Below are 56,364 nucleotides of genomic sequence, written 5' to 3' on the forward strand. Positions count from 1 at the left end.
AATGCCGTGCTGATCATCAAGGCCAGGTCCGTTGAACAGGGCTATGCCATTGAAGGGTTGGTGGTTCAGGTATTCCACTGAGCCTTGCATCACACCCAGCGCCCGGCCTATAGTCGCACCCGGCGCCCTCCGCGCCTCCCGTCCGCGGAAAGGGCTGCGCCCAGGACACTCCCCCAGGATTTCTCTCTACGACTCCCGGCCTGACAGCGGACAAGGCTCGCACAAGGAGTTCGTATGTCTGCTCGACTGCCGTACCCGACCCACGACGGGCGCATCAACCTTGAACAACAGCGCAAGCGCGCCAAAGAACTGCTGGTGCAACTGCGTGCCGCCGCAGCACCCGATCAGCCAGCCCCTTTACCCCGCTTGGCTGATGCGCAACGGTTGATTGCCCGCGATTTGGGTTTTGCCAGCTGGCCCAAGCTCAAAGCGCATATCGACGCAATCGAGTTTGCCGCTCGCCATCCGCAATTTGTCGCCGACGATGAAGCAAACACCCAGCATTGGCGCTGCGGCAGCGACATCAAACACAGCCTGCACCTGGCTGGGTTTACCGGGGCCTTTTATATGTTCACCGACCCACTGAGTATGGGCCCGGTGCGCGATCTGCCGCCCGAGCCCTACCAAGCCATGCGCACCGACTACATCAGCCAGGCCTACGGCCTTGAACGCAGCGACGTGCAGCGCAGGATGGCGGACGAATACAACCAGTTGCCCCTGCTTGACGGCTGCCCGCGCGCGGTGATCTGGTGCGAGGCGGACGCTTACGATCAGCTGTTCCTGATTCGACTGCTGTCGAGCCTGAACCGCATGCCGCAACGCCTTGAACTGATCCAGACCGACCGGGTGCCCGGAGTGCAGCGTTTCATTGGCATTGGCCAACTGGCACCGGACGTACTGGCCTGGCTATGGCCGCAACGCCATCCGGTCACTGAAGCGATGGTGCAACTGGCGCACCAGGCCTGGGCGGCCTACTGTGCCCCGTCGCCGCAAGCCTGGGCTGACTTGGCCCACCGCCAGGACCTCTGCCTGCCCCTGTTGGCCCCTGCGCTGTTGCGCCAACTACAGGAACTGCCGGGGCTGAACGATGGCCTGTCGCTGACTGAACGGCTGTCGCTGCAGATCATCGCCGAGTTCGGCGAAGTACCTTTTGGCCGGGTGTTTGCTGAACTGATGGCCAAGCGTGAACCGCTGCCCTACTTGGGCGACATGATGTTCCACGCCGTGTTGCGCCCCTTGATTGACTCACCGACACCGTTGATCAGCGAAGCGCAGCCTGAGCTGGCGTGGCCACAACGGCCACTCGAGCTGACAGCGCTGGGTGAGCAGGTGCTGTCGGGCCAGGCCAACTGGCTGGATCAACAAGCCCCTGAACGTTGGGTAGGCGGCGTACGCATAAAGGCTGGGCAAGGTCATTGGGCACTGGATAAAACACTGCACCCCACGTGGCGCGCCTGACCCCCTGAAATTAACCAAGCGTAGGAGCGGGCTTGCCCCGCGATTGCGGCTCTGCCAGTCGCATCGCAGGGCAAGTCGGAGCGACCCAGTTGCCTTTGAGAAACTGGACGTAAAATCCATATGAAGTATCTTCCAGCGCATCTTTGGAAAAAATGCGTTTCTGGACTACCGCAGGTTGTAAGGTCAGCTCCTTGCCAGCCAACGCAACCGGCACCTGGATTTGTACCCAGAAGCCCAGCCACTTTTTCACTGCGCCGCCACCGCTGGAGTTCAAAATCCCCCCTGCTACGGTGGCTTGGCGCAAATTAATATTTCGGGACATCCGCTTTGATTTTTATGAAAGGAACATCTGGAGACAGGTACCTTTTCATAAACTCAGCAATTTTTTCTTTTTGCTTTCTTTTGCAGAAAATATTAACACCACCAGTGGTTATTGTTTCCTTTCCTTCCATGATAACGCTGTAGTCAAAATCAACAATCTCTCTGTTGGTAACAATGGCAAGCCCGGTAATTTCTTTCCACCCATATGCATAGTGGTGATATTCAGTATGCAGTTTCCTGTAGCTTTTTGAGCATGCCATCGAGAGTTGCGTTAAAGCCATTGCACCAGGACCTATCAGCGCACCCAACAAAAACGACGGTTCGATGGTTGCCAGAAAAATACAAACAACCGCCATTACCCCAGCAAACCACTTCAAAAATGTCAAGGTCCACTCTGGGAAGTCCTTCCATTCGCAATGTTCCACTCCGGACTCGCTAAAGCGATAAGCACAATTTATCCGCTGATGGGTCAGAGAAAGAACTAGAAAAAACATAACAAAATAAAATAAAATAAAATAACAGACAGGACAAAGTCCGCCAAGGCTGGTCCATTCCTTCGTATACAAAGTACATAATAAAAGCCCCACCTGCCAGCAATGTTGCCATGACCACAAACACACAGCTCATTGCAAGCGTGTTATAGTTTCTCGCCTTAATTGTCCACCCTAACAATTCTGACTCATGCGCAAATTTCCACTCGAGTTGCAGCGGAAGCTTAAGGGGGCTATTAAAAACCAACATATTAAACCTCAGCCACCATTTTAATTTTTGACAAATAACTTCAACTGATGGGTGCTCTGGATTAAAAGCAACAACCCGTCTTTTTCTTGCATCTCCCCACTAAAAGCATTATTGGCGCGGCCGGCTTCTTTTGAATCCCAGTTCATCGCTAACCGGAACATGTAACCGCGCCCATCTGAGCGCTTTAGCACGTCGGATGGATACTTGATTTCCAACTCAAGCGTCGGACTAATAATCGAACTATCGATCCAGACTTGCCAGAGGCGGTTTTGGTCTTCTGAGCTGTAGTGGAAATCGGCTGGTCGCAAGCCACTTTCCGGTTTGCTGGGTAACTCGCCGAGCAGCTTTGGATCGACCCAGTTGCCCTTGAGAAACTGGACGTAAAATAAATATGAAGTATCTTCCAGCGCATCTTTGGAAAAAATGCGTTTCTGGACTACTGCGGGTTGTAAGGTCAGTTCCTTGCCAGCCAACGCGACCGGCACCTAGATTTGTAACCAGAAGCCCAGCCACTTTCTCACGCTCCTTTTAATACTGACGGACAAGGCCACTTCAATTTAAATAATCGTCAATTAGTACTTAGCGGAACATTAACTTTTGCCTCAATTATTGGAACGCCTTGGGAAAGATAAGGCCTTATGAATTCTGCCAATTTATACTTCTGCTTGCGCTTGCAAAAAATATTCAGATTCCAGTCTATTACTCGACCAAGCCGCTGGTCAAAATGAACATACTTTAGGTCCACAACCTCTCGATTTGTTGCAATCGCTAACTGCTTAAAATCTTTCCACTCGTATACCAAGTGATGGTACTGGGTATGCATATCTCGATAGCTTTTTGAGCATGCCATCGAGAGATAAGTCAAGCCTATTCCACCCGGACCTATCAGCACACCAAGCAAGAATTACGGATCAATAGTAGCTAAAAAAATACAAATAATCGCCGCTATCCCAGCAAGCCATTTCAAAAATGTCAAGGTCCACTCTGGAAAGTCCTTCCATTCACAACATTCCACTCCGGACTCACTAAAGCGATAAGCACAATTTATTCGCTGATGAGTCATGCTAGCGATCACAAGAGAACACAAAATGTAAAAACCTATGCTAGATAAGTACGTCAAAAAAACATTATCCCCTGACCCAGGGGGATCGTACAAAAAATACGTCCACCCAAATATCACAATGGACATAAATAAGAACATACAGTTGGCCACTGACGTATTATAATTGCGCGCCCTAATCGTCCACCCCAGCAGCTCAGGCTCATGTGCAAACCTCCACTTGAGCTGCAACGGCAAATCAAGGGACTTATCAGAAAGCAACATATCAACCCTCAACCATAATTTTAATTTTTTACATATAATTTTAATTCATGAGTGCATTGAGTTAAAAGCAACAACCCACCTTCTTGCATCTCCCCACTAAAGGCATTATTGGCTCGATCGGCTTCACTTGATGTCCGGTTCATCTTTAGTCGGAACATATAACCGCGACCATCTGATCGGCGCAGTACGCTGGATGGATACTTAACCTCCAACTCAAGCGTTGGGCTAAAAACCGAGCTATCAATCCAAACTTGCCACAGGCGGTGTTGATCTTGCGCGGTGTAAGTGAAATCGGCTGGGCGATTGTTGCTTCCTGGTTTATCAGGCAGCTCGCCAAGCAGCTTCGGATCGACCCAGTTGCCTTTGAGAAACTGGACGTAAAATCCATATGAAGTATCTTCCAGCGAATCTTGGGAAAAAATGCGTTTCTGGACGAGCGCCGGTTGCAAGGTCAGTTCCTTGCCAGCCAACGCGAACGGCACCTGGATTTGCACCCAGAATCCCAGCCACTTCCCCAAACTCCTTTCACTGTCGATGGCCAACGCGTTCCCCACTACAGTGGGCCGTTGTAGGGTCTCCAGCAGAGTGTGCATCTGCTTGACATGGCCTTCATCACCCAGCCACTCCGATATAGCCCCACGCCCCCAAGCACAGCGGTACAACCACAGGCGCAATCCCTCACGCTTGAAGCGGTTGGCGCCCATGGAGATAAACAAATAAGCAATGCCGAGGAGCGCTAAGGTGATTGTCACCAGAGGGGACATTACTAAGGAAAAACCAAACCAATAGCCGAGAGCCGTGCCAACTAGCTGGCCGCTAGCGACCGCCGCCATAGCTGCAACAGTATTTCGTTTCCATGACAACAGTGTTTTCTCTATCTCGCTGGTAGCATTCTCAACGTCTTTGTCGATCTGCCAAGCCTCAAGGCTTGCCGCAACAGCCCCCAGCGCTGCCCATGTCGCCGTACGCAAAATCAAACTTTTTGAAACTGTGGCAAGCTCGTTTGCAGCTGCAGCCTGGGCTGTTCCTTTGGAAGCGGCCTTAGCCTCCCCTAACCATTCGGAATACCCTGTTTGAACGAGGCGGTAGGTCTTGCTACCTACTTCACCCGACATCTCCCCCGCCCTCTTCCAAGCCGGTCCCACCCACAACGCCGCAACCGCATTCCCGGCATAAGCCGCATTCGCCCCCAGCGTGCGCCACTCATTAGCCGTCATCCGGCCATCGTTCTGCACCTGTTTGGCGGTGTTCCACAGGTTCCAGGCGTTCAAACCGACCAGCACCGCCGGTAAGGCACTGCCCAGGTTCTGTGCCATCCAGGCTTTGGTGCGTGTCAGGTAGGCGTGCGTACCTGACAGCTCCAGTTGCGCCTTCACTTCGGCCATCCCCAGGTCGACGAGCCAGCTGTTGATTTGGATCACGCTGACCTGCAAGCGCGTGCTGCCTACGGCTTTGGCGATGATCTGGTTGGGGCGCTCCAGGAACAGCGCTTTGAGCTGTTCCTCCAGTACTTGCAGCGAGTTACGTGCAGCGCGTTGTTTGTAGGCTTCTCCGGGGCTCAGCAGCACGCGTTGGGTGCCGGTGATTTTGTTGTTGATGGTTTTCACCTTCAGCAGCCAGGCCTGGTAATCACGGGCGTAGGTGGGGTTGATCTGCAGTTGGGTGGCGCTGGAGATTTCCGTGGAGATCAACACTTGAGTGGCAGCAAGGGTCAAGCCTAGCTGCTGCGTCATGGCTGGTAGCAGCAGGCCACTGAGGCCGTGCCAGGCTTCGCGGGCCTGGGTGTTGGCGACGTTGATCAGGGTGTTCATGGCCTGGCGGGCGGCGCTGCTCATGGCCTTGTAGTAGCGGCTGTTCTGCACGCTCTCGAGGTCGAGCACCGCTTTGAGTTCATTGACCCGGGTCGCGAGGTTGGTAGCATCGCCCGCCGCGGACAGGGCCAGCGGCGTTGAGCTGCCATCGCCTTCGCGGCCTTGATCGTCAAGGGTGCCGTAGGTGCTGAAGTTGTGCGACACCGTTCTGATCAAGGTCGCTACTTCCGGGTTGAAGTTGTACAGCGCCAGGCCGAACAGCGTGCTTGGCCTCTGCGCCTGCTGGCACAGCCACTGTTGCCCGGCCTCGCCCGTGCCGAGCAGGGTGTAAAGCGCATGGGCGGTTTCCAGCAGTTCGCTGGCCTGGTAGGCGTTGCAGGTGTCGTGGTAAAGCGCTTCGGCATTGGGGGCCAGGCGGTTCAGCCAGTTCAGCAGGTCCGCTTCGCTGCGTTGGCAATGCACCTTCAGTTGCTGCGCCCGGGCGGTGGTCTGGCTCAGGTAGTGCTGCATGTCGTCGAAGTGGACGTCTTCGCGCCACACGCGTTTGGCGTTCCACTCGTCGAGGGCGGCTTGCCAGTCACCGTGAGCTGGCAGTTGCCCCCAGCGCGCCTTGAATGCGGCCTGGGCGGCGCTGACTTGCTCAGCGGCGGTCATCATCACCAGGTGTTCCTGCTCGGGCAACACCAAGTCTTTACCGCGCTCGACCTGATCGAAGGTCTTCAGCAAGCGGTACAGGTCGTCGGTGTAGGCCTGACGCTCAAGCGGATCTTGCAGTTCGTCCGGGATAAAGGCGTCGGTATCAAAACCGCACAATTTCTCGACCGCGAGTGCGCTTTCCAGGGTGTGTTGATGCTGGCGTTCAAACTGCTGTTGTTCCTGCACCCGGCCCATCAGGTTCAGGCTCAGGTCATCGATCAGGGCCAGGGGGTCGTCGAGGGCGATGAACAGCGCGGTGTCTTGTTCGGGCACCCGGCCGCGCACCAGTGCTTCTTCAACGGCTGGTTTGTACGACTGGCCAGGCTCGCCTGCGACGGTCGGCAGCAGGGTGCTGGTGAACGTCGGTGCGGTGGCACCGAAAACGATAACATCCGCCACGCTGTTGCCCAGTTCGGTGAGGTCCCCGCCGTGCGGGGCTTTGCCGCTGGCGCAAAACGCTGGCAGGTCAAGGGAGCGCATCCATTGGCGCTGTGCAGTCGCATTGCTGCGCATCAGCTCGCACAAGCGCCAGGTCCATTGCACTGGCGAATAGGCGATGCGCAGTTGGCTGCGCCGTGGGTACAGCAGGTAGGGGTGGGCTTCGCCCGGGTTGTGACGGATATCCTCATTCAGTTCGCGGTCAGTCCACAGATGACGCCTGAAGTATTCTCCGATGATTTCGTATTCGTGGAAGGTCTGGTCGACACTGTTCCACACATACAGCCAGCCATCGCGCAGTTGGCGCAGGGTATAGCTGCGGGTCTGCAGCTCGGGGAGCTTGCCCGAAAAGTCGGGCGGCAGTGGATTGGGCCCTTGCTTGCTGCCTTTGTTCTGCGGTGACTCGTCGAGCGCGTAGCGCACGGGGAAAATCGACACCAGCGGGTACCGCAAGGCACATTGGCCTCGGCCCATGGGTGCGTTGGTAAATTCCTGATTGCGCCTGGCTTTATCCAGTTCGGCTTCTGTCGCGGGAAAATTCATCACACGTCCTTGTTCAATTCGAAGTGCGGGCATTGGTCGTCCATTTGCTGGATACGCATCTCTGGCGACAGTCGGCTTGCATCAGGTGTGCGCGCTAACCAGTGCTGATAAGGGCTTTGAGGCCGCTGGGTAAATCCCTCTCCCCAACGCAGACTGTACTCAACCCAGATCGCGAGGCTGCGCTCACTGGCAAGTCCCCAGGACTGCGCTTCGTCCAGACGATCATCGAACCAGCGGAACATTTGGTGTTTATCGATGCGTGCCAGGTGCTGGGGATGGCGGTGCTCTAAGCGGCGATGCAAGCGCTGCATAAAACGCCAGCGTGCTGCCTGTTCAAGCGCCTGCAGCTGTGTTTCACCCAACGTCGCATAGTCGTCCACCCATTCAGGCGCTGCAGCCGTGCGCGTGAATGTCTGCCATTCGAGGGCCTCGTCAAGCGCCCAGGCATGAGGATGCTGCGGCAGGTGCCAGGCCTGAATCGGGCCAAGCACTGCAGCCCGTTGCGCACCTTGATAACTGCCCAGCCAGTAACGCGCGACCAGTGGATCAGCAAAACGCAGCAACCCTTGGCCGCCCAACACATCAGCGGGCGCAATGAAGCGGCGCAAATGGTCGGCTACGGTGATCAATGGCGTAGTGCTGTACAGAAGGCAGGCGTCGGCGTTCTGGTAGGCCTCGTGGATGAGGCTGGATGAATCATCAATGGCTACCAATACGGGGCCGAGGTCTTTCAGCTCAGTCCAGCGGGTTGTCAGGTACAGCGGTTCGATCTCAGGTGGCGCTGGCAGTGCGTATAGATTGGCTAATGCGTCGGGACGCAAGGCACCATCGATCAACAGGTAATTGGCGTGCAAGGCGCTATTCATCGGGCGATTCCTGCGCAGCCTGATCACAGAAGTCACAGATTGGCTCAACCCGCATCACTGCCTTGCGCTGCTGCAGAAGCTCCGGTGCTGGTGGCGTCGATAACTCCGCGAGCCTGCCGGGCAACTCCGGCGCCGCTGCGACTCCCGCAACGGGCGCGCCCCCGAGTTGAATCTCGGTGCTGCTGAAGATGCCGCCAGGGCCGATGACAATGTGCTGACCGCTGGCGCTCAGGCTGATGCTGGCCCCGGCGTCAACCACCACGTCACGGTTGGCTTTGATGTGCAGTTGCTGACCGGCGTCCACCACCAGTGTTTGCCCGATCCGGGTGTGGCTGCTGTTGGCGACCTGCAGGTAGTCGTTGGCCTTGAGTTCGACCTTGCGGTCAGCCGTCACCGTGCGTTGCTCTTCGGCTTCAAGCACCGCAATGCTGTTGCCCTTGATCGTTTCCCGACGCTCGTTACCCACCTGCAGGCGGCTGTCGTGTTCGATGTTTTGTTCCAGATCGCGCTGGGCGCGCAGGTAGATCAGTTCCTGGCCGCTACGGTCTTCAAGCGACAGTTCGTTGTAGCCGCTACTGTCGGGCGTACTGCGGCTGCGCAGTACGGTCTTGGTTTTGTTGGCGGGCAGCGGATAAGGCGGCGCTGTGCGGATGTTCGACACGCAACCAGTAATCAGCGGCTGGTCGGGGTTGCCTTCCAGAAACGTCACCAGCACTTCCATACCGATGCGCGGCACGGTGACTGCCCCGAAACCCGCACCCGCCCAGCTGGACGCGACCCGTAGCCAGCAACTGCTGTTGTCGCTGTTCAGCTCGGCACGGTCCCAGTGGAATTCGACTTTGACCCGACCGTGCTCATCGCAATAGATTTCTTCGCCCTCGGGCCCGGTGACGCGGGCGGTCTGGCTGACCAACAGTGCCTCACGGCTGACCAGCGGCGGCCGGTAGAACACGTCCCAGGGAATGGCGCTGAAACTGTTGCGGTAGCCTTGGTTGAAGCCGTCTGCGGCTTGAGTTGTGCTGCTGGCCGCTTCCTCAAACACCTGTGGCTGCTTGCCTTCGTGGCTCACGCTGAGCAGCAGCCACAGGTCGTTGCAGGCGTTGCGCGGGTGTTCGGTGAGGCCGAAGAAGTGACCACTGCGCAGCGCGGGTTGATCGCTTTCACCTTCGGCCAGTTGGTAGTCGAGACGGTGGCGTTCCAGCGCCTGGCGAGCCAGCTGTTTGCTGCGCTCTTCGCTGTCGAAGGGCATTGGGTAGCGGTAGTCTTCAAGGGCGGGGGTGAAGTCGACGCGCTGACGGCTTTCGAGCAAGCGGCTCGGGCGTTTGAGGTCATAGTCGCGGTGGGTGACGCGGCTGGTACGGGTGCTGAAGCGCTGGCTGAACTGGCTGACCACCGGATGGTCGGCGACCATGCCGCTGCCTTGCCGATAGGGCGTTGCCGCCAGTTTGGGGAAGAAGGTTTGATGGTCGCTGAACACCAGGTGGTGGCCATCGGCGCTGTGCTGGTGGTGCCAGGCAATGCCTTCTTCACTGCACAAGCGCTGGATGAAACTAAAGTCGGAGGCATCACCGTATTGCGTGCAGTAGTCGCGTTCCGGGCTGGGGCTGGCATGGAAGGTAAAGGCGTCGGCCTGAATGCCATGTTCCTGCAGCACCTGGGTAATGATCTGCGGCACCGTCATGTGCTGGAAAATTCGCTGGTTGTGGCTGAACTGCAGGTAATGCAGGGCCGGGACCAGGGTGATTTGATAGCGGGTCAGGCGCCTGCCGGGCTCACCGACCTGGGCGTTTTCGATCCGCCCGTGGAGGCCTTCGCCGTTGTGGCCGAATTGCAGGAAGGCGGGTTGACCGAGCAGGCTTTCGATAGCAAAGTCGGGGTATTCGCTGACCAGCTCCACTTGAATCGCGTACAGGGAACTGATGGTTTCCGTGCCGTGGAAGGCAAGGACTTTGAAGTCGTTGCGCACGGCGGGGATTGTTAACGTAAAACGCGCGCAGTTGGCCGAGGTCGACATAGGCTTGTTTTTCCTTAAACGGGTAGAAAATCAACCCCGGAAAAGCTACCTAGGTTTACTTAGGAAATATGTCAGACGCTTCCGAAAGTGCGCCCGCATTTGCCAATTTGTGGGATAGGGCTTGCTGTAGGAGCGGGCTTGCCCCGCGATAGCGATCTGTCAGTCACACCGTTCGCGGGGCAAGCCCGCTCCTACAGTGATTTATGTTGGCGCTTGTACCACGGTGATCCAATAGCGACTGCGCGATTGCACCGATACCGGCAGGCTGGCAGCCAGCAGCTCAAGGATGCGGTCGGTGTCGTTCAGTTGGAAAGTACCGGTAACCCTAAGCGCCTCCAGCGCCGGCTCCCACCGCAAAATCCCCGGTCGGTAGCGGGCAACTTCCCGCAGGAATTCGCCTAACGGCTGGTTGTTGGCACTCAATACGCCGTCGCGCCAGTCAGGCATGTGCGGGTCGAAACGCCCCATGGCGCCGCTGCCATCGGTGTACAGCGTCAGTTGGTCGCCATAGTGCAGTGTCAGCGCCATTCCTTGTGCAGGCTGCACCTGCACCGTGCCGTGCAGCACCGAAATCTGGCTGCGGTCGCTATCGCGGCGCAAGCAGATGTGCGCCTGACCGGTGCTGACCCGACCCTGGCCGAAGTCGACGTCAATTGCCTGGGCGCGGTTGACGCTGAGGGCTATCTCGCCCTCAATCAGGCTCAGGCGGTGGGCTGCCATGTCCAGGTCCACTGCGGTGGCGGTGTTCAGCTGCAGCAGGCTGCTGTCGGCCAGGCGCACCCCACGCCGTTCACCGACGGCGGTGCGCAGATCGGCACGCCACACCGAAAGCGGTAGCTGCTGGCTGAGCAACCAACTGCCCGGCAGCAACAGCGCCACGGCCAGGCCACGTTTGAGCAAGGTGCGGCGATTGCTTTGCGGGCGGTCCAGGCTGGCCAGGGCGACAGCCGGCGGTACTGCGGCAAAGCGCTGGCGCAAGCCTTCAGCCCGTTGCCACAGTTGCTCATGGCGTGGGTCGGCAGCCCGCCACTGCTCAAGCCGCTGCAGATCTTCGGCGCTGGCCCTACCTGAGTCGAGCAAGGCCAGCCAGGCCGCAGCTGCGCGAGCCAACTGACGCGCCTCGGGGGGGCGGCTGCGGTTCATAGGTCGGCCAGCAAGCAGTGCGCGTAGGCCTGGGCCATGTAGCGCTTGACTGTGCGTTCGCTGACCTTAAGGCGTTCGCCGATTTGCGCGTAGCCCAGGCCCTCAAGTTGCGACCAGAGGAACGCCCGGCGAACCTGCGGCGCCAGGCCATCCAACAGTTCATCGAGTGCCTGCAGGGTTTCCAGTAGCAGCCAGCGCTGCTCCGGCGATGGCACCAGAGCCTCAGGCAAGCTGGCCAGTGCATCAAGGTAGGCTTGCTCAAGGCTGCGACGCTTATAGAAGTTGACCAGCAAGCGCTTGCCAACGGTAAGCAGATACGCCCGTGGCTCGCGCAGCTCATCGAGCACCTGAGGGCTGGCGAGCACCCGTACAAAAGTGTCCTGGCTCAGGTCTGCCGCATCCCAGCGATTGCCCAGGCGCCGGTGCAACCAGCTTTCCAGCCAACTACGGTGGTCACGGTAAAGACCGTGAAGCGTCTGCTCGGAAAGGGGCACCGCTTGATTCATCTCAACGCACCTGCACGGGTAAGAAATCAAATGCGATTGATTCTATTTAATACCCATGTGCAAGCCAAGAGGCTTGCGTGGATCTGTGCTGTTTAATGCTCCCCGCATACAGCGACGCCCCCCATGCGCCGCTGCCTGGGGTGTATCAACGCGTGGCCTGAAAGCGCGGGCATTGCCCTTCGAGCTGATAACGCAGGGTTACCAATTGCCCGGACGCATCTTCGTAGGTCATTAACATTGGCGCCGCTTCACAGCCACGGGCCATAGGGGTCTGTTCAATCAGCCGGGCGACATCGAGCGATGTGCCGTAGCGATAATCCTGAACAGCCGGGACGGTCTTGCCGGTTCTTGCCGCATAGGCCTGCACTGCCTGCTCATGGGCAACCAGACGCGCATCCTTCACTTCCGGTGCCGAGGCCAGCGCGCTTTGGCCGGCCAGCAGCAACAGTGCTGCCACTACCAAACCTTGCTTGCGCTTCATTTCGCCTTACCTCACAGGTGATGGAACGAACTGCCGGGTCAAACAGTTTCGAGCTTACGCCTGACCAGAGCGACCGGCTACAAGGCAATGCCCAGTGCGTTACGCAATTGTGCGCCACGGCGGTCAGAGGCGGCGCTGACCAAGGCATAGTTGTAGTCACCACGAGACCAGTAACGTGCCTGCAGTTGCCCATCGATACGTTCACCACTGGGCATGCGCGCAAAGTGCTCACCCGGTGAGCGCAGAAACAGACTCACCCTTTGGCCCTGGGCATCCTCGAACACCAACAACGCCGCCGGGCCCTGTTCGTTGCTCAGCAGTCGCGCACCGAGAGGTGTGAAACCATAGGCGGACAGGTCCGGGAGGTTGCCGACATGACGAAAATGCGCGCCAAGCCAGGCTTGCACCTGCGCCGGGTCACGGGCGCTGAGGTCCAGGGTATTGGCATCGGCAAACAGCCGATGGGCTTGCACGGCATCGGCCATCGGCAGGTTGTTGGCCAGCAGGCTGGCTTCGCGCACCTGCCAACCCCCGAAACCACCCATTCCCAGGGTCAGCAACAGCACCGCGGCATTGGCCCAGCGCCGCTGCCGGCGCCGGCGTAATTCACGCCGCACATGGGCTGGGTCCAGCCGTGGATTGGGTACTTGCCCGGCAAAGCCTGACAACGCGGCGCGCAACTGCCGGGCATCGCGACGCCAGCCTTCGACCCGTTGGGCGTGTTCGGGGTTGGCCGCCAGGTACACCTCCACAGCGCGCCGCCGCTCGGGTGTCAGGCACTCGTCAACATAGGCGTGCAGTTCGTCTTCTGACGGGATCAACTCACTCATTTCAACCTCCGCATCACCGGGGGCGTGCTCGTGCCCTCGGCCAATTCGCGCAACGCCGCACGCGCCCGCGACAACCGCGACATCACCGTGCCAATCGGCACGCCCAGGGCCTGAGCGGCCTCTTTGTAACTCAGACCTTCGACACTGACCAACAACAACAGCGCACGTTGCTCGGTGGGCAAACGGGCAAACTGTGCCAGGCCGGCGTGCGCCAGAACGATGTCTTCGGTGGCGTTGCCAGCCTCCTCATTGCGGCCGAACCAGGCCAGCCAGCGAGCATGCCGACGCTCCCGGCGCTTGCTGTCGATAAACTGCCGATACAGGATCGAGAACAACCAGGCCCGCAGGCTGTCGTGCTCACGCTGCTGGCTGCGACGGCTGAGCGCGCGTTCGACCGTGGCCTGCACCAGGTCGTCAGCGCTGCTTGCCTCGCGGGTCAGCCACAAGGCGAAGCGGCGCAGGCGCTCGAGCATCTCGCGCAATTGGTCATCATCAAGTTCGTTCATTGCCAGGGTCTTGGCCTGTAAGCGATCAGTGTACGAGGCAGACGCTGCAGAGGAAAAATTATTCCCAGGCCCTGGAATAATTTTCTGCACCAGCCGTCGTACCGGCTCATTCACTGACCCGGATCGCCGCCATGAGCACTCCGTTACACGGTCGTCCCCGCGCCCTGCGCCTGGCTGCAATCGGCCTGGGCCTGAGCGCCCTGGCCGCAAGCTTTGCCTACGCTGCTGGCTGGATCGGCAGCCCCAACCTGACCCCGAAACGCATCATCGACACCTTCGAAGCCCAGGCCGGGCCTTACCCTGGCTACCGTAAGAATCATGCCAAGGGCCTGTGCGTGAGCGGCCACTTTCTCAGCAGCGGTGAGGCCCGCAACCTGTCCAGTGCACGGGTGTTCAGCCAGCAGAACGTAGCGGTGATCGGCCGTTTCGCCATTGGCGGCAGCAATCCTTACGCAGCCGATGCCAGCGTGCCCACCCGTAGCCTGGCGCTGCAGTTGAGCAGTGACGATGGTCAGGTTTGGCGCACCGGCATGAACACCCCGCCAGTGCTGGCCGTGGCCACACCCGAAGCGTTCTACCAGCAGGTGCTGGCCATGGCCCCGGACCCAGCCACCGGCAAGCCGGACCCGGCGCGCGTCCAGGCTTTTTTCGCCGCACACCCGGAAAGCGCCGCCTTTCGGCAATGGGCCAAAGACTACAAAGCCACCGACAGCTTCGCCAATGCCAGCTACAACAGCATCAATGCCTTTGCTCTGGTCGATGCCAGCGGCCAACGCCGTTTTGTACGCTGGAGCCTGGTGCCGCAAACACCCTTCGCCGCTTTGCCTGGCCAGGTCGACGACCGTGAATACTTGCAACACGACCTGCAACAGCGTCTGCAACAAGGCTCCTTGCGCTGGACGCTACGCCTGACCCTGGCCGAAGCTGGCGACCCGGTCGATGACCCGAGCCAACCGTGGCCTGCAGGACGGCGCACTGTCGATGCCGGCACCCTGGTCGTGGAAGCTGTCGACGGCCCTGAACAAGGCGCCTGCCGCGACCTCAATTTCGACCCGCTGATCCTGCCGACGGGCATCGAACCGTCCGCTGACCCGATTCTCGCCGCCCGCTCGGCGGCTTACTCGGAATCCTTCAACCGCCGCAGCCGCGAAGCGGCCTCGCTGGGAGCGAAACCATGAGCCACGTACCCGTTGCTTTCCATCCCTTGGCGCGCCTGCTGCACTGGCTGATGGCGGTGCTGATTGTGGCGATGCTGTTCGTCGGCGTAAGCATGATCGCCGACCTGTCACCCCGCCACACCTGGCTGCTCAGCCTGCACAAGGCTATTGGCCTGGCCTTGCTGCTGTTGGTGCTGGTGCGCATCGTGCTGCGCCTGACCCTGCCTCACCCGCCGCTGCCCGCTGATCTTCCGGCGCTGCAACGCCTGGCCGCCGACGCCTCGCACCTGCTGCTGTACGCCCTGATGCTGGCCATGCCGTTGATTGGCTGGAGCATGCTCTCGGCGGGTGGCTACCCGCTGCCTCTGCAGTTGCCAGCCATCGCCCCCCATGACCTGACGCTCTATGCCCAGCTGCGCCAGGCCCATGGCTGGCTGGCCTACCTGTTGTTCGCCACGGTGCTGGTGCATCTGGGGGCGGCGCTGGTGCATGGTTTGGTGCGCCGCGATGGGGTGTTGCGCAGTATGTGGCCCGCCCCGCTACGCTACCGCCCACCGAGCGCAAAGCGCTAACGATTCTTATTATCGAGGCATGTCGTCGACAAGGCTTTTGCGGCACAATGCAGCGCTTGCCTCTTAAGCCTTGGACAGCCATGAACCGCGCACAGGACCCCGCCCAGCTCGCCCCGACCGACACCACCGAGGGCCGCTTCGACCTGCGCCCGCTACTGATTGCCAACATGGCCTGCACCATGGCGATGATGGCGTTCGCCTCATTGATTGGCCCGATTGCCCGCACCCTGGGCCTGGCCACCTGGCAGGCCGGGGCGGCGGTGACCGTTGCCGGGGTGATCTGGATGCTGTTGGCGCGACCCTGGGGCCTGGCCAGTGACCGTCTCGGCCGACGCCGCGTGCTGTTGCTCGGTACCGCAGGCTTCACCGTGGCATATTGGGCGCTGTGCCTGTTCATCGACAGCGCCTTGCACTGGCTGCCCAGCGCCACGCTGGCATTCATCGGCCTGATGATCGGACGCGGTCTGATCGGGGCCTTCTACGCCGCGCTGCCAGTGGGCGGTGCGGCGCTGATTGCCGACAATATCCCGCCCCAGCAGCGCGCCCGTAGCCTGGCTTCACTGGGCGCGGCCAACGCCGTCGGCCTGGTGCTGGGCCCGGCCTTGGCGGCACTGCTGGCACGCCACAGCCTGAGCCTGCCGTTCTATGTGATGGCGCTGCTGCCGATGCTGGCATTCGTGGTGTTGCTGCGCAAACTCAAACGCCAGGAGCTGCACCTCAAGCAAGCGCCGCGCCCGGTGCGCCTGGCCGATCCACGTTTGCGCCGCTCATTGCTGGTGGCATTCGTGGCCATGCTCAGTGTATCGGTGGCGCAGATTACTGTTGGTTTCTTCGCCCTCGATCGCCTGGGCATGAACCCGGCGGACGCGGCGCAAACCGCCGGCATCGCCCTGACCATGGTCGGCGTGGCGCTGATTCTGGCGCAACTGCTGGTGCGCAAGCTGCAATGGCCCCCGCTGCGGATGATCCGCGTCGGTGCCAGCCTCTCGGCCGCAGGCTTTGCCGCCGCCGCTGTTGCCTCCAACGCGCCGATGCTGTGGGCCAGTTTCTTCGTATCGGCCTGCGGCATGGGTTGGGTGTTCCCGGCTTTCTCCGCCATGGCCGCCAACGCCATGGACGCCTCGGAACAAGGCGCCACTGCGGGTTCGATTGGCGCAGCACAAGGCTTGGGCGTGGTGATCGGCCCCTTGGCAGGCACCCTGATTTACGCTGCCGACCCTCGCTTGCCGTATCTGATCGTCGCCGTGCTCCTGCTGCTGGTCGGGCTCTGGCCGCAGCCGCCTAAAGCATCACGGAATGTGCTTTAATGCTCCGCCAAAAAATTTTCGATATATAAGGCGGCTATGGACACGGGGACACGACTCAAACTGGTGCGTGAACGCAACAAACTCTCCCAGCGGGAGCTGGCCCGTCGCAGTGGGCTGACAAACTCGACGATTTCTCAGATCGAGCAGAACCGCGTCAGCCCCTCGGTCAGTTCCCTGAAGAAACTGCTCGAAGGTATTCCCATGACCCTCGCGGAGTTCTTCAGCTTCGACGAGCCGCCGCGCGAGGAGCGTTTCGTGTTCCGCTCCACCGAACAACCTGACCTGGGCAACAGCGGCCTGCGTTTGTTGCTGGTGGGCGCCAGTGTCGAAGGCCGGCAGATGCGCATGCTGCGTGAACTCTATGCCCCCGGTGCAGACTCTGGCGACGAGCCCATTGTGCACACCGAGGGCGAAGAGTGCGGCCTGGTCACCCGAGGCACCATCGAGCTGCGGGTTGATGGCCAGGTCAGTATCCTCAACTCCGGTGATGGCTACTACTTCCCCACCACCCTGCCCCACAGTTTCAAGAACATCGGCCAGGACGAAGCGGAAATCATCAGCGCCAACACCCCGGCGAACTTCTGATCATTGGCCTGTAGGAGCGGGCTTGCCCCGCGATTGCGGCCTGTCAGCCACATCGACGCGGGGCAAGCCCGCTCCTACATCCAGCCCAGCCAGTGCCACCAGGTGGCGGCGAATACCAGCATCAGCAGGTAGCCGATTACCGTCACCACAATCCCCACCCGGGCGAACTGTTTGGCCGTGAAGGTTTCCGTCCCCAGGCACACCATGTTCTGCGGCGCGTTGATCGGCAGAATAAAGCCATAGCTGACCACAAAACCCAAAGCCATGGTCATGCCCAAGCGACTGAAATCACCCGGCAAGGTCTGCAGCACGGCAATCAAGATCGGTAGCAGCGCCGAGGTCAGTGCAGTGGCACTGGCAAAGCCCAGGTGAATCAGAATCAGAAATGCCGCCAGGATCGAAAACACCCCCAGCGTACCTAGTTGATCCAGCCCGGTGTTGGCCACTACCTGCGCGCCCAGCCACTGCCCGGCCTGGGTGGTCAGCAAGGTCGTGCCCAGGCTGATTCCGACGCCGAAGACGATCACCGTACCCCAGGGAATTCGTGCCTGCACATCCTTCCAGGTCATCACCCCGATGCGCGGCAACAACAGGATCACCAGCCCCGCATAGGTAGTGGAGGTGGTATCGAACTTGTGTAATTTGCCCTCGGTGGCCCAGGCCAACAGCAACAGTACCGAAACTGCGAGCAAGCGTTTTTGCGCCCCGCTCATTGGCCCCAGCTCCGCCAGAGTCTTGCTCACCGCCGCCTTGCCGCCGGGGATGCTGTCACTTTCCGGTGGCAGCAGCTTCAGCACAATCACGATCAGCACCACCGACATGATCACTGCCCAGGGTGCCCCGGCAATCAGCCAGTCGATCCACGACACCCGGGCCCCGAGCATCTTGTCCATGAAACCCACGGTCAGCAGGTTCTGCGCGGCGGCAGTTTGAATGCCGATGTTCCAAATGCTGGTGCCCTGGGCCACGATGATCATGATCCCGGCGGCGATGTTGGAGCGTTTGTCGACGCCAAAGGCAGCAATCACCCCCATCATGATCGGCACTACACAGGCGCTACGGGCCGTGGCGCTGGGCACCACCAGGCTGAGCAGAATCGTCACCGCCACGGCACCGATCAGGATGCGCCGGGTGCTGACACCGACACTGGACAGCGTCACCAGAGCGATGCGCCGATCAAGGCCGGTGTGGGTCATGGCCGCAGCAATGAACAGCGCCCCCACTACCAGGGCCAGGGCACTGTTGGAGAAGCCGGTCAACGCCAGGCTGATGGCTGCCGAAGAGCCGTAGATCACCGAAGGGTCGGCGACCGTCGGCGCGGTGCCGAGTAAAAACGCCATCAACGAGGTGATCATGATTGCACTGGCTTCGTATGACACGGCCTCGCTGATCCACACCACCACCGCAAACGCCAGAATCGCCAACACCCGATGCCCGGCTACCGGCAAATCGGCTGGCAACGGCAGCATCAACACCCCCACCAGGGCCGCAACCCCCAGCAGTAAACCAATCGGAACCTTGACCCGGGTGGATTGCGCATCCGGTGTGCTAGCCGACGAACTCATGGGTCTCTCCCTGCAATACATGTATGAGCATGATTGAACATTTGCTCTGTATCCGGACTGATACGCATCAACAGCGCTGACATCGGGTATTGTCGGACAAGATGTAGTGAAGCAAAAAAATCACTACAAAACCTATTGACGCCGTTCGTCGCCCCTTGCATGATGAGGCCGTCTCCCCGATCGGGGATACTGGCAAGGGTGTTCCAGGCAGCTCAAAGGATCCATGAGCTGTATGCGGATGGGTACTGCCCAAAAGGCAGAATGTAAAAGCCCCCAGTTGTGACGCTGCTGTAGCAGCTTTCTTTCAACGCTACATGACGTGCGCCGAGTTTGAACTCAACTACCAAAGGTTTAGGGGGCTTTATGATGAATCTGAACAACCAACCAACTGTTGCTGAATTGGCTCAACTGTTCGCTGCGCGCAAAGACACGCTCGACAGCCACATCCTCTGGGTTTGCGAAGCCGGCGAAGTACGCCTGGACAAGCTGGGAACACTGACCGATGAAGCACAGTTCGAGCAACGTACACCGAACATGCGTGCCCGGCTGAAGATGTACCGCCGCGGCCAAGGCTATGTTGGCAAGAAAGCCGCCGCCGACACCCAGTATGTCGGCCGTGTTCTGCAGACCCTGCAAAGCGAGTGGGCAGCGCTGCAAAACCAACCAGGCATTGCGGTGATCGACCGTCTCTGCTGAAACCTTGATTGACAGCAGGCTTGCTGAGGGAGCGGGCTTGCCCCGCGATGCGATGTCGCTGACAATTCGCAATCGCGGGGCAAGCCCGCTCCTACTGCTTTTTCTCAGAGAGATACGCCATGAACAGCCCGGCATTCGGCACCGGTGATGCCTCTTACCAGGCAGCAGGTGGCATTGATGGCTTGCGTCGGCTGGTCGATGATTTCTACCGCTTGATGGATGAACGCCCGGACGCCCGCTCGGTGCGCCAGATGCACCCCGAAAACCTCGACGCTTCACGGGACAAACTGGCCTGTTTTCTCAGTGGCTGGCTGGGTGGCCCCAAGCTTTTCAGTGAACGCTATGGGTCGATCGCCATTCCGGCCTTCCATGCCCGTTGGCCGATCGATGAGTCCCACAGCGAAATCTGGTTGCAGTGCATGGCCCAAGCCATCGCACTACAAGGTTACTCGGCAGCATTTTCCGAGTACCTGCTACGCCAGTTGCACGTGCCGGCCCAGCGCATTGTCCAGGCCAGCCGCAACCGTCACACTCAGGCCTGACGCCGCAACGGAGCCTGTTCCACAGGAAGGCCGCCGGTAAGCAAGGCCCTGGCCCGGTCTACCCCCCACACCATCGCCCGGGTCATGGACTCACCCGGGCGGTTCTTGTAGTACTCCTCAACCATCGCCTTGCCATGGCTGGCGTACACGCCGAGGAACAGTTGCGTGGCGCCCGTGCGCGATAACCTGACTTGAACATCGATGCTGCTGCCATCACTGAGCAACTCGTCGTGGCTGCGGCTGTGCAGCTGTGGGTCTGCCCACTCCCAATATGTTTCTTCCCTGATTCGCATCGAGTATCCCCTGTAGTGAATGCATCCGGATAAGTAACGCATACAAGAGCGATTCAAGCGAGCGCCCCTGTCGCAACCGTTGAGCAAGGTCAATCAATGCATAAAAAACCCCGCAACGACGTGCGGGGTGGTGTGAACCAGTTCACTTTTTAACGGGATACCTGGGCATGAAGCGCCCCTTCTTGGCGCGTTGCAAATGGCACGGTTTTGCCTGGTCGGCATCGTTCTGCGTCATGTGGGCAAAGCCCAGGCGAAAGGCCGCCTGACCGCAACGCACCTGACTGTTGATTGGAAACTCTTCTCCCTCATCCTCAAAGTAGGATTCGCTCATGCCCTTTCTCCCTCTGGATAACGGGTCGGTACTGGCTAGCAACTGATGGCCAATAGACATACCGAACCAAGTGACTTTGAGACTAGCCGGTCATTTACAGACCGACTAGGCAAAAACCAAAAGCCCGACCAGTGGAAGCATTGCAGGTTATGTGCCGACTCCCCTTATCAGCGTTTGTTGTCAGTCAAGCGCTGCCTTGCGCGACCGTACGGGCCGCCAGTAAACGCGGCCCGAAGACATTGATCAACAAGCCGAGCATCACCAACAGCGCGCCCCCGCCCTGCAACAGCGTCAGGCGCTCGTCGAGCAGCAGCGCCGATGAGCTCAGGCCCACCACCGGCACCAGCAACGAGAACGGTGCCACCTTGCCCGCCGGGTAGCGCGACAACAGGCGGCCCCACAGGCTGTAGCCGAGCATGGTGGCAATAAAGGCCAGGTAGACCAGCGACAGAATCGAGTGCCAACTGATACCGCGCAGTGCATTTTCGATCACCTGCGGCCCATCGATGCACCAGGACAGGGCAAAAAACGGCAGTGGTGGAATCAACCCGCCCCAGATCACCAGTGCTACCAGATCGATGTTGCCGAACCGCCGGGTGATGATATTGCCCATGGCCCACATGGACGCCGCACACAACGTCAGCATCAAGGCCAGCAATGGCACGTGGGCAGCGTTCTCGCTGCCGATCAGCGCCAACCCGCCAGCCGCGACCAGCAGCCCCACAACGCTGGCCACCCGCAAGCGCTCGCCGAGAAAAATCGCAGCGAAGAACAGGGTGAAAAATGCTTGAGACTGCAGAACCAATGAGGCAAGCCCCGGTGGCATACCGTTGTGCATGGCCTCAAAGAGAAAGGCGAACTGCCCCAGGGAAATGGTTGCACCGTAGGCGATCAGCCAACGCCAGGGCAACTGCGGACGTTTGATCAGAAACACCGCCGGAAACGCCACCAAGACAAAGCGCAAGGCTCCCAGCAGCATCGGTGGCAATCCATCCAGGCCGACCTTGATCACGACAAAGTTCAGCCCCCAGACAACGATCACCACCAGCGCCAACAGCAAATCCTTTAACGGCATAGTCCTCACCCGGTTTTGTAATATTTCGCAACATCATAACCCTAGGCCTTGGGCGCAGGCCGTTCGCGCGGCGAGGTTTCATCAAATCACCTGAAAACGACGTGATTGATAGCGATAGACGACGCTTATCGAACGGTCACTAAAAGCTATTTGACCCGCTTGTGGCACCTCCCTATGCTCGCTACAAACCACCAGCCTGTGTAAACGCCTTGCAAACTCCCCAGAACGAAACTGCGGGCCACGCGGCATTGATCGACGGATTCAATCGCAAGATTGACTACCTGCGCATGTCGGTGACCGATCGCTGCGATTTTCGTTGCGTCTATTGCATGAGCGAAAACATGCAATTCCTGCCCCGCCAGCGCATTCTGACCCTCGAAGAGCTGTATCAAGTCGCCGAGCGCTTCGTCAGTATGGGCACCCGCAAGATCCGCTTGACCGGCGGTGAGCCGCTGGTGCGCAAGGGCATTGTCGAGCTGTGTGCCCGCGTCGCGGCGTTGCCGGGCTTGCGTGAGTTGTGCATGACCAGCAATGGCTCGCAGCTCGGACGCCTGGCCAAACCCTTGTTCGATGCCGGGCTGTCACGCCTGAACATCAGCCTCGACAGCCTGGACCCGGCACGCTTCAAAGCGCTGACCCGCACCGGTGACCTTGCCCAGGTGATTGCCGGTATCGACGCCGCACGCGCGGCCGGCTTTCGCCGCACCAAACTCAATTGCGTGGTACTCAAGGGTCGCAATGACAGTGAAGTGAACGACCTGGTGCGCTTTGCAATCGACCGAGAGCTGGATATTTCCTTCATCGAAGAAATGCCGCTGGGCACCATCAGTGAGCATCAGCGCAGTGAGTCCTACTGCTCAAGCGATGAAGTACGCGCACGCATCGCGCAACAGTTCACCTTGATCGAGTCAGCCGAATCCACCCAAGGCCCTTCTCGCTACTGGCGCCTGGCAGAAGCGCCACAGATCCGCATCGGCTTTATTTCGCCCCACAGCCATAATTTCTGCGGCAGCTGTAACCGGGTGCGGCTGACCGTCGAAGGGCGCTTGTTGCTATGCCTGGGTAACGAGCATGCCAGCGACCTCAAGCAGGTATTGCGTGCGCACCCCGGCGACACTGCCCGTCTGGACAAAGCCATTCGCGATGCCATGGCCCTCAAGCCCTACCAGCACCACTTCGATATCAATGGCGAAGTGCAGATCCTGCGTTTCATGAACATGACCGGCGGCTAGAACGAAGCGCGTTGCGCAACCTCACGCAACCACTCAATCATCACCTGCATGCGCAAAGGCAAAGGCTCACGCACCGGATAGACCAGGTAGTAGCCCTGCCCGGCTGCCGGCTCAAAATCACCAAACGGCAAGATCAACTGGCCTTGCTCAATCAACGGCTGCACCAAGCGCCGCCGCCCCATGGCCACCCCGACATGGTGGCTCGCGGCGAGCGCGCACAGGTCTGCACGATCAAAGGTCAAGCCCACACTCGGTAGATATGCCTGCAGGTCGTGCTGCCGCCCCCAGTGCTGCCATTCGGCGTCATACGCAGCGTGCTCCCAGGCCAGGGCATCGTGCAGCAGCGTGCAGTGTTGCAGGTGCTGCGGCGTGTTGATCAACTGATGACGCGCGGCATACAAAGGGCTGCACACCGGCGCGACCTGCTCGGTCAGCAGCAATTCGCTGGCAAGCCCCGGAAACGCCCCATCGCCATACAACAGCGCCAGGTCGATATGGCGGGCGCGAAAATCCACCGGCTCGTTGCCGGTGCGGATGTCCAGGCTGATCTGCGGGTAGCGCTGCTGGAAGTCGGCCAAGTGCGGCACCAACCAGCACTGGCTAATTGACGGGCGCACATACAAGGTCAGTGCGCCGCTGAGGCTGCTGGCCGCCTGCGGTTGCAGGGCCTGGTCGAGGTCGTCGAGCAACGCTTGTACCACGCGATACAGGCGCTCCCCGTCAGCCGTCAGGCGGATGCGCCGGGTCAGGCGCTCGAAAAGACGCTGCTCCAGCACCTGCTCAAGCCGGGCGATACGGTGGCTGACCGCACTGGCGGTCAGGCACAACTCTTCGGCTGCCAACCGGAAGCTCAAATGCCGTGCAGCCACAGCAAAAGTGTGCAGGTTGCTGAGCTGCGCGCCGCTCAGACGCGGCTTCAGGCGCGGTGGCAGATTGAGCATGATCAGTCTCCGGCCAGCAGGCTGCGCCCCTGACGAAGGTAAGCCTCCATTTCCGCCGTCGGCACCATACTGCCGCCCGTGCCCCAGACCAGATGCGTGGCGCGGGCCATGTGCGCGGCGGTCAGGCCGAGGCGCTGTCGATAGCCTTGTTGTTCCTGCAGCACCTCTACGATGCCGGGCATCCCCGCGAGCGCAGATGGCTCCAGCGCGTAGCCTTCACTCGCGTGCAACTGGGCCAGCTGGCGGTACAGGGTGGCGTCATCCACGGTGTAGTAACCGTCGATCAAGCGTTGCATCGCTCGCCCGACAAAACCGGAAGGCCGCCCCACTGCCAGACCATCGGCAGCCGTCTGGTTGTCGATGCCGAAGTCATACACCGAGACCTGATCGTGCAGCCCGGTGTACACCCCAAGGAACATACAGGGCGAATGCGTTGGCTCGGCAAACACGCAGTGCACGGCATCGCCAAACACCAGCTTGAGTCCAAAGGCCACGCCGCCAGGCCCCCCACCCACACCGCACGGCAGGTAGACGAACAGCGGATGCTCGGCATCCACCTCAATACCCTGCGCCTGTAACTGACGCTGCAGACGCTCGGCGGCCACAGCGTAACCGAGGAACAGATTGCGTGAATTTTCATCGTCGACAAAGTGGCACAGCGGGTCGGCTTCGGCCTCGCGACGCCCCTGCTCTACCGCCACGCTGTAGTCGGCGCTGTATTCGCGCACCTCAACGCCGTGGGCGCGAAGGCGGTCCTTTTTCCACTGGCGGGCGTCGGCTGACATGTGCACCGTCGCTTTGAAACCCAGGCGCGCACTGATGATGCCAATCGACAAGCCAAGGTTGCCGGTAGAGCCTACGGCAATGCTGTATTGGCTGAAAAAGGCCCGCGCGGTGTCGCTGTCGAGCGTGGCGTAATCATCGCCCGGCTGCAGCAAACCGCCGGCCAGCGCCAGGTCCTCGGCGTGTTTGAGCACTTCATAGATGCCGCCACGGGCTTTGATCGAACCGGAAATCGGCAACAGATTGTCGGCTTTAAGCCACAACGCGCCGCCTTCGGGTAATTGATACTCGGCCTGCAACAACGCCTGCATGGCCTGCAGCGGCAACAATGGCGACTCGATAATACCTGCGCTGGCGGAGGTCTCAGGGAAGGCCGACTCGATGAACGGCGCAAAGCGTTGCAAACGCTCGCTGGCCTCGCGCACATCTTGGCTGCTCAGCGGCACGTCGGCCAACGCCTGCGCACTCGGTGCAAGTGCGGGATTGAACCAGCGGGTGGGGCGTAACCCTACCAGCTCGGTGATCAGCGGGTGGCTCTGGCACCAGGCATTCACGGGTGTTTCCAGCGGCATTGTCATACTCCATGGGCAAGCGGATAGCACGATTAAGCGACAGGCGCCGGGGATATTACAACCGATGGTTTCTATGCCCATGGATGATCCAGGTTCATCTGTACGCGCGCGTGCAGAACAGCGCACTTCTGCTACCTTGGGAATACCCTCCTCTTCGTCTTACGCATCGACTACAGGTGACCCATCATGGCGCGCACCACTCCCATCGAGCTGTACCGCAACATCGGCATCGTCGCCCATGTGGACGCCGGCAAGACCACCACCACTGAACGCATTCTGTTCTACACCGGCGTCAACCATAAGATGGGCGAGGTCCATGACGGCGCCGCGACCATGGACTGGATGGCCCAGGAACAAGAGCGCGGCATCACCATTACCTCCGCCGCCACCACGGCGTTCTGGCAAGGCTCGACCAAGCAATTCCCCAGCAAGTACCGCTTCAACATCATCGACACCCCCGGCCACGTCGATTTCACCATTGAGGTGGAACGCTCGTTGCGCGTGCTCGATGGCGCGGTGGTGGTGTTCAGCGGTGCCGATGGGGTTGAGCCGCAATCCGAGACGGTCTGGCGTCAGGCCAACAAATACCATGTTCCACGCCTGGCCTACGTCAACAAGATGGACCGCCAGGGCGCCGACTTTCTGCGGGTAGTCAATCAGATCGACAAACGCCTTGGCCATAACCCGGTACCAATCCAGCTGGCCATTGGCGCCGAAGAGAACTTCAAAGGCCAGATCGACCTGGTGAAAATGAAGGCCATTTACTGGAACGAAGACGACCAGGGCACCAGTTACCGCGAAGAAGAGATTCCCGCCGAGTTGCAAGACTTGGCCAATGAATGGCGCGCGCACATGATCGAGGCTGCCGCCGAGGCCAGTGACGAGTTCATGGAGCTTTACCTCGATGGGCAGGAACTGAGTAACGAACAAATCAAAGCCGGGCTGCGCAAACGCACCCTGGCCAATGAAATCGTTCCGGCTATTTGCGGCTCCTCGTTCAAGAACAAAGGCGTGCCGCTGATGCTCGATGCGGTGATCGACTATTTGCCAGCCCCGTCGGAAATCCCGGCTATCAACGGCACCGACCCTGATCACGAAGACAAACATCTGGAACGTCACGCCGACGACAACGAACCCTTCTCGGCCCTGGCCTTCAAGATTGCCACCGACCCCTTCGTCGGCACCCTGACCTTCGCCCGCGTTTACTCCGGCGTACTTAGCTCCGGTGATGCTGTACTCAATTCGGTCAAAGGCAAAAAAGAACGCGTGGGCCGCATGGTGCAGATGCATGCCAACCAGCGGGCGGAAATCAAGGCGGTGTGTGCCGGCGACATTGCCGCGCTGATCGGCATGAAAGACGTGACCACCGGCGACACCCTGTGCGACCTCAACAAGCCGATCATCCTTGAGCGCATGGACTTCCCCGATCCGGTGATCTCGGTGGCGGTAGAGCCCAAGACCAAGGCTGACCAAGAGAAAATGGGTATTGCCTTGAGCAAGCTGGCCCAGGAAGACCCTTCCTTCCGGGTACGCACCGACGAGGAAACTGCGCAGACCATCATTTCGGGGATGGGCGAACTGCACCTGGACATCATCGTTGACCGGATGAAGCGCGAGTTCGGCGTTGAAGCCAACATTGGCAAACCACAAGTGGCCTACCGCGAGAAGATCCGCAACACCTGCGAAATCGAAGGCAAATTCGTCCGCCAATCCGGGGGTCGTGGCCAGTACGGTCACTGCTGGATTCGCTTCGCGCCGGGTGAGGAAGGCAAGGAAGGCCTGGAGTTCGTCAATGAAGTTGTCGGTGGTGTGGTGCCCCGCGAATACATCCCAGCCATACAAAAAGGCATCGAAGAACAGATGCAGAACGGCGTCCTGGCCGGCTACCCACTGATCGGGCTGAAAGCCACGGTTTTTGATGGTTCGTACCACGACGTCGACTCCAACGAAATGGCCTTCAAAATCGCAGCGTCGATGGCCACCAAACAGCTGGCACAAAAAGGTGGGGCCGTGCTGCTGGAGCCGGTGATGAAAGTCGAGGTGGTGACCCCGGAAGAGTATCAGGGCGACATCATGGGCGACCTGAGCCGCCGTCGCGGCATACTCCAGCAAGGTGATGAGACCCCTGCTGGCAAGGTGGTTCGGGCCGAAGTACCGCTGGGCGAGATGTTCGGTTACTCCACACAGATGCGCTCGATGACCCAGGGGCGTGCCAGCTACACCATGGAGTTCACCAAATATGCCGAAGCGCCCGCGAACATTGCTGAGGCGATCATCAAAAAACAGGGGTAAGGCCTTTCGCTAGCAGGTGGTGTGTGTATGTGTGGGAGCGGGCTTGCCCCGCGATTGCGGTGTGTAAGTCACATTGCAATCGCGGGGCAAGCCCGCTCCCACACACACACACACCACCCTACCTCCACTGGCAATAGCCCCGCTCCGGCCAGGCCTGTAGACTTGCCCGCCCAGCCCAGTCAGCGGAGTTTGCCTCAATGTTCGCCCTCACTCATTTTGTCGCCCCACCCGAGGAGTCGATCAAGAGCCAGATTCTGCAATTGGTGGTCGACAACCTTACCGATATCAGTGCGGTCGGTCTGCCACCCAGCAACCCGCTGTACAACCTCTACCAATACGCCGTTGGCCTTGAAGTGCACCATTACCTGGCGTCCATTGGTGAAGCGGGCAGTTTGTCCGTTGAGTTGATCGTGACCACTGACCCGCACGAGCCACAGACTGTTACCGGCTTTGTCCTGTACTTGCCAGTGCAGAACGACACCGAAGCTTGCTGCGTGGCCTACCTCGCCGTGCACAGTCAACATCGGCGCCAAGGCATCGCCCGCGCCCTGCTGGCCGGGATGACCGAGCGCTACCCTCACGCAGAGCTCGCCTGTGCAGCAAACAAGGTGGGGCATTTCGAGGCCATGGGCTTTAACGTCATCGCCGCACGCGGCCCACAGGTATTGATGAACACCCGCGATCATGCCAGCACTGGCCAGGTAGCGATGCTCGATGTAGCGCCGCTGTACCGCACGGTTGAAGTGCAACAGATCCATAGCTATTTGCTCAAACAGCATGGCAAGCGCGCCATGGTCGATGCCGAGAAACAACGTGATCGACACCTCGACCAGCTACAGCGCAAAGCCCAGGCAGTTGTTCAGGAGCGCCTGGGGGAGCGTGCCTGGCTGCAGCGGGGCACTGCCGTGCGCCTGGTCTAAACCCGAGCCTGTGCAGCCAGCTCAACCAGCACGTGCAGCACATAGGCGGTGCTCTGTTCGACTTGCCCTTGCCGGCTGGCAATCCCCAAGTGACGCCACAACCCCGGACGTAGCGGGCGCATGCACAGACGCGGGTCCGGCTCTGGCGAACTGGCTTCGTGGGGCAGCAACGTCGCGCCATAGCCAGCGGCCACCAGGCTCTTGATCGCATCGTTGTAGTTGAGCTGGATCCGCGCGTCCGGTTGCAGGCCCGCCGTGGCGAACCAGTCGCCGGTCACCCGCGACAGTTGGGTGGTGGTGTCGTTAAGGATCAACGCGCGGCTGGCCAGCCAGGCCGGGGTGATACGCGCGGGCGGCGCCCAACTGCTCGGGATGAAGGCCATGATCGGGTCACGGCGCCAGGGTTGGATCTGCACTCCTTTGACTGCGGCTTGCGGCAACGCCACTAGCCCCAGGTCCAGGGTGCCGTCTTGCAGGCGTGTCAGCGACTCACGCGAGGTCAGTACCTGTACCTGAACATCGATGCCAGGGTGGCGCACGCCAAGAATATCCAACGCCTGCGGCAGCAAATGGGCAATCGCCCCGGTCGAGGCCCCCAGACGCACACGTCCACCGAGCCCCTGAACCTGACGTTGCACCTCATCCAGCGCCTGTTCGGCATCGGCCAGCAGGCGACGCGCACGCTCGAGCAGGGTTTCACCAATCGCCGTGGGATGAACCTGACCGCGTTTGCGCGTCAGCAACGGCGCACCGATGCGTGCTTCAAGGTCAGCAATGTGCAGGCTGACCGTCGGCGGCGCCAGGTTGAGCGTGCGGGCGGCCTGGGCAAACGAGCCGAGGTCGGCAATCACCACCAGGGTGCGCAAGCGGTCGAGGCTGATTTCACGCATGGTTGGACTTCATTCAGTTTTTATGAACATAAGCATCATGATATTCAAATTTTCTTTCGTCCAGTTCGGCGCGAGCATAGGCACTTCCCGTACTGATCCGTTGAGAACACCATGCACCAGCCTCTTGTCTTTATCGATGGCGACCAAGGCACCACCGGTCTGCAGATCCATGCCCGCTTGCACGGGCGTGAAGACTTGCGCTTGCTCACCCTGCCCGCCAGCGAGCGCAAAGACCCACAGCGCCGCGCCGAGGCGATCAACAGTGCCGATGTCGCGATTCTGTGCCTGCCCGACGACGCCGCCCGCCAGGCGGTGGCGGCGATCAGCAACCCGAAGGTGCGGGTCATCGATGCCAGCTCCGCGCACCGTACCAGCGCTGGCTGGGTGTACGGGTTGCCGGAGCTGGACGAGCAGCAAGCCGAGCGCATCGCCCAGGCCACGCGTGTCAGCAACCCCGGTTGCTACCCTACCGGCGCCATTGCCTTGCTGCGGCCGTTGGTCAGCGCCGGCTTGCTACCGTCGGACTACCCGCTGACCGTCAATGCGGTATCGGGCTATTCCGGTGGCGGCCGTGCGGCGGTCGAGCGCTATGAAACGCCTGGGGTTCAAGCAAGCCAAGGCGTGCTGGTGTACGGCTTGAATCTGGATCACAAGCATGTGCCGGAGATCCAGCAGCATGCAGGCTTGTCCGAGCGTCCGGTGTTCGTGCCCAGTTATGGCAGCTACCGCCAGGGCATCGCCCTGACCATCGCCCTGCAGACCCGACTGCTGCCTGACGGCGTCACTGCGGCGCGCCTGCATGAGTGCCTGCGCCAGCACTACCACGGCGCGCGTTACGTCCAGGTGGCAGCGTTGGAGCATGGTGAGGCAGCGCCCATGCTCGATCCGCAAGCACTGAATGACAGCAACAACCTGCGTTTGGCGGTGTTTGCCAATGCAGCCCATGGGCAAGTACTGCTGACGGCGGTGTTCGACAACCTCGGCAAAGGCGCTTCTGGAGCAGCAGTGCAAAACCTGGAGTTGATGCTGGCGGCGATGGCCTGATTGCAGATGGTTTCGCGGGGCAAGCCCGCTCCCACAGTAAATCGCTGTGGGAGCGGGCTTGCCCCGCGATCAACCTTTTCGCAACACCACCAAAGGCACCCACCCTTGGCGACCATCGGCGTTTTCACACCACACCCAACCATTCAGCTGTCGGCTACCCAGCAGGTGCTCACCCGGTTCTACATTCAACTCTCGCGCACAGTAATCGTCCAGTGCCCGCCCTTGATCGCCTTCCAGCCGCTCGATCACTTGCCCCGGCACCCAACCACTGGACTGGCCGGGGGTGCTGCAGAAGTACCAGTTATCCCAGCCCTCTTCACCTTCATAACACTCGCCAACCACCAAGGCTGCACCCTTGGCAAACGTAATGGGTGCTGGGTACTCGCTCCTGTGTTGAGTAATCACCACGAATTTCACTGCTTCACCTCCCTTTGAACACTGGCTCACTGCCGCGAATTTTCGTAGCATCCTACCCTTTTTTCGCTGGCAGCCTCCCCCACCATGAAAGCAACTTCCTTGCGCGCCGATGTCCTGGCCGGGCTTACGACGTCCTTCGCGCTGGTGCCCGAGTGCATCGCCTTCGCGCTGGTAGCGCACCTCAATCCGCTGATGGGCCTGTATGGCGCCTTTATCATTTGCACACTCACCGCGCTGCTCGGCGGGCGACCGGGAATGATTTCCGGTGCTGCCGGCTCCATGGCGGTGGTAATCGTCGCGCTGGTGGTGCAGCACGGCGTGCAGTATTTGTTGGCCACCGTGTTGCTGGGCGGTTTGATCATGATTGCCTTCGGTGTACTGCGCCTGGGCAAACTGGTACGCATGGTGCCCTATTCGGTGATGCTCGGTTTCGTCAACGGCCTGGCAATCATCATCGCCCTGGCGCAGCTTGAGCATTTCAAACACGACGGTGCCTGGCTGAACGGCTCGGCCTTGTACCTGATGGTGGGCCTGGTGGCGCTGACCATGGCGGTGGTCTACGTGCTCCCGCGTCTGACCCGCAGTGTGCCACCCGCACTGATCGCGATCCTCGGCGTGGGCGTCGGCGTCTACCTGCTCGATCTGCCGACCCGCACCTTGGGCGATTTAGCCAATATCGCCGGCGGCCTGCCAGCACTGACCTGGCCCGACATCCCATGGAACCTTGAAACGCTGCAGATCATCGCACCCTACGCAATCCTGATGGCGCTGGTAGGCCTGCTGGAAACCTTGCTGACCCTCAACCTCACCGATGAGATCACCGAGAGCCGTGGCTACCCCAACCGCGAGTGCGTGGCCCTGGGCGTGGCCAACATGACCTCAGGCCTGTTCGGTGGCATGGGTGGCTGCGCAATGATCGGCCAGACCGCCATCAACCTCAGCTCCGGTGGCCGCGGTCGGTTGTCCGGCGTGGTGGCCGGGATGATGATCCTGATGTTTGTGCTGTTCTTGTCGCCGCTGATCGAGCGCATTCCGCTGGCAGCGCTGGTCGGGGTGATGTTCGTGGTGGCGCAGCAAACCTTCTCGTGGGCCTCGCTGCGGGTACTGCACAAGGTGCCGGTAAACGACATGCTGGCGATCATTGCGGTGACACTGGTCACGGTGTTCACCGACCTGGCCACCGCCGTGTTGTTCGGCATTGTCATTGCGGCGCTCAACTTTGCCTGGCAGCAAGCCCGTGAGCTGTACGCCGACAGCCACCTGGAGCACGACGGCAGCAAACTGTACCGGGTGCACGGTACGTTGTTCTTTGCCTCGACCACGCCGTTTCTCAACCAGTTCGACCCGGCCAACGACCCGACTCAGGTCACCCTTGATTGCCAGCACCTGAACTTCGTTGACTACTCAGCGATTACCGCACTGAAGACCCTGCGCGAGCGTTACAGCAACAACGGCAAGCACCTGCGCGTGGTGCACTTGTCTGAGCGTTGCAAACAATTGCTCAAGCGCACCGACCTGCACGACCACTGAGCAAAGCGCTTACGGTGCGCCGAACATGGCGGTCCAGTAGATCCCGGCATCGCTCTTGGGGTCGACCGCATAGGCGGCGCCCAGCTCGCTGAATTGCGGGTTCATCAGGTTGGCACAATGGCCAGGGCTGGCCAGCCAGCCGTCGAGCACCTTACGCGGGGTGTCTTGGCCGGCGGCGATGTTCTCGCCGGTCTGCTGACCGGCATACCCCGCCAGTTCCGCCCGATCGCCAGGGGTACGCCCATCACGATCGACATGGTCGAGAAAGTTCTGATTGGCCATGGCCCGGGTGTGGGTTTCGGCCGCGCCGGCCAGTGTCGCATTCCACGCCAGCGGCGTGGCGGCGGCAAAGACCTGGCCGCCGCACTGGCGCTGCTGGCTGCGGGCGCTGTTAATCAGCGTCAGCAGCTTCTGGCCTTCGGCTTGCCAGTCGCCCAGTTTCCCGGCCAACAATGGCCGCGCCAGTACAATGCGCCAGTCGCGCCCTTCCTGGCTGACGCCGACATCCACGAATTGCGGATCAAGCACCACCTGGCAGAAGCTCTCTTGCACCGCTTTCATCGCCGCCTGGGCATCCCGAGGGCCATTGAGGGTGATGGCCTGGACATTCACCATCGGGTAATTGGCCTGGGTCAATGCCGAGCGCAAATCGACGCTACCGGATGCAGGCAGCACCAGCCGCGGATCACTGGCCAATGGCGGCAACTCCAACGATGCCTGCCCGCCACAGCGCTGGGCCTGGCTACGGTAGCTGTTGATCGAGTCGATCAATTGCGACGGCTCGCTGGCCTGAGCGGCGCACGCGAGCAGAGCCAATGGCAAGCCGACAAAGCACAGAGCGGATGACAGGACGCGCATGAAACTCTCCCTTGAATGGACGCTGCCTATGATGCGCGAAGTCGCCCGTCGTCGAACAGCGGGAATGTTTTGAGCGCTGCGTGGTCGACCCTGTAACGGGAAGTTCCACGCCCCTCACCTGAGTAGGTTCCCTATGCGCCTGCCAACGATTGTGACTTGCCTGCTCCTGGCCTGCTCTGCCCCACTGGCTGTGGCCGCCGAACCCAAGGCGCAGGTCGCCGAAGAAAAAGCCCAGGTATTGGAACAAAAAGCTGCCGTGCAGCCCGATGCGCCTCCCGCTCCCAAGAGTAAAGCCATCACCCAGAGTGAAGTCCAGGCCGTAGACCCGGCCGGCGCGGCGGCGCTGGATGACGCCATCACCTGCATGGCGCGCAGCATCTACTGGGAATCAAAGGGCGGCAAAGCGCCAGACATGGAAGCGGTCGCCAGTGTGGTGATGAACCGCCTGGGCCATGAAGGTTTTCCAGACACCGTTTGCGGCGTGGTCAAGCAAGGCTCAGAGAGCGGCAACTGCCAGTTCTCCTGGTGGTGCGACGGCCGCTCCGACAGTGTCCAGGAAGAAAACCGTTATGCCATCGCCAAGGAGATTGCGCGTAAGGCGCTGAACCGCCAGCTCGATGACCGCACCCGTGGTGCCCTGTACTTCCATGATCGGAACGTTTCACCGGACTGGGCACGCGCCTATGTGAAAACCACCGAAACCAGCGACTTCCTGTTTTACAAACCGCGTAACGGGACTGCGCGGTAGGAGAATTTTGTGCGGGCCTTACCCCACGATCGGCTGTGCAGCGGCCGTAAAAACAGCTGCTTGCAAGGCAGCTGACATACCGAAGCGACTCAATTGCTGGCGCTTCGCGCCAGATCGCAGGGCAAGCCAGCTCCCACCCGATTCACACCGACCCTGTGGGAGCGGATCTTGCTTCAGGAAACGTCCACCAGCTGGATATCCCCGGCCGGTTTACCCGTGCGGCGATCATTGATCCAGTCGGCCACCTGCGTGGCAAACTCCGGCGGCGCCTTGCGCCCCACACGCCGGGCAATATCGAGGATGGTTTGTTGGGCCAATGCCTCTTCCATGCGTTTTTGCGCCGTAAGCATCACGGCATGGATTGAACAGGTGCCCTCCTGCGCCCAGCTCGGCGGCGAGCCATCAAACAACGCACAGCGATCACGCACATCCCGGCATTCGAAGATCATCTTGCGCCCATCGATCGCGGTGACGATATCCAGCACGGTGATTTCGTCGGCAGGCCGGGCCAGCTTGAAGCCGCCACGCACCCCTTCAGTGGCAACCACCAATCCGGCCTTGGCCAGTTTGGTAAAGACCTTGGCCAGGTATTCCTGAGGCACGCCCTGCAACTCCGCCAGATCACGCACGCTGGCTTCACGGCTGTCGCCCAGGTCATCGACCAGAAAGGCCAGGCAATGGATGCCGTACTCCACCCCTGCGCTGTACAGTGACATGTCAATCTCCGACTGAATTTGTCGCAATAATACCAGCACCTGATCACTTCAAGCTATCCGTATATCCGCAACAACTGCCGTACGTCGAGAATACTTGCGCCGAACAACTACGACCGATAGAGTCGTAGTTGTTCGGCGCTGACCAGAAACCCTCCGGTACCACGCACCGTCACCCTTTTTTCTCTGTGGAGCAGCAACATGAAACAGCACATTCTGATTGTCGGTGCAGGCTTTGGTGGTGTCTGGAGCGCACTGAGCGCAGCCCGCCTGTTGGACCAACATGGCCGCAACGATGTCGCCATCAGTGTCTTGGCGCCACAAGCCGAACTGCGCATCCGCCCCCGCTTCTACGAGCCTGATGTCCATCAGATGAAAGCGCCGCTGGGCGACCTGTTCAAAGCGGTGGGCGTGACCTTCATTCAGGGTACCGCCGAGCAGATCGACGTGGCCGCCAAGCGCGTGAGCTATACCGACGCCGCAGGCCAACGCCGCGACATTGACTATGATCGACTGGTAATGGCCGCCGGCAGCGGCGTGTTCCGCCCGAATATCGACGGCCTCAACGAGCACGCCTTCGACGTCGATCAGATTGAATCGGCAGCGCGCCTGGAACAGCACCTCAAGTCGCTGGCCAACTTGCCTGCGTCAGCGGCGCGCAACACCGTGGTGGTGGCCGGTGGTGGCTTCACCGGCATCGAAACAGCCACCGAAATGCCGGGACGCCTGCGCGCCATCCTTGGTGCCGATGCCGATGTTCGGGTCATCATTGTCGACCGTGGCGCCAAGATTGGTGCAGCGCTGGGTGAAGGTATCAGCCCGACCATTATCGAAGCGTCCGAGGCGCTGGGTGTGGAGTGGCGCGTCAATGCTTCAGTGGCAGGCGTAGACGCTGGCGGCGTGACCCTCGCCGATGGCGAACGGATCGAAGCAAACACCGTGATCTGGACCGTGGGCGTGCGCGCCAATGCACTGACCACGCAAATACCCGCCGAGCGTGATGCTCAAGGCCGCCTGCATGTAGACCGCAACCTCAAGGTCAAGGGGCAGGCCCATGTCTATGCCACCGGCGATGTGGCTTACGCCGCTACGGATGAGCTGGGCAACTTCGCGGTGATGTCCTGCCAGCACGCTATTGTTTTGGGTCGTCACAGTGGCAACAACGTGGCGGCGGACCTGCTCGGTGTCACGCCGGTTACTTACAGCCAGCCCAAATACGTCACCTGCCTCGACTTGGGCGCCTGGGGCGCGGTGTACACCGAAGGCTGGGATCGTCAGGTGAAACTGCTGCGCGAAGAGGCCAAAGCGCTCAAAGGTCAGATCAATAGCGTGTGGATCTATCCGCCAGCGGCCGACCGCGCCACCGCACTGGCGGCAGCCGATCCGATGATTCCAGTGGTCTGATCCCGCTCGCGGGGCAGGCCAGCTCCCACAGCGCCGGGTGGGAGCAACTGCCTTGCAGGGCTTTGCCCGAAAGCCTGCTCCCGGTGGGAGCTGGCTTGCCCTGCGATCTGGCGCGAAGCGGCAGCAATTCAGTCGCTTCGGTATGTCAGTTGCCTTGCAAGCAGCTGGTTTTACGGCCGCTGCGCAGCCGATCGCAGGGCAAGGCCCGCTCCCACCGGGTCTACCCTGCTGCTAGCGAAGCACATTCAAGCCAGCTGCTTTTGAGCATCGCATTCAAGCGCACAATCAGTACCCGCGTACAGGCAATCAACGCCACCTTGGCGCATTTCCCTTGCGCTCGCCGGGCCCATGACCGTCTACCCCCTATTCAGGCAGCAACGGCCAATGCGCCAGCGGCCAGTAACGCCCCTTGCGGGATTCGAACAAGGTGAAGCGGCGTGCCCGCAAGATGAAATCCGCCGCCACCAGCGCCTGCGGTGGCGGGCCTTGATAGTCGCGAGCCAGGGTCAGGTGCGGTCGGTATTCCCTGGGGGGCTCGGCAAACCCGAGGGGTAGCAGTGCTTGTTGCAAGGCGTAGACCAACTGCCGCAGGGCCGCCGGTGTCTCGCTGGGGGTCAACACCAAGGCCTTGGCCGGACGCCAGACATCCACCCGGTCGAGTTCCACCGTCACGGCCTGTCCAGGCACCTTCACAGCTGCAGCCGCTGCCAGAATCGCAGGAAGCTGGGCAGTGTCCACCGCCCCTAGAAACATCAGGGTCAGGTGAAAGTTGGCCGACGGCACTGGCCGACCTTTTTCTATCCTCAGTTCGCTTCGCCATTGGGCAATTGCCCTGCGCTGCTGCGGGGTACAGTCCAACGCGAAGAATAACCGCTTGAAGGGCTCGCCCGTTTCGCGAATAGCTTGCACCATGCCTTTCCCCTTGCTTAGTTGCGCTGTCGTTCAGTCTGCCGTAGGAAGACGACTCAGCACCACATCTGCATCGAAAAATGCGCGGCGCAAACCTTTGCGAGTGGGACTAATGTCGAACTCTGATTAAGTAACATTTAGTACAAACTCCGGTCATGTTTGTTTATGCTGGCGAGCTCAGGCCATGGCGCATCGCCACATCGACAAGTATCCGCCCATGAAAATTTTTCTCGTTCTGCTGTTTGTCTTCTCGATTGCCTTTGTGCATTTTCGCGGCCGCGTCCGGCACAAAATCACCCGCCAGCTCGGCGACCACTCCAGCTTCCTCGCGCCGGTTAACGTCTTCCTCTACCTGTTTTCCAAACTGCCGGCCAAGCCTTACCTGCCCGTCGAATCCTTTCCCGAACTCAAGCCTCTGCAGGACAACTGGCAGGAAATCCGTGCCGAAGCCCAGCAACTGCTGCATGTTGGCGAAATCAAAAGCTCGCAGAACTACGATGACGTCGGCTTCAACTCGTTCTTCAAAAGCGGCTGGAAGCGTTTCTATTTGAAGTGGTACGGCGAAAGCCATCCCTCGGCGATGAAGCTCTGCCCGCGCACCACCGAATTGCTGCAAGGCATCGGCACCGTCAAAGCGGCGATGTTCGCCACCCTGCCGCCGGGATCGAAACTGGTACGTCACCGCGACCCCTATGCCGGTTCCTACCGCTATCACCTGGGCCTGGACACACCCAACGACGATGCCTGCTACATCTGCGTCGACGGCGAGAACTACGCCTGGCGCGATGGTGAGGGGGTGATTTTCGATGAGACCTACATTCACTACGCCGCCAATCACACCGACCACAACCGCATCATTCTGTTCTGCGACGTCGAGCGCCCGCTCAAGTACCGTTGGGCCACCGCGTTCAATCGCTGGTTCAGCCGTAATGTCATGGCCGCTGCGGCGGCACCGAACGATGCTGGTGACAAGACTGGCGGCATCAACCGCCTGTTCACCCGTATCTATAAAATCCGCGCACGCGGCAAAGCGTTGAAGAAACGCAATCGCACCCGCTACTACCTGGAAAAATGGGCCGTGGTGGCCGCCTTGGTGCTGGTGTTCATCTACATCTGATGCCCCCTGCGGCGACTGGCCGCAACCGCTGGTTTTCTCAAGCAGTCCATGACCCGGGTCAATCCTTGCCCGGGAGGCTGCGGGCATGGTCATGGAAAACGTGATAGCCAACACACCATGAGGAAACCACCATGCAACGTCTGTCCCTGCTGGCGGCGGGTCTGTGTCTGAGCGCGGGTGCCTGGGCCGCGACCCCGACCAACGAGCCCGTGCAACCCATCGAACCGGCCAAGGTTACCCGCGCAGACAAAGTCGAGTTAGGAAAACAACTGTTCTTCGATCCGCGCCTGTCGCGCTCCGGTTTTATTTCCTGCAACTCCTGCCACAACCTGAGCATGGGCGGCAGCGACAACCTGCCCAGCTCGATTGGCCACAACTGGCAGCAAGGGCCGATCAACTCGCCCACCGTGCTCAACTCCAGCCTGAACCTGGCGCAGTTCTGGGACGGCCGCGCCGCCGACCTCAAAGAACAGGCTGCTGGCCCGATTTCCAACCCCAAGGAAATGGCTTTCACCCATGTCCTGGCCATCGACGTGCTGCGCTCGATTCCGCAGTACCAGGCCACCTTCAAGCAAGTGTACAAAACCGATGAGATCACCTTGGACGCGGTAACCGATGCCATCGCCGAGTTCGAAAAGACGCTGGTCACGCCCAACGCGCGCTTCGACCAGTGGCTCAAAGGCGACAAAAACGCTATTACTCAGGTCGAGCGCGAAGGTTACGAGCTGTTCAAGTCGGTGGGCTGCGTGGCTTGCCACAACGGCCCGGCCCTGGGCGGCAACTCCTTCCAGAAAATGGGCCTGGTCGAGTCGTACAAAACCGACAACCCCGCCGAAGGCGTGGCCGGCCTGACCGGTAAGGATGCCGACCGCTTCCTGTTCAAGGTACCGACCCTGCGTAACGTCGAGCTGACTTACCCCTACTTCCACGATGGCGCCTACTGGACGCTGGAAGAGTCAGTGGACATCATGGCGCGCTTGCAGTTGGGGCGTAAGCTGAGCGATGCCGAAGTCAGCAAGATCACCGCCTTCCTCAAGACCCTGACCGGCGAGCAACCCAGCTTCGCCATTCCGCTGCTGCCAGCGTCGACCAACGATACGCCGCGCCCACGTCCGTTCGGGTAAGGCTGAAGCCGACCCTGTGCGAAAGTACTGGTCATCTGCGCCCAACGACCAACGGCGCCCCAGGCCGAAAAAAACTAGCTTCACTGTTCATGTTGCCAACAGCACAAGGTGAAGACGATGAGCATGATGGACTGGGACGCCTACCGTAAGCAGTTGATGGCCGGTATCGGCGACCTCAAGCAACTGTCCCCCGACACCGTCAACGGTTATATGACCGCCAGCGGCGCCGGGGCCAAGACCAACCACCTGGATGCCAAGACCCGCGAGCTGATTTCGCTGGCCGTGGCAGTGACTACCCGCTGCGATGGCTGCATCGCAGTGCACTCGGCCCAGGCGGTCAAACACGGTGCCAGCCGTGAGGAAATTGCCGAAGCCCTGGGGGTGGCCGTCGCCATGAATGCTGGGGCTGCCCTGGTGTATTCGGCACGGGCCCTGGATGCGGTGGGCAAGCTCGAGCAGTAGCGATAAGCGTGCCGGCATGCACAAACAGTTGCATGCCGGCAGCAACGCTTTCAGACTCGCGGTTCAACCCAGCAGGAACCGCCATGATTCACATCCGCCCCATGACCGCCGCCGATTTCGAACGCTTCTGGCCAACGTTCCAGGCCATTGTCGGTGCCCGCGAAACCTACGCCTTCGACGCTGGCATGAGCCAGGAGCAGGCACGTCAATTGTGGCTGGAAGCACCGCTTCACACCCTGGTTGCAGAAGAAGATGGCGAGCTGCTCGGCTCTTATTACCTCAAGGCCAATGCCGCCGGCCCCGGCAGCCATGTGAGCAACTGCGGTTACATGGTCAGCGACGCCGCACGCGGGCGCGGTGTGGCCCGGTTGATGTGCGAACACTCACAACGCCTGGCCCGCGAACAGGGCTTTCTCGCCATGCAATTCAACTCGGTGGTGGCCACTAATGAAGTGGCCGTGGCCCTGTGGCAGAAGCTGGGCTTCGAAGTGGTCGGGCGTTTGCCGCGCGCCTATCGCCACGCGCGCCTGGGCCTGGTGGATTGCCTGGTGATGTACAAATGGCTGGAGCAACCGCAGCAGCCGATGCTGATCGGGCGCAAGAACATCGAAGCGGTGGTTTCGCGCAAACGCGGCCGCTGAAATCAACAGTAGGAGCGGGCTTGCCCCGCGATACGCTGGGCCTGACACACTGCAATCGCGGGGCAAGCCCGCTCCTACAAGTCGTTGACTGCAAAGGCTTTCGATGTTCAGATGCGCGCCAGTTTCAGGTGTCCTGCGCCGCCGTGCGCAGGGTGAAACGGGAAGCCGGTGCGTCACCTCTGGTGATTAGTCCGGCGCTGCCCCCGCAACGGTAAGCGAGCGAAGCCTTCGAAACACCACTGTGCCACGGCATGGGAAGGTGAAGGCCTTCATGACCCTCGCAAGCCCGGAGACCGGCCTGAAGCTTTGTTTGGCAACCCCGCGGTGGGCGGGCGCAGGCCGATTTGCGGGCGCCTGCGCGCGCAATTCCTCCATGCGTTGTTCCCTCCGGGATTCATTCCTTCCAATGATTGTGGAACGACATGTCCCGTTACTCCAAGCTTCATACCCTCACGGCCACGTGCCTGGCATTCTCCGTGCCTTGCTTCGCTGCTGAAAACGAAAACACCGCCCTGGCCTTACCCTCAACGGCCATCACCAGCAGCAGCGACAACGACCCTATCAGCCTGGCCACAGCGTTGCCCGCTGGCTCGCGCTTGAACCTCAGCGCCCTGGACACCCCAGCCAGCACCAGCAGCATCAGCGCCGAGGAAATCGAAGGGCGCAACAACCGAAGCGTTCAGGATGCAGTCACCCGCTCACCGGGCATCACTTCGGTAGCGACACCAGGCAATGGCAACACAGCACTATCAGCCCGAGGCTTCCAGGGGCACGGATCGGTGATGACCCTGTTCGACGGCTCACGCATGTACACCGGTGCCGGCACCCAGACCTTCCCGGTCGATCCGTGGATGGTCGAACGCATTGACGTGATCCGCGGCCCGGCGTCGGTGCTGTATGGTGAAGGCGCCACCGGCGCGGTGATCAACGTGATCCCGAAAAAGCCATTCCTCGGTGAGATCCACAATCACCTGCGCCTGGGCTACGGCTCGTACGACCGTCAGCAACTGGGCCTGGACAGCGGCGGCTCGTTGAGCGAGCGCCTAAGCTACCGCCTCACCCTCAATCAACAGGCCAGCAACGGATGGGTGGATCGCGGCAGTTCAAACAGCCTGGCGATGAGCGCCGCCCTGCGCTTCGACGCCAGCGACACCCTGAGCTTTACCCTCGCCCACGAGCGCGGCGACGCCGAGCCGATGAACTACTTCGGCACACCGCTGATTGACGGCCACTACCGCGACAGCCTGCGCAAGAAGAACTACAACGTGCGCGATGACGTGCAGCGCTACCACGACGAGTGGACCCGCTTGAACACCGACTGGACCCTGAGCGATTCGGTCAGTGCCAGCAACCAGCTGTACTACATCAAGAGCCGTCGGCACTGGCGCAACGCCGAGGACTACACCTGGGACAGCAGCCTGGGTCAACTGCAACGTGGCAGCTACCTTGAGATCAAACACGATCAAGAACAAATCGGTGATCGCCAGAGCTTTACCTTCGATCACAGCCTGTTCGGCCTGAGCAGCAAAACCGTGGTCGGTGCCGAATACAACCGCATTCGCTTCGGCATCAACAGCAACTCGCCCTACGACGATGTCGGTGGCGACTTTGTCGACCCCTGGAACCCGGCACCGGGGTATTTTCACAGCAATAGTCCGACGCGCCCGCAAACCCAAAGCACCACCCGCACCTTTGCCCTGTTCGCTGAAAACCGCACACAGCTGTCTGATCGCTGGTCGCTGGTGACCGGAATTCGCCGTGATCAGAACCATATCGACCGTGACAACCTGGTCAACGGCAGCCGCACTGACCGCAGCCTCAGCGGCGGCAACTGGCGTGCCGGGTTGGTGTTTGCCGTGACCGATGAACTGTCGCTGTACGGGCAGTATTCCACCAGTGAAGATGGTGTCAGCGACCTGGTGACCCTCAGCCCCAGCCAGCAGAACTTCGACCTGACCGAAGCCAAGCAAACCGAGTTTGGCCTCAAGCAGTTGTTCTGGGACGGGCGCGGTGAGTGGACGTTGGCGGCCTATCACATCGTCAAGAACAAGCTGTTGGTCGACAACCCGGTGACCCACCAGAAAGAACAAGCCGGGCAACAGACCTCCGACGGCCTGGAAGCGACTTTGGAACTGGCCCTTGCCAACCAATGGCATGTCTCGGCCAACGCCTCGGTGGTGCGTGCCAAATACGACGACTTCGAGCAAACCGTTAATGGCCAGTCCGTCTCCCGTGCTGGCAACCGCCCCAGCAACGTACCGCGACGTACCGCCAACCTGTGGCTGAGCAAAGGCCTGGGCTACGGTGTGGATGCGGGCATGGGCCTGCGTTATGTCGATGCGCGCTACGCCGATACCGCCAACACCCAGACGGTGCCGGGTTTTACCGTGGTCGATGCCAACCTCGGCTGGCAGATGCTGCCTGAAGTGCGCCTGGGCCTGCAGGTGAACAACCTGCTGGATCGCCGCTATGCCGCGACCGCCCACAGTGGCGAGCAGTGGTTGATGGGTGAGCCGCGCTCGTACTTCGCGACCGTGGATTACAGCTTCTGAAATTACTTTCGGTGGGAGCGGGCTTGCCCCGCGATAGCGCGCTGCCTGACACACCGCTAGCGCGGGGCAAGCCCGCTCCTACCAAGTGGATATCTGCAAAAAGGTGATTATGCTTCTAACAACCTTGCAGCAATGCAAGACCGCGAACCCCAGGGCCAGGGTGCGGTAATTCTTGTAGGTGCTCCGGCCTGTTAAAACAAGTCGGAGAATACTCATGGCGGCAATCGATAGCACGTCCAGTGGCAGCACGCCCAACCGCGGCATCACCAAGGAAGAGCGCAAAGTCATTTTTGCCTCGTCCTTGGGCACCGTGTTCGAATGGTACGACTTTTACCTGTACGGTTCCCTCGCCGCGATCATCGCCAAGCACTTCTTCGCTGGCGTCAACGAAACCACCGCCTTCATCTTCGCCCTCCTCGCGTTTGCCGCAGGCTTTGCCGTACGCCCCTTCGGTGCCATCGTGTTTGGGCGGCTGGGTGACATGATCGGGCGCAAATACACCTTCCTGATCACGATCGTCATCATGGGTGTGTCTACCGCCATCGTCGGTTTGCTACCCAGCTACGCAAGCATCGGCGTTGCAGCGCCGATCATCCTCATTACCCTGCGCCTGCTGCAAGGCCTGGCGTTGGGAGGGGAATACGGTGGTGCGGCGACCTATGTGGCCGAGCATGCTCCACAAGGTAAACGAGGCTACTTCACCTCATGGATTCAAACCACCGCGACCCTGGGGCTGTTTCTCTCGCTGCTGGTGATTCTGGCCTGTCGCACGGTGCTGGGCACTGAAGCCTTCGAAGCCTGGGGCTGGCGCATTCCCTTCCTGCTGTCGATCCTGCTGTTGATCGTGTCGGTGTACATTCGCCTGCAGTTGAGCGAGTCGCCAGTGTTCATGAAAATGAAGGCCGAAGGTAAAGCCTCCAAGGCACCGTTGACTGAGTCCTTCGCTCGCTGGGACAACCTCAAGGTGGTGATCATGGCCTTGCTGGGCGGCACTGCCGGTCAGGCTGTGGTGTGGTATACCGGGCAGTTCTACGCGCTGTTTTTCCTTCTGCAGATGCTCAAGATCGACCCGCAAACCGCCAACCTGCTGATTGCCGGATCGCTATTGATCGGCACACCGTTCTTCATTTTTTTCGGCAGCCTGTCTGATCGCATTGGCCGCAAAGGCATCATCATGGCCGGCTGCATCATCGCGGCGCTGACCTACTTTCCGATCTTCAAGGCATTGACTGAATACGGGAACCCGGATGTGTTCATCGCCCAGGAGAAAAACCCGGTCACGGTGATTGCCGACCCCAACCAGTGCTCGTTCCAGTTCGACCCAGTGGGCAAAGCCAAATTCACCAGCTCTTGTGACCTGGCCAAGAGCATCCTGGCCAAACGTGCGATTCCATACGAGAACATGAAGGCTGAGCCGGGCACAGTCGCGCAAATACGCATTGGCGACAAAGTGCTGCAGAGTTTCGAGGGCACCGGCATGCCGGCCGCCGACTTCAAAGCCCAGAACGATGCCTTCACCGCCACCCTGACCACAGCCCTCAAAGACGCCGGTTACCCGGAAAAAGCCGACCCGAGTAAAACCAATTACCCCATGGTCTTGCTGCTCCTGACGATCCTGGTGATCTACGTGACCATGGTCTACGGCCCGATTGCCGCCTGGCTGGTGGAATTGTTCCCCACCCGCATCCGCTACACCTCGATGTCGCTGCCCTACCACATCGGTAACGGCTGGTTCGGCGGCTTCCTGCCGACAGTGGCGTTTGCCATGGTCGCAGCCACCGGGGATATCTACTACGGGCTGTGGTACCCGATCGTGATTGCGGTGATGACCGCCATCCTCGGGATTCTGTTTTTGCCGGAAACCAAGGACCGGGATATCCATCACGGCTGAAACAGAGGCTGTACGCGACATGGCGGGTTGGGCGATGATCACGCCCCCCCGCTTTCAATGGAATGAATATGCACGATCTAATGAGCGTCTTTGCCCTGTGTGTCGTCGTCCTTTTTTTAAAGATGCTGGCGATTTCCTGTTATCAGGGTTTTTATCGCATCAGCCGCCTGACCTTCAAAAACGCCGAAGACGCAGGCTTTGTCGGGCGCCAGCCCAGCCCGCAAGAGTTGCCACAGGTCAGCCGCGCCGCGCAGGCCTGGGCCAATGACCTTGAGAACATTCCGGTGTTTTTTGTGTTGGGCGCATTGTGTCTGCCGTTCAACCCGCCATTCGTGCTTACCGCCGGGTTGATGGTGCTGTTCACAGCAGCGCGCGTGGCACACACCGTGAGCTACCTGGCACGCTGGCAGCCTTGGCGCACGATTGCTTATGCAGTGGGGGTCATCTGCCTGTTAGGCCTGGCGGGAATGGTAGCAATGGGCGCGATACGTTGGAGCTGACACACCGCTATCGCGGGGCAAGCCCGCTCCCACTGGCGAGCGCAAAAAAACGGGATTGACGCAGTCACTGCGTCAATCCCGCCCGGTTACCACCTGTGAACTAACGGTCTATCAGTTCCAGGGACGGTCGCCATTCTCATCTTTGATGCGAGTCGGCAAGCCCATCACGTCCAGCGCCTTGAGGAACGGCTCAGCCGGCAGCTCCTCGACGTTGGCCATGCGCTGTACATCCCACTCACCACGTGCGACCAGCAAGGCCGCAGCCACCGGTGGTACACCGGCGGTGTAGGAGATGCCCTGGCTGTCGGTCTCGACGTAGGCCTCTTCATGGTCGGCCACGTTGTAGATGAAGATCTCACGTGGCTGGCCATCCTTGGTGCCTTTGACCAGGTCACCGATGCAGGTCTTGCCGGTGTAGCCCGGTGCCAGCGAGGAAGGATCGGGCAGTACTGCCTTGACCACTTTGAGCGGCACGACTTCCAGGCCCTCAGCGGTTTTGACCGGTTGCTCGCTGAGCAAGCCAAGGTTTTTCAGCACGGTAAACACGTTGATGTAGTGTTCACCGAAGCTCATCCAGAAACGTACGTTCGGTACGTCGAGGTTCTTCGACAGCGAATGCACTTCGTCGTGGCCGGTCAGGTACAGGTTCTGCGAGCCTACCACTGGCAGGTCGTCAGTACGCTTGACCTCGAACATGGTGTTGCTGGTCCACTGGCTGTTCTGCCAGCTCCAGACCTGTCCGGTGAACTCACGGAAGTTGATTTCCGGATCGAAGTTGGTGGCAAAGTATTTGCCATGTGAGCCGGCATTGACGTCGAGAATGTCGATCGAATCAATGCGGTCGAAATACTGTTGTTGCGCCAACGCCGCATAAGCGTTGACCACACCCGGGTCAAAGCCTACGCCGAGAATGGCGGTAATGTTCTTCTGCTGGCATTCTTCGAGGTGTTTCCACTCGTAGTTGCCGTACCAAGGCGGCGTTTCGCAGATTTTGCCCGGTTCTTCGTGGATGGCGGTGTCCAGGTAGGCCACGCCGGTATCGATGCAAGCACGCAGCACCGACATGTTGAGGAAGGCGGAGCCGACGTTGATGACGATCTGCGATTCGGTTTCGCGGATCAGCGCCTTGGTCGCTTCGACATCCAGCGCATTGAGCGCGAACGCTTTGATTTCAGCCGGCTGCTTGAGGCTGCCTTTGGCCTTGACGCTGTCGATGATGGCCTGGCATTTGGAGATGTTGCGCGACGCGATGGCAATACGACCGAGTTCGTCGTTGTGCTGCGCGCACTTGTGGGCCACCACCTTGGCGACACCTCCTGCACCAATGATAAGAACGTTCTTCTTCAATTTCTCTATCTCTCCTTATCTGCCAGCTCAGGAAAGGCTGGACAGGTAGTCTTCAAAACCGAACTCACGAACCACCTCGACACTACCGTCGAGTTGTTTCACTACGATGGACGGCATTTTCAGGCCGTTGAACCAGTTCTTCTTGACCATGGTGTAACCCGCTGCGTCAACAAACGACAGCCGATCGCCGATGGCCAGCGGACGATCAAATTGGTATTCGCCGAAGATGTCTCCGGCCAGGCACGACTTGCCGCACACCATGTAGGTGTGTTCGCCGGTGCTTGGCGCCAGCTTGGCGTTAAGGCGGTAGATCAGCAGGTCGAGCATGTGGGCTTCGATGGAGCTGTCGACCACGGCCAGGTGCTTGCCGTTGTACAGGGTGTCGAGCACGGTGACTTCCAGCGAGGCGCTCTGGGTGATGGCCGCTTCGCCCGGTTCCAGATAGACCTGCACACCGTATTTCTCGGAGAACGCCTTCAGGCGCGCGCAGAAGGCGTCAACTGGATAGTCGTCACCGGTGAAGTGGATACCGCCGCCCAGGCTCACCCACTCGACCTTGTGCAGCAGGTGACCGAAGCGCTCTTCGATGGTGCCCAGCATCTGGTCGAACAAGCCGAAGTCATTGTTCTCGCAGTTGTTGTGGAACATGAAGCCGGAGATCTGCTCGATGACTTCCTCGACCTTCACCGGGTCCCATTCGCCCAGACGGCTGAACGGACGCGCCGGGTCGGCCAGCAGGTAGTCGGAGCTGCTCACTTGCGGGTTGACACGCAGGCCGCGCACGGTGCCTTCGGTCTGCTCGGCAAAACGCTGCAACTGGCCGATGGTGTTGAAGATGATCTTGTCGCAGTTTTCGACCATCTCGCCGATTTCGTCGTCGGCCCAGGCCACGCTGTAGGCGTGCGCTTCGCCGGCGAACTTCTGACGGCCCAGCTTGAGCTCGTAGAGCGAAGACGACGTGGTGCCGTCCATGTACTGCTGCATCAGGTCGAACACCGACCAGGTAGCAAAGCACTTGAGTGCCAGCAGCGCCTTGGCGCCGGAGTTTTCACGCACGTAGGCGATCTTCTCCATGTTGCGCAGCAGCTTGGTTTTATCGATGAGGTAGTACGGCGTTTTGATCATTTCGAGGCCCCCGGCCAGGCCGGCCAAAAAAAGGACACGCATTGTGCCCTTCCTCGATGGTTATCGAAAGGGAGAAAAACGCTTTTCGCCACGTCAATGGTCGTCAGGGCCCTGTTTTGGCCGTTTGTGAGGGCTTTGCCCGAAGTGACCATTGACCATGAAGCCTGCTCCCGGTGGGAGCTGGCTTGCCCTGCGATCTGGCGCGAAGCGGCAGCAATTCGGTCGCCTCGGTATGTCAGTTGCCTTGCAAACAGCTGTTTTTACGGCCGCTACGCAGCCGATCGCGGGGCAAGGCCCGCTCCCACCGGGCCTAGAAGACATGGCCAAACCCTCTTAAACTCAACGAGTGAGAGTGCTTTGGATTCTATTCCGTCCTCAAGACACAAGCGGGCTTGCTGTAGGAGCGGGCTTGCCCCGCGATTGCGGTATATCAGATACATTGCATCGCGGGGCAAGCCCGCTCCCACCGGCTCAGCGCTTACAATTTGAGCAAGCCAGTTCCCACCGATTCAATCAGGCGAAGGCGTTGATGAACCAGGTAATCAACGGCAAGGCAACGATGTCGATCAACACCGCGCCACACAGCGGCACGATGATGAAGGCCTTGTGGGAGAACACTTTGTAGTGGTCACAGATGGCGCCCATGTTCGCCACCGCGTTGGGCGTGGCGCCCAGGCCATGGCCCATGTAGCCAGCACACAGTACCGCCGCATCGTAGTTGCCACCGAACATGCGGAACAATACAAAAATGCACAGCAACACCATGATCAGTACCTGCACCACCAGAATCACCAGCAACGGCAGGCCCAGTTGCTCCAGCTCCCAGAACTTCAGGCTCATCATGGCCATGGTCAAGAACATGCCCAGGCTGATATCGCCCACCGTGCTGACGGCATTGTCGGGGATGTCGATGACCCGTGCGCGATCGTTGAAGTTACGCAGGATGATGGCGACGAACATCGCGCCGACGTACACCGGCAACACGATGCCCAGGTGTTCGTTCAGGGCATTGCCGATCCAGAAGCCCAGCACCATGATCACCAGCATGCAGGTCAGCAGGCGCAGCAGAACAGTTGCATCCAGCGGCACGCTCAGGGTTTCGCTGGCCTTACCCAGCGCTTGCAGGGTCTGGTCCTGGTCAGACTTGACCGCCAGTTTCTTGCGGTCGATCAGGTAGCGTGCCAGCGGGCTGCCGAGCAGGCCACCGGCGATCATGCCGAAGGTCGCCGAGGCCAGTGCTGCGGTGGTCGCGCCGCTGGTGCCCAGGCTCTCGGCAATCGGCCCGAAGGCTGCTGCCGCACCGAAGCCGCCTTCAAGCGACACCGCTCCAGCCATGATCCCCAACAACGGGTCGATACCCAGCACCTTGGCCATGCCGACACCGACGACGTTTTGCAGCAAGGCCAGGCCCCAGCAGGCGCCAAGGTAAACGAAGAGGATCTTGCCGCCCTGGCGCAGCAGGCCGAGGCTGCCGCCAAGGCCCACAGTGGTAAAGAACGCTACCATCAGCGGGGTTTGCATGGCGGTGTCGAGTTTGATATCCAGCCATTGCTGGTTACGCAGGAACCACACCACCAGGGCGAAGCCAAAGCCACCGATGACCGGGGCTGGTACACAGAGTTGACGCAGCCAGTAGCTGTGTTTTTTCAGTTGCGCGCCCATCGCCAGCAGCACAAGCGCCAGCGCGACGGTGGTCAATGCATCGAGTTGCAGGGTCAGCATGGGAAAGCACTCTTGTTTTTATACTTGGGTTAATGGGAAAGACTCAATCGATCAGGCTGGCCAATAGCCGTGCACCGATACGGGCGGTGCGCTGGTCCTGATCGAGGCTCGGATTCAGTTCGGCGACATCGGCCATGCGCAACTTGCCGCTGGCCTTGGCCTGACGGACCAGGTGCTCGACCACCATCAGGTCAACGCCGTGGGCCGACGGCGCACTCACGCCAGGGGCCTGGCTGGCGGGCAGCACATCCAGGCAGATCGTCATGTACAGGTGGTCGATACCGCTCAGGAACGCCTCGACAAACGCTTCCAGCGCCGGGACATTCCACGGCTGCATCTGCCGGTCGAGGCGATAGCGCACGTTCAGGCGTTCGGCCTGGTCAAACAGCGCTTGCGTGTTGTTCAGTTCACTGACACCCAGGCAGCAGTAATCGAAGGCCAGCCCGGCCTGTTCGCAGTACTCGGCGATTTGCCGAAATGGTGTGCCAGAGCTGCTTTGCGCGGCATGGCGCAAGTCGAAATGGGCATCGAAGTTGAGAATGCCAATACGCGGCTGATTTTCATGCTGGCGCAGGTGTTCGGCCAGGCCGAGGAAGCTGGCGTAGGCAATTTCATGGCCGCCCCCCAGACCGAGGGGCAAATGGCCCTGATCCAGCAGGTGATGTACGCGCTCGGCGTAAGCCTGCTGCGCACCTTCCAGGTCGGTGTCGAGGCAGGCGATATCGCCGCTGTCGTACACCGGCAACTGGCCGCGCCAGGCCAGGTTGGCCAGTGCCTTGCGCAAGGCCGTTGGCCCCTGGCGGGCGCCGCTGCGGCCTTGATTGCGGCTGACGCCTTCATCACAGGCCAGGCCCACCAGTGCGGTGCCTGACGCTTGCGCAGTACGGTACGGCTGCACCCATTGGTGCCAGCGCAGTGCCGATGATCCTTCGCCGGCGTCGATACGGCCTTGCCATTCGGGCAAGGCAAGTTGTGTGGTCATGCGGGGTACTCCTGGTGAATTCAGTCCAGCCGTGCACCTACACGCAGGGCGACTTCTCGGGTCCAGCGGGTCAGGCGCTCGCTGTTTTGCTGAGCACGAAAGGCCGGCGCCATCAGGCTGATTGCGCCATGCAGGCGGTTGCGGCTGTCGAGCACTGGGGCGCTGACACCCCAGATGCCGTCATCGATTTCGCCGAGGCTCACGGCGTAGCCCTGAGCGCGAATGGGCAGAAAGCTCTGCCGATAGACTTCGATGCCTTCAGCGTCTACGCCCTGCTCGTGCAAGATCGCTTCGCTGCGCTCCGGCGCCATATGGGCGAGCAGTACCCGCGCCGAGGCGCCCACCAGCAACGGTTGGGCCAGGCCTTTCTGGTAGCAGCAACGCAGCGGTTGCGGGCTGTCGATCAGCTCGATGCAAATCGCTTGGCCATTGCTCGGCACCATCAAGGCAACGCTTTCCCGGCTCAATTCAGCCAGGCGCTTGAGTTCCGGCATCGCCTGCGACACCAGCAGTGCCTCGCGGTCAAAGCGGTTGGCCAACTGCAGGCAGGCCGGCCCTGGCAGGTAGCGGCCGTGGCCGTTATCTTCGGCCAGGCCCCAGCGCAGCAGGGTTTTCAAATGCCGGTAGGTGCTGCTCAACGGTTGTTCCAGTTGCAGGCTCAGTTCCTTGGCCGACACGGCTTCATTGGCCTGGCCAAGGGCAACGAGAATCTGCAACAGGCGATCTGTGGGCGTGTTGTAGTTCATATGTGCTCCTTGCGAACATGGTGCACAGGGTTTTCCCAAAGGGTGAAACACGATTCCCACTAAGTGGGAAATATTGCAGCGAAAAGCGACGAGGGGCTGTCGAAACAGGTTTAGGCGGGGGTGAACGATCAGATCTCCAGGGTTTTCGCGCAGCGCCCGTACACCAGCAGCTCTCCGGCGGTGGCAATTACCAGGCTCAGGCCGGTATAGGAAAAACCGAACGCCCTCACCTCCAGCTCCACCGCAAGCTTGTGAAACAGCGCCGGCCGGTTGTAGCGCGCGCCGTGCAGCCACGAACCGGGCTCAATCAGCAGCAAGTGCTGCTCAGGCCAAGCCAAGGTGATGTCCTCGACCATCCAGCCATCGGCGGTCGCCAGCGGCAGGCCACCGCCGTTGATCCCACTCATGCGGATGACCCGCTCCTGCAACGGGCCGATGCCACGGGTTTGCAGGTGACGATCACTGCCCAGGTTATCCGTGCGGTCACGGGCCACCTTTGCCCCGCTCTGACAGTCGATCACACTGCGCCCAGAGCTGGAGGCAACCAGCAGCAGCTCGTTGTCATCGTCAAAACCAACCTCAAGCAGGCCGGCAATGGTCAACTGCGCCTTGAGTTGCCACGGTGCCGGGGCGGGCGCAACCTTGCGTTGTTCTATTTCTCGGCGTAGCGGGTCAAGATGAGCTGAGGGCATGGCACGACGCTTCGACAAGGGCCAGGCCCTGAAGATGCCACGTCGATCTATTCGCATCCAGCAGGATGTCAGGCATGATCGACAGCGCACGCGTTGCCCCCATTGCCCAGCGGAGCCCAAATTGCCCACCCCCCGCCACTTCAGCCAGAAAACCAGCACCAGCAACATGCTGAATCTCAAGCACCCGCAGGCCTGCGCGTCACCCGCTTACCGCGTTGGTTTTCTGCTGCTGGAGAACTTTTCCATGGCCAGTTTTACCGTGGCCATGGATGTACTGGTAACGGCCAACCTGCTGCAGAACAACCTGTTTGCCATAACACCGCTGTCGCTGGGCAGCGAGCGGGTTATCAGCGACCTGGGGTTGGAGGTCTATGCGGCAGAGTTGGCGCGCAGTGCTCTGGCGGACCTGGACATGCTGGTGGTGTGTGGCGGCTTGCGTACGCCGCTCAAGTACCCGCAGCTGGACCGATTGCTCAGCGATGCGGCCAGCCAGGGCATGGCCCTGGGCGGGCTGTGGAACGGTGCTTACTTTCTGGGCCGCGCCGGGGTGCTGACGGACTACAGCTGCACCATTCATCCCGAGCAGCGCGCGAGCCTGGCCGAACGCAGTGCGCAAAGCACGATCACCCCGGCAAGCTTTGTACTGGACCGCGACCGTTTGACCGCCGCCAGCCCCAACGGCGCGCTGGAAATGATGCTGGCGCTGCTCAAGCTGCAACAAGGCGAGGCGCTGGCTGCCGGTGTCGAGGAGATTCTGGCGTTTTCCGGGGCGCGCTTCCGGCGGGTCGACAGCAGCGCAAAGAAATCCATGAGCGCGCCGCTGCGCACCCTTGTCGAGCTGATGGAAAACAACCTGGAAGAAACCCTGAGCCTCGATCAACTGGCGACCTACTGCGGTCGTTCGCGACGCCAGATCGACCGCCTGTTCCAGGCGCAACTGGGCACTTCGCCCAGTCGCTATTACATGGAGCTGCGCATCACCAAGAGCCGCCGCCTGCTGCAATACTCCGACCTGCCGCTGATGGACGTGGCGATTGCTTGCGGCTTTGTTTCGGTGTCGCACTTCAGCAAGTGCTACAGCGCTTACTTCGGCTATCCGCCTTCACGTGAGCAGCGGCTGGGCGAATAACCACGGCGACTGCTGTTGAGGCTCAGGCCGCCCTCCACCACCAACACCAGCACCGCCAACCAGATGGCAATGTACGTCGGCCATTGGGCCGGGGCGATACTTTCACCCAGCAGGATCGAGGCCAGTACCAACAGCACCGGTTCGACGTAAATCAGCAAGCCGAACAGGGTCAGGTTCAGCCGCGGCCCAGACAGCGCTTGCAGGGCCAGTGCCGAGGCACTGATCGCCCCCAGGCCCAACACCAGCCATGGCAAACCCGAACCACTGCCCGCCACACTGATGACCACACCACCTTTGATCACCAGCCACAGACTGACCGGCAGGCTCAGGCTCATGTCGAACCACAGACCGCCCATGTTGTTACTGTCACTGACCCGACGCAGCCAGAAATACAGCGGATAGCCCAAGCCTACGGCCAGCACCGGCCAGGTAATGGCTTTGGCAATGGCGATCTGGTTGATGATGCCCAGCGCCGCCAACGCACACGCCAGCAGTTGCAGACGGCTGATACTGTCTTTGAAGGCCAGACGGCCGACCACCACCATGGTCAGCGGCATGAGGAAATAACCCAGCGATACGTCAAGGCCATAGCCATTGATCGGCGCCCACATGAACAGCCACAACTGCACACCCAGCAGCGCTGCCGACACCAGGCGCACAGCCCAGAACAGGCGCTCTTCAAACAGCCGCTGGAACAGTCGGCGCACTTCATGCCAGTGCCCGGTGAGCAGCACCATCAGCGTCAGGCAAGGCACCGTCAGCAGAATCCGCCAACCGTAGATTTCCACACCGCCCAACGGTTCGAGCAAGTGGGTATAGGCGTACATAACGGCAAACAGAACCGACGCCAGTACGTTGAGCAATACGCCCAAAGAGGCATTGGGAATGGCGGGGCGGTGCATGGTGGTGTCCTTCACTGGAGGCGTCGAGAGGTGATAATTTATTGCGCTACGCCTGATAAGTGCCCTCGATTTTCACTACAAAAATGAGAAATTTTTGCACATGAAACCTGCTCTGGATGACTTCGATCTCGCGCTGCTCAACCTCCTGCAACAAGACAACAGCGTGCCCTTGCGGGAACTGGCCGAGCAGGTGCATCTGTCCAGTGCCTCGGTGCAGCGTCGCATCCAACGGCTCAAGACGGCCGGTTTCATTCAGGCCAACGCGGCGGTGGTCAACCCGGAAAAGGTTGGTCAGGTGATCACCTTGATGGTCGAGGTACATGCCGATCGCACCCAATCGGCAGACCTGGAAGTCATGAAGCAGGCCTTCTCCGGGCCGGAAATCCAGCAGTGCTATTACGTCACTGGTGACGCCGACTTCATGCTGGTGCTAACGGTGGCGAGCATGAGTGAATTTCAGGCCTTGGCCCAACGCCTGTTCCACGACAACCCGAACGTGAAGTGGTTTCGTACCATCGTGGTGCTTGAGCGGGTGAAATCGACCTTGCAGGTGCCCATTTTGACGCGCTGAATGGGTTTACTGTGGGAGCGGGCTTGCCCCGCGATTGCGGTGTGTCAGCACAGCCGATCCGCGGGGCAAGCCCGCTCCCACCGGTAGCTCATTCAATCTTGTTCGAGCGCCTTACGCAGTTCTTCGGCGGTGGCGAACTCACGCTGGCTGACCACCTGGCCCTTGTCCAGTTGCAGCCACAACACTTTCTCTTCGGCGCCTGCATAGCGCGTGGCCACAGCACCGTCACGGTCAAGCAACACACGGTAGTTGTAGTCACGCATGGCCGGGATAGCGAACAGTTTGGAGATCAACGCCGGCATACGCTGGATATCTGCAACAAACACCGTCTGCCGCGCTTCCAGATAGCCCTTGGGGCGGTCGGCCAAGGCCGCCTTGACCAGCTTGGCGCCATCCATGTTGCGTGCCACCAGCAGCGTGCGGGTCTGGTCGTTAAGGCTGTAGGCCTGGTCGTACTGATCAAGCAGCGTCCAGGGTGCCAGGCGTTCGCCAACTTCGACGGCTTGAGCCAGCAGCGGCGACAGGCTCAAAAACAGGGCTATCAGGTATTTCACAGGAGACCTCGGTGTGGAGTGAAGGGTAATGCCGCGTGAATGGTAGGCCGTTACAGCATGCCGGTCCGGTAAAAAGTATTACAAATTAAAAGATATAAAAATAACTAAACAATCTAACAAAAAGGAATAAAAAAATTGAAGCGCAAGCACGGGCTCCTTATATTTTCCGACACCACTTGCCCTCAAGCCTCTGGAGTCAGCCCATGCCGCAACAGCCTCACTCTCCCCTGCGCCGCCTGCTCACCGGCGGCCTGTTTGCCGCCTTCGCCGCCCTGCTACTGCCTGGTCAAAGCGCACTGGCCGAACCGAGCAAAACGCTGCGTATCGGTTACCAGAAATTCAACAGCATCAATATCCTCAAAGGCAGCGGCGCCCTGGAAAAAGCTCTGGCGCCCCAAGGGGTCAGCGTCAGTTGGTATGAGTTCGCCGCCGGCCCGCAACTGCTCGAAGCCTTGAGCACTGGCGCCATTGACCTGGGCCACGCCGCCGATGCGCCGTCGGTGTTTGCTCAGGCTGCTGGCAAGCCAGTGGTTTACCTCGCTGCCGAGCAACCCTACCCACGCGGCATCGGCCTGGTGGTGCGCGAGCAAGACCACATCACCGACATTCAGGCGCTCAAGGGCCAGCGCGTCGCCACCGGCCGTGGCTGGAACGCCCAGTACCTGCTGGCTGTGGCCCTGCAGGATGCCGGCCTGAGCTACAAAGACATCACCCCGGCCTACGTCAACAACGCCGCCGACGCCGTAGCGGCACTGCAATCGGGCAGTGTGCAGGCTGTCACCCTGTGGGACCCGTTCCTGGCTGCCGCAGAAAAACAGCCCGGCCTTAAAAACCTGCGCGATGGCAGTGGCCTGTCCAACAACCGCACCTTCTACCTGTCGTCTGCCACGTTTGCCGACAACAACCGCGCCCTGTTGAAAACCTTCTTCAGTGAACTGGCCAAGGTCAGCGACTGGGCCAACCACAAACCCGATGAAGTGGCCGCTCTGCTCGCCCCGCAACTGGGGATCAGCGCCGACGTGCTGCAAGTAGCCAGTGAACGGCGCAATTACAATGCGGTGCCCATCGACAGCAAAATCACTGCCGAACAACAGAAACTGGCCGACACCTTCCAGGGTCTGGGCTTGATTCCCAAGCCGTTGCGCGTCGCCGAAGCGGTCTACCCGACCTCGGTCTTGCCGTGAGCCGATAGTGGTGCGATGCCGACGCGTGAATCAGCGCTGTCGGCATTCACGAATCAAATACCGGGTATT

At 60.3% G+C, this 56,364-nt stretch carries 55 protein-coding genes and 1 riboswitch (1 of these 56 only partly in view); of the genes, 25 read left to right on the top strand and 30 right to left on the bottom strand.

Annotated elements, in window-relative coordinates; genetic code table 11:
• Both E1573_RS07860 and E1573_RS07865 read left to right on the top strand, forming a co-directional pair.
• Positions 1-81, top strand: partial view of a hypothetical protein gene (locus E1573_RS07860; RefSeq protein ID WP_133212307.1) — the end only. Its footprint begins 1,224 nt before the window's first position; the window shows 81 of its 1,305 coding nt (coding positions 1,225-1,305); the start codon falls outside the window, past its left edge; it ends in the stop codon at positions 79-81.
• A 153-nt stretch (positions 82-234) separates the two neighbouring features.
• The gene (locus E1573_RS07865) at positions 235-1,458 is read left to right on the top strand and encodes a DUF1835 domain-containing protein (RefSeq protein ID WP_133212309.1); all 1,224 of its coding nucleotides are present in this window, start codon (positions 235-237) and stop codon (positions 1,456-1,458) included.
• 10 nt (positions 1,459-1,468) lie between these two features.
• Here E1573_RS07865 and E1573_RS07870 read toward each other — a convergent pair whose 3' ends face one another.
• The 11 genes from E1573_RS07870 to E1573_RS07925 all read right to left on the bottom strand — a co-directional run bounded on the left by E1573_RS07870 (position 1,469) and on the right by E1573_RS07925 (position 13,678).
• A complete protein-coding gene (locus tag E1573_RS07870; RefSeq protein WP_133212311.1) occupies positions 1,469-1,780 on the bottom strand; it encodes a hypothetical protein in 312 nt (103 codons plus the stop codon).
• Entirely contained in the window at positions 1,764-2,393 is a 630-nt protein-coding gene (locus E1573_RS07875; RefSeq protein WP_256659492.1) for a hypothetical protein, read from the bottom strand. Before E1573_RS07875 ends, E1573_RS07870 begins: the two co-directional genes overlap by 17 nt.
• Before the next feature lie 147 nt (positions 2,394-2,540).
• The gene (locus E1573_RS07880) at positions 2,541-2,993 is read right to left on the bottom strand and encodes a hypothetical protein (protein ID WP_133212313.1); all 453 of its coding nucleotides are present in this window, start codon (positions 2,991-2,993) and stop codon (positions 2,541-2,543) included.
• Between the two features lie 871 nt (positions 2,994-3,864).
• Entirely contained in the window at positions 3,865-7,332 is a 3,468-nt protein-coding gene (locus tag E1573_RS07890; protein WP_133212315.1) for a T6SS effector BTH_I2691 family protein, read from the bottom strand.
• Positions 7,332-8,198 carry a DUF4123 domain-containing protein gene (locus tag E1573_RS07895; protein ID WP_133212317.1) on the bottom strand — a complete coding sequence of 289 codons (867 nt, stop codon included), beginning with the start codon at positions 8,196-8,198 and terminating at the stop codon, positions 7,332-7,334. The genes E1573_RS07890 and E1573_RS07895 overlap by 1 nt, the downstream gene beginning before the upstream one ends.
• Positions 8,191-10,212: a type VI secretion system tip protein VgrG gene (gene tssI / locus E1573_RS07900; protein ID WP_133212319.1), complete on the bottom strand. Its 2,022-nt coding sequence runs from the start codon at positions 10,210-10,212 to the stop codon at positions 8,191-8,193. The genes E1573_RS07895 and tssI overlap by 8 nt, the downstream gene beginning before the upstream one ends.
• Positions 10,213-10,413: 201 nt before the next feature.
• Positions 10,414-11,355, bottom strand: coding sequence for a FecR domain-containing protein (locus tag E1573_RS07905; protein WP_133212321.1), 942 nt, complete (start codon positions 11,353-11,355; stop codon positions 10,414-10,416).
• Positions 11,352-11,861, bottom strand: coding sequence for a sigma-70 family RNA polymerase sigma factor (locus E1573_RS07910; protein WP_133212323.1), 510 nt, complete (start codon positions 11,859-11,861; stop codon positions 11,352-11,354). Before E1573_RS07910 ends, E1573_RS07905 begins: the two co-directional genes overlap by 4 nt.
• A 145-nt stretch (positions 11,862-12,006) precedes the next feature.
• Positions 12,007-12,342, bottom strand: a complete 336-nt coding sequence (locus E1573_RS07915) for a DUF2790 domain-containing protein (protein WP_133212325.1) — start codon at positions 12,340-12,342, stop codon at positions 12,007-12,009.
• A gap of 77 nt (positions 12,343-12,419) precedes the next feature.
• Entirely contained in the window at positions 12,420-13,172 is a 753-nt protein-coding gene (locus E1573_RS07920; RefSeq protein ID WP_133212327.1) for an anti-sigma factor, read from the bottom strand.
• Positions 13,169-13,678: a sigma-70 family RNA polymerase sigma factor gene (locus E1573_RS07925; RefSeq protein WP_133212329.1), complete on the bottom strand. Its 510-nt coding sequence runs from the start codon at positions 13,676-13,678 to the stop codon at positions 13,169-13,171. The genes E1573_RS07920 and E1573_RS07925 overlap by 4 nt, the downstream gene beginning before the upstream one ends.
• 131 nt (positions 13,679-13,809) lie before the next feature.
• Between E1573_RS07925 and E1573_RS07930 the strand changes: the two genes are divergently transcribed.
• The 4 genes from E1573_RS07930 (at position 13,810) to E1573_RS07945 (ending at position 17,299) form a co-directional block, all read left to right on the top strand.
• Positions 13,810-14,856, top strand: coding sequence for a catalase family peroxidase (locus E1573_RS07930; protein WP_133212331.1), 1,047 nt, complete (start codon positions 13,810-13,812; stop codon positions 14,854-14,856).
• Positions 14,853-15,407 carry a cytochrome b gene (locus E1573_RS07935; protein ID WP_133212333.1) on the top strand — a complete coding sequence of 185 codons (555 nt, stop codon included), beginning with the start codon at positions 14,853-14,855 and terminating at the stop codon, positions 15,405-15,407. Before E1573_RS07930 ends, E1573_RS07935 begins: the two co-directional genes overlap by 4 nt.
• Before the next feature lie 80 nt (positions 15,408-15,487).
• Positions 15,488-16,714, top strand: coding sequence for an MFS transporter (locus E1573_RS07940; RefSeq protein WP_133212335.1), 1,227 nt, complete (start codon positions 15,488-15,490; stop codon positions 16,712-16,714).
• 36 nt (positions 16,715-16,750) lie between these two features.
• Positions 16,751-17,299 (top strand): cupin domain-containing protein, encoded by a 549-nt coding sequence (locus E1573_RS07945; RefSeq protein WP_133212337.1) that lies wholly within the window; start codon positions 16,751-16,753, stop codon positions 17,297-17,299.
• Positions 17,300-17,373: 74 nt separating this feature from the next.
• Here E1573_RS07945 and E1573_RS07950 read toward each other — a convergent pair whose 3' ends face one another.
• Complete coding sequence (locus tag E1573_RS07950) at positions 17,374-18,864, bottom strand: DASS family sodium-coupled anion symporter (protein WP_133212339.1); 1,491 nt, start codon at positions 18,862-18,864, stop codon at positions 17,374-17,376.
• A gap of 363 nt (positions 18,865-19,227) precedes the next feature.
• Between E1573_RS07950 and E1573_RS07955 the strand changes: the two genes are divergently transcribed.
• Positions 19,228-19,560, top strand: coding sequence for a hypothetical protein (locus tag E1573_RS07955; protein ID WP_133212341.1), 333 nt, complete (start codon positions 19,228-19,230; stop codon positions 19,558-19,560).
• Between the two features lie 119 nt (positions 19,561-19,679).
• Positions 19,680-20,102, top strand: coding sequence for a group II truncated hemoglobin (locus E1573_RS07960; RefSeq protein ID WP_133212343.1), 423 nt, complete (start codon positions 19,680-19,682; stop codon positions 20,100-20,102).
• Here the strand turns inward: E1573_RS07960 and E1573_RS07965 are convergent.
• The 3 genes from E1573_RS07965 to E1573_RS07975 all read right to left on the bottom strand — a co-directional run bounded on the left by E1573_RS07965 (position 20,093) and on the right by E1573_RS07975 (position 21,801).
• The gene (locus E1573_RS07965) at positions 20,093-20,395 is read right to left on the bottom strand and encodes a hypothetical protein (protein WP_133212345.1); all 303 of its coding nucleotides are present in this window, start codon (positions 20,393-20,395) and stop codon (positions 20,093-20,095) included. The genes E1573_RS07960 and E1573_RS07965 overlap by 10 nt on opposite strands.
• A gap of 142 nt (positions 20,396-20,537) precedes the next feature.
• Positions 20,538-20,726, bottom strand: a complete 189-nt coding sequence (locus tag E1573_RS07970) for a hypothetical protein (RefSeq protein ID WP_133212347.1) — start codon at positions 20,724-20,726, stop codon at positions 20,538-20,540.
• 184 nt (positions 20,727-20,910) lie between these two features.
• Positions 20,911-21,801, bottom strand: a complete 891-nt coding sequence (locus tag E1573_RS07975) for an EamA family transporter (protein WP_133212349.1) — start codon at positions 21,799-21,801, stop codon at positions 20,911-20,913.
• 209 nt (positions 21,802-22,010) lie between these two features.
• Between E1573_RS07975 and moaA the strand changes: the two genes are divergently transcribed.
• Positions 22,011-23,033 carry a GTP 3',8-cyclase MoaA gene (moaA, locus tag E1573_RS07980; protein ID WP_256659494.1) on the top strand — a complete coding sequence of 341 codons (1,023 nt, stop codon included), beginning with the start codon at positions 22,011-22,013 and terminating at the stop codon, positions 23,031-23,033.
• Here the strand turns inward: moaA and dsdC are convergent.
• Positions 23,030-23,974, bottom strand: coding sequence for a DNA-binding transcriptional regulator DsdC (gene dsdC, locus E1573_RS07985; RefSeq protein ID WP_133212351.1), 945 nt, complete (start codon positions 23,972-23,974; stop codon positions 23,030-23,032). The two genes, moaA and dsdC, sit on opposite strands and share 4 nt — an antisense overlap.
• A gap of 2 nt (positions 23,975-23,976) precedes the next feature.
• Positions 23,977-25,329, bottom strand: a complete 1,353-nt coding sequence (gene dsdA, locus E1573_RS07990) for a D-serine ammonia-lyase (RefSeq protein WP_133212353.1) — start codon at positions 25,327-25,329, stop codon at positions 23,977-23,979.
• Between the two features lie 186 nt (positions 25,330-25,515).
• On the opposite strand from dsdA, the gene fusA reads away from it, so the two are divergent.
• Positions 25,516-27,621, top strand: coding sequence for an elongation factor G (fusA, locus tag E1573_RS07995; protein ID WP_133212355.1), 2,106 nt, complete (start codon positions 25,516-25,518; stop codon positions 27,619-27,621).
• A 197-nt stretch (positions 27,622-27,818) separates the two neighbouring features.
• Positions 27,819-28,541: a GNAT family N-acetyltransferase gene (locus E1573_RS08000; protein ID WP_133212357.1), complete on the top strand. Its 723-nt coding sequence runs from the start codon at positions 27,819-27,821 to the stop codon at positions 28,539-28,541.
• On the opposite strand, the gene E1573_RS08005 is transcribed toward E1573_RS08000, so the two are convergent.
• Entirely contained in the window at positions 28,538-29,431 is an 894-nt protein-coding gene (locus tag E1573_RS08005) for a LysR family transcriptional regulator (protein ID WP_133212359.1), read from the bottom strand. The genes E1573_RS08000 and E1573_RS08005 overlap by 4 nt on opposite strands.
• 111 nt (positions 29,432-29,542) lie before the next feature.
• Between E1573_RS08005 and argC the strand changes: the two genes are divergently transcribed.
• Positions 29,543-30,475: an N-acetyl-gamma-glutamyl-phosphate reductase gene (gene argC, locus E1573_RS08010; protein ID WP_133212361.1), complete on the top strand. Its 933-nt coding sequence runs from the start codon at positions 29,543-29,545 to the stop codon at positions 30,473-30,475.
• Positions 30,476-30,544: 69 nt separating this feature from the next.
• On the opposite strand, the gene E1573_RS08015 is transcribed toward argC, so the two are convergent.
• Positions 30,545-30,892 carry an SH3 domain-containing protein gene (locus E1573_RS08015; protein WP_133212363.1) on the bottom strand — a complete coding sequence of 116 codons (348 nt, stop codon included), beginning with the start codon at positions 30,890-30,892 and terminating at the stop codon, positions 30,545-30,547.
• A gap of 84 nt (positions 30,893-30,976) precedes the next feature.
• On the opposite strand from E1573_RS08015, the gene E1573_RS08020 reads away from it, so the two are divergent.
• On the top strand, positions 30,977-32,422 hold the full coding sequence (locus E1573_RS08020; RefSeq protein ID WP_133212365.1) for a SulP family inorganic anion transporter: 1,446 nt from the start codon (positions 30,977-30,979) through the stop codon (positions 32,420-32,422).
• A gap of 9 nt (positions 32,423-32,431) precedes the next feature.
• Here E1573_RS08020 and E1573_RS08025 read toward each other — a convergent pair whose 3' ends face one another.
• The gene (locus E1573_RS08025) at positions 32,432-33,280 is read right to left on the bottom strand and encodes a CAP domain-containing protein (protein WP_133212367.1); all 849 of its coding nucleotides are present in this window, start codon (positions 33,278-33,280) and stop codon (positions 32,432-32,434) included.
• 133 nt (positions 33,281-33,413) lie between these two features.
• Between E1573_RS08025 and E1573_RS08030 the strand changes: the two genes are divergently transcribed.
• Positions 33,414-34,028 carry a cell wall hydrolase gene (locus E1573_RS08030; protein ID WP_133212369.1) on the top strand — a complete coding sequence of 205 codons (615 nt, stop codon included), beginning with the start codon at positions 33,414-33,416 and terminating at the stop codon, positions 34,026-34,028.
• A gap of 173 nt (positions 34,029-34,201) precedes the next feature.
• Here the strand turns inward: E1573_RS08030 and E1573_RS08035 are convergent, their stop codons facing one another.
• The gene (locus E1573_RS08035; RefSeq protein WP_133212371.1) at positions 34,202-34,744 is read right to left on the bottom strand and encodes an Rrf2 family transcriptional regulator; all 543 of its coding nucleotides are present in this window, start codon (positions 34,742-34,744) and stop codon (positions 34,202-34,204) included.
• A gap of 198 nt (positions 34,745-34,942) precedes the next feature.
• Between E1573_RS08035 and E1573_RS08040 the strand changes: the two genes are divergently transcribed.
• The gene (locus tag E1573_RS08040) at positions 34,943-36,145 is read left to right on the top strand and encodes an NAD(P)/FAD-dependent oxidoreductase (RefSeq protein ID WP_133212373.1); all 1,203 of its coding nucleotides are present in this window, start codon (positions 34,943-34,945) and stop codon (positions 36,143-36,145) included.
• 363 nt (positions 36,146-36,508) lie between these two features.
• On the opposite strand, the gene thpR is transcribed toward E1573_RS08040, so the two are convergent.
• Positions 36,509-37,057 (bottom strand): RNA 2',3'-cyclic phosphodiesterase, encoded by a 549-nt coding sequence (thpR, locus tag E1573_RS08045; RefSeq protein ID WP_133212375.1) that lies wholly within the window; start codon positions 37,055-37,057, stop codon positions 36,509-36,511.
• 214 nt (positions 37,058-37,271) lie between these two features.
• Between thpR and lpxO the strand changes: the two genes are divergently transcribed.
• The 7 genes from lpxO (at position 37,272) to E1573_RS08080 (ending at position 45,341) form a co-directional block, all read left to right on the top strand.
• Positions 37,272-38,171: a lipid A hydroxylase LpxO gene (lpxO, locus tag E1573_RS08050; RefSeq protein ID WP_133212377.1), complete on the top strand. Its 900-nt coding sequence runs from the start codon at positions 37,272-37,274 to the stop codon at positions 38,169-38,171.
• Positions 38,172-38,302: 131 nt separating this feature from the next.
• Complete coding sequence (locus tag E1573_RS08055; RefSeq protein ID WP_133212379.1) at positions 38,303-39,295, top strand: cytochrome-c peroxidase; 993 nt, start codon at positions 38,303-38,305, stop codon at positions 39,293-39,295.
• A gap of 117 nt (positions 39,296-39,412) precedes the next feature.
• Positions 39,413-39,757, top strand: a complete 345-nt coding sequence (locus E1573_RS08060; RefSeq protein WP_133212381.1) for a carboxymuconolactone decarboxylase family protein — start codon at positions 39,413-39,415, stop codon at positions 39,755-39,757.
• Between the two features lie 83 nt (positions 39,758-39,840).
• On the top strand, positions 39,841-40,398 hold the full coding sequence (locus E1573_RS08065; protein ID WP_133212383.1) for a GNAT family N-acetyltransferase: 558 nt from the start codon (positions 39,841-39,843) through the stop codon (positions 40,396-40,398).
• 109 nt (positions 40,399-40,507) lie between these two features.
• Positions 40,508-40,715, top strand: a riboswitch (cobalamin riboswitch).
• A gap of 105 nt (positions 40,716-40,820) precedes the next feature.
• On the top strand, positions 40,821-42,950 hold the full coding sequence (locus tag E1573_RS08070) for a TonB-dependent siderophore receptor (protein ID WP_133212385.1): 2,130 nt from the start codon (positions 40,821-40,823) through the stop codon (positions 42,948-42,950).
• Positions 42,951-43,164: 214 nt separating this feature from the next.
• Positions 43,165-44,841, top strand: coding sequence for an MFS transporter (locus E1573_RS08075; RefSeq protein ID WP_133212387.1), 1,677 nt, complete (start codon positions 43,165-43,167; stop codon positions 44,839-44,841).
• A 68-nt stretch (positions 44,842-44,909) separates the two neighbouring features.
• Positions 44,910-45,341, top strand: a complete 432-nt coding sequence (locus tag E1573_RS08080; protein WP_133212389.1) for an MAPEG family protein — start codon at positions 44,910-44,912, stop codon at positions 45,339-45,341.
• Positions 45,342-45,452: 111 nt separating this feature from the next.
• Here E1573_RS08080 and E1573_RS08085 read toward each other — a convergent pair whose 3' ends face one another.
• The 6 genes from E1573_RS08085 to E1573_RS08110 all read right to left on the bottom strand — a co-directional run bounded on the left by E1573_RS08085 (position 45,453) and on the right by E1573_RS08110 (position 51,955).
• Positions 45,453-46,688 carry a saccharopine dehydrogenase family protein gene (locus E1573_RS08085; protein WP_133212391.1) on the bottom strand — a complete coding sequence of 412 codons (1,236 nt, stop codon included), beginning with the start codon at positions 46,686-46,688 and terminating at the stop codon, positions 45,453-45,455.
• Positions 46,689-46,715: 27 nt separating this feature from the next.
• Positions 46,716-47,813, bottom strand: a complete 1,098-nt coding sequence (locus tag E1573_RS08090) for a carboxynorspermidine decarboxylase (protein WP_133212421.1) — start codon at positions 47,811-47,813, stop codon at positions 46,716-46,718.
• A gap of 513 nt (positions 47,814-48,326) precedes the next feature.
• Positions 48,327-49,535, bottom strand: coding sequence for a sodium/glutamate symporter (gene gltS / locus E1573_RS08095; RefSeq protein WP_133212393.1), 1,209 nt, complete (start codon positions 49,533-49,535; stop codon positions 48,327-48,329).
• 43 nt (positions 49,536-49,578) lie between these two features.
• On the bottom strand, positions 49,579-50,517 hold the full coding sequence (gene hutG / locus E1573_RS08100; RefSeq protein WP_133212395.1) for a formimidoylglutamase: 939 nt from the start codon (positions 50,515-50,517) through the stop codon (positions 49,579-49,581).
• Between the two features lie 20 nt (positions 50,518-50,537).
• Positions 50,538-51,263 carry an IclR family transcriptional regulator gene (locus tag E1573_RS08105; protein ID WP_133212397.1) on the bottom strand — a complete coding sequence of 242 codons (726 nt, stop codon included), beginning with the start codon at positions 51,261-51,263 and terminating at the stop codon, positions 50,538-50,540.
• 128 nt (positions 51,264-51,391) lie between these two features.
• On the bottom strand, positions 51,392-51,955 hold the full coding sequence (locus tag E1573_RS08110; RefSeq protein WP_133212398.1) for a hypothetical protein: 564 nt from the start codon (positions 51,953-51,955) through the stop codon (positions 51,392-51,394).
• Positions 51,956-52,076: 121 nt separating this feature from the next.
• Here E1573_RS08110 and E1573_RS08115 point away from each other — a divergent pair, with 121 nt between their 5' ends.
• A complete protein-coding gene (locus tag E1573_RS08115; RefSeq protein ID WP_133212399.1) occupies positions 52,077-53,084 on the top strand; it encodes a GlxA family transcriptional regulator in 1,008 nt (335 codons plus the stop codon).
• Here the strand turns inward: E1573_RS08115 and rarD are convergent.
• Positions 53,048-53,986 (bottom strand): EamA family transporter RarD, encoded by a 939-nt coding sequence (rarD, locus tag E1573_RS08120; protein ID WP_133212400.1) that lies wholly within the window; start codon positions 53,984-53,986, stop codon positions 53,048-53,050. The two genes, E1573_RS08115 and rarD, sit on opposite strands and share 37 nt — an antisense overlap.
• A gap of 100 nt (positions 53,987-54,086) precedes the next feature.
• Between rarD and E1573_RS08125 the strand changes: the two genes are divergently transcribed.
• Positions 54,087-54,557, top strand: coding sequence for an Lrp/AsnC family transcriptional regulator (locus tag E1573_RS08125; protein WP_133212401.1), 471 nt, complete (start codon positions 54,087-54,089; stop codon positions 54,555-54,557).
• 92 nt (positions 54,558-54,649) lie between these two features.
• Here E1573_RS08125 and E1573_RS08130 read toward each other — a convergent pair whose 3' ends face one another.
• Positions 54,650-55,111 (bottom strand): FAD/FMN-containing dehydrogenase, encoded by a 462-nt coding sequence (locus E1573_RS08130; RefSeq protein ID WP_133212402.1) that lies wholly within the window; start codon positions 55,109-55,111, stop codon positions 54,650-54,652.
• Between the two features lie 203 nt (positions 55,112-55,314).
• On the opposite strand from E1573_RS08130, the gene E1573_RS08135 reads away from it, so the two are divergent.
• Positions 55,315-56,295, top strand: coding sequence for an aliphatic sulfonate ABC transporter substrate-binding protein (locus tag E1573_RS08135; protein WP_133212403.1), 981 nt, complete (start codon positions 55,315-55,317; stop codon positions 56,293-56,295).
• The last annotated feature ends 69 nt before the right edge of the window (positions 56,296-56,364 follow it).

It is taken from the genome of Pseudomonas sp. H9 (assembly GCF_004353925.1).
Taxonomy (GTDB): domain Bacteria; phylum Pseudomonadota; class Gammaproteobacteria; order Pseudomonadales; family Pseudomonadaceae; genus Aquipseudomonas.

What these genes read in the sequence shown, in the direction of transcription:
- E1573_RS07865 (WP_133212309.1), top strand. Translation starts at nt 235, where the DNA reads ATGTCTGCTCGACTGCCGTACCCGACCCACGACGGGCGCATCAACCTT.
- E1573_RS07870 (WP_133212311.1), bottom strand. Translation starts at nt 1,780, where the DNA reads ATGTCCCGAAATATTAATTTGCGCCAAGCCACCGTAGCAGGGGGGATT.
- E1573_RS07890 (WP_133212315.1), bottom strand. Translation starts at nt 7,332, where the DNA reads ATGAATTTTCCCGCGACAGAAGCCGAACTGGATAAAGCCAGGCGCAAT.
- E1573_RS07895 (WP_133212317.1), bottom strand. Translation starts at nt 8,198, where the DNA reads ATGAATAGCGCCTTGCACGCCAATTACCTGTTGATCGATGGTGCCTTG.
- tssI (WP_133212319.1), bottom strand. Translation starts at nt 10,212, where the DNA reads ATGTCGACCTCGGCCAACTGCGCGCGTTTTACGTTAACAATCCCCGCC.
- E1573_RS07905 (WP_133212321.1), bottom strand. Translation starts at nt 11,355, where the DNA reads ATGAACCGCAGCCGCCCCCCCGAGGCGCGTCAGTTGGCTCGCGCAGCT.
- E1573_RS07910 (WP_133212323.1), bottom strand. Translation starts at nt 11,861, where the DNA reads ATGAATCAAGCGGTGCCCCTTTCCGAGCAGACGCTTCACGGTCTTTAC.
- E1573_RS07915 (WP_133212325.1), bottom strand. Translation starts at nt 12,342, where the DNA reads ATGAAGCGCAAGCAAGGTTTGGTAGTGGCAGCACTGTTGCTGCTGGCC.
- E1573_RS07920 (WP_133212327.1), bottom strand. Translation starts at nt 13,172, where the DNA reads ATGAGTGAGTTGATCCCGTCAGAAGACGAACTGCACGCCTATGTTGAC.
- E1573_RS07925 (WP_133212329.1), bottom strand. Translation starts at nt 13,678, where the DNA reads ATGAACGAACTTGATGATGACCAATTGCGCGAGATGCTCGAGCGCCTG.
- E1573_RS07930 (WP_133212331.1), top strand. Translation starts at nt 13,810, where the DNA reads ATGAGCACTCCGTTACACGGTCGTCCCCGCGCCCTGCGCCTGGCTGCA.
- E1573_RS07935 (WP_133212333.1), top strand. Translation starts at nt 14,853, where the DNA reads ATGAGCCACGTACCCGTTGCTTTCCATCCCTTGGCGCGCCTGCTGCAC.
- E1573_RS07940 (WP_133212335.1), top strand. Translation starts at nt 15,488, where the DNA reads ATGAACCGCGCACAGGACCCCGCCCAGCTCGCCCCGACCGACACCACC.
- E1573_RS07945 (WP_133212337.1), top strand. Translation starts at nt 16,751, where the DNA reads ATGGACACGGGGACACGACTCAAACTGGTGCGTGAACGCAACAAACTC.
- E1573_RS07950 (WP_133212339.1), bottom strand. Translation starts at nt 18,864, where the DNA reads ATGAGTTCGTCGGCTAGCACACCGGATGCGCAATCCACCCGGGTCAAG.
- E1573_RS07955 (WP_133212341.1), top strand. Translation starts at nt 19,228, where the DNA reads ATGATGAATCTGAACAACCAACCAACTGTTGCTGAATTGGCTCAACTG.
- E1573_RS07960 (WP_133212343.1), top strand. Translation starts at nt 19,680, where the DNA reads ATGAACAGCCCGGCATTCGGCACCGGTGATGCCTCTTACCAGGCAGCA.
- E1573_RS07965 (WP_133212345.1), bottom strand. Translation starts at nt 20,395, where the DNA reads ATGCGAATCAGGGAAGAAACATATTGGGAGTGGGCAGACCCACAGCTG.
- E1573_RS07970 (WP_133212347.1), bottom strand. Translation starts at nt 20,726, where the DNA reads ATGAGCGAATCCTACTTTGAGGATGAGGGAGAAGAGTTTCCAATCAAC.
- E1573_RS07975 (WP_133212349.1), bottom strand. Translation starts at nt 21,801, where the DNA reads ATGCCGTTAAAGGATTTGCTGTTGGCGCTGGTGGTGATCGTTGTCTGG.
- dsdC (WP_133212351.1), bottom strand. Translation starts at nt 23,974, where the DNA reads ATGCTCAATCTGCCACCGCGCCTGAAGCCGCGTCTGAGCGGCGCGCAG.
- dsdA (WP_133212353.1), bottom strand. Translation starts at nt 25,329, where the DNA reads ATGCCGCTGGAAACACCCGTGAATGCCTGGTGCCAGAGCCACCCGCTG.
- fusA (WP_133212355.1), top strand. Translation starts at nt 25,516, where the DNA reads ATGGCGCGCACCACTCCCATCGAGCTGTACCGCAACATCGGCATCGTC.
- E1573_RS08000 (WP_133212357.1), top strand. Translation starts at nt 27,819, where the DNA reads ATGTTCGCCCTCACTCATTTTGTCGCCCCACCCGAGGAGTCGATCAAG.
- E1573_RS08005 (WP_133212359.1), bottom strand. Translation starts at nt 29,431, where the DNA reads ATGCGTGAAATCAGCCTCGACCGCTTGCGCACCCTGGTGGTGATTGCC.
- argC (WP_133212361.1), top strand. Translation starts at nt 29,543, where the DNA reads ATGCACCAGCCTCTTGTCTTTATCGATGGCGACCAAGGCACCACCGGT.
- E1573_RS08020 (WP_133212365.1), top strand. Translation starts at nt 30,977, where the DNA reads ATGAAAGCAACTTCCTTGCGCGCCGATGTCCTGGCCGGGCTTACGACG.
- E1573_RS08025 (WP_133212367.1), bottom strand. Translation starts at nt 33,280, where the DNA reads ATGCGCGTCCTGTCATCCGCTCTGTGCTTTGTCGGCTTGCCATTGGCT.
- E1573_RS08030 (WP_133212369.1), top strand. Translation starts at nt 33,414, where the DNA reads ATGCGCCTGCCAACGATTGTGACTTGCCTGCTCCTGGCCTGCTCTGCC.
- E1573_RS08035 (WP_133212371.1), bottom strand. Translation starts at nt 34,744, where the DNA reads ATGTCACTGTACAGCGCAGGGGTGGAGTACGGCATCCATTGCCTGGCC.
- E1573_RS08040 (WP_133212373.1), top strand. Translation starts at nt 34,943, where the DNA reads ATGAAACAGCACATTCTGATTGTCGGTGCAGGCTTTGGTGGTGTCTGG.
- thpR (WP_133212375.1), bottom strand. Translation starts at nt 37,057, where the DNA reads ATGGTGCAAGCTATTCGCGAAACGGGCGAGCCCTTCAAGCGGTTATTC.
- lpxO (WP_133212377.1), top strand. Translation starts at nt 37,272, where the DNA reads ATGAAAATTTTTCTCGTTCTGCTGTTTGTCTTCTCGATTGCCTTTGTG.
- E1573_RS08055 (WP_133212379.1), top strand. Translation starts at nt 38,303, where the DNA reads ATGCAACGTCTGTCCCTGCTGGCGGCGGGTCTGTGTCTGAGCGCGGGT.
- E1573_RS08060 (WP_133212381.1), top strand. Translation starts at nt 39,413, where the DNA reads ATGAGCATGATGGACTGGGACGCCTACCGTAAGCAGTTGATGGCCGGT.
- E1573_RS08065 (WP_133212383.1), top strand. Translation starts at nt 39,841, where the DNA reads ATGATTCACATCCGCCCCATGACCGCCGCCGATTTCGAACGCTTCTGG.
- E1573_RS08070 (WP_133212385.1), top strand. Translation starts at nt 40,821, where the DNA reads ATGTCCCGTTACTCCAAGCTTCATACCCTCACGGCCACGTGCCTGGCA.
- E1573_RS08075 (WP_133212387.1), top strand. Translation starts at nt 43,165, where the DNA reads ATGGCGGCAATCGATAGCACGTCCAGTGGCAGCACGCCCAACCGCGGC.
- E1573_RS08080 (WP_133212389.1), top strand. Translation starts at nt 44,910, where the DNA reads ATGCACGATCTAATGAGCGTCTTTGCCCTGTGTGTCGTCGTCCTTTTT.
- E1573_RS08090 (WP_133212421.1), bottom strand. Translation starts at nt 47,813, where the DNA reads ATGATCAAAACGCCGTACTACCTCATCGATAAAACCAAGCTGCTGCGC.
- gltS (WP_133212393.1), bottom strand. Translation starts at nt 49,535, where the DNA reads ATGCTGACCCTGCAACTCGATGCATTGACCACCGTCGCGCTGGCGCTT.
- hutG (WP_133212395.1), bottom strand. Translation starts at nt 50,517, where the DNA reads ATGACCACACAACTTGCCTTGCCCGAATGGCAAGGCCGTATCGACGCC.
- E1573_RS08105 (WP_133212397.1), bottom strand. Translation starts at nt 51,263, where the DNA reads ATGAACTACAACACGCCCACAGATCGCCTGTTGCAGATTCTCGTTGCC.
- E1573_RS08110 (WP_133212398.1), bottom strand. Translation starts at nt 51,955, where the DNA reads ATGCCCTCAGCTCATCTTGACCCGCTACGCCGAGAAATAGAACAACGC.
- rarD (WP_133212400.1), bottom strand. Translation starts at nt 53,986, where the DNA reads ATGCACCGCCCCGCCATTCCCAATGCCTCTTTGGGCGTATTGCTCAAC.
- E1573_RS08125 (WP_133212401.1), top strand. Translation starts at nt 54,087, where the DNA reads ATGAAACCTGCTCTGGATGACTTCGATCTCGCGCTGCTCAACCTCCTG.
- E1573_RS08135 (WP_133212403.1), top strand. Translation starts at nt 55,315, where the DNA reads ATGCCGCAACAGCCTCACTCTCCCCTGCGCCGCCTGCTCACCGGCGGC.